Source organism: Pseudomonas sp. PDM02, assembly GCF_014852285.1.
Taxonomy (GTDB): domain Bacteria; phylum Pseudomonadota; class Gammaproteobacteria; order Pseudomonadales; family Pseudomonadaceae; genus Aquipseudomonas; species Aquipseudomonas migulae.
Genome location: NZ_JACVBL010000014.1, coordinates 114,587 through 171,296, shown reverse-complemented (window position 1 = coordinate 171,296; position 56,710 = coordinate 114,587). Strand labels below are relative to the sequence as shown.

The following is a 56,710-nucleotide window of genomic DNA, read 5'->3' as shown; positions in this document are numbered from 1 at the left end:
AGTGAGTTCCCGGCCGCCCATTGGAGCGGCCAGCCAACCGGCACGGCCATAAATCTGCAGCATTAACCAGCAACTGCGGTTTCCGCACGATCCCTGAGAGCCAGTCAGCATCTTTGTGTGGGACGTTACCCCACATTTTTAGATAGGTGCTGTCAGCCCGAGTTCAACAAACGAATATCTGGACTGAAGCATGCGTTGAGCAAAAACCTCTAAGGCTTCCGGACGCCAACAGTTCACCGCGAGCTGAATGCCTGAAATCCCCTGACCACGCTGGGTCGAACACCCACCCTTTCATACCAGCGGCGAAGCTTGGGCAAGCGATCCCACGGGATGTCTGCTTCCACTGACGACATGATGCTGTAGGCGGCGATATCCGCGATGGAGAAACAGCTTCCCGCCATATAAGCATCAGCACTGACGAACTGCTCAGCCAACTCAATTGACGAAAGCATGCGCTCGACCAGCCGCGCAGAGCCGTCTTGCAGACCCTGGCCGCGAAGGAAGAACGCCGAATGGCTCGGTGCGATGACATCGGTCAAAAAGAAGAAGAATCGCTCATACACCGTAGCTCTGTGGCCAGCGGCACTGGGCAAGAGCCGCTCTGGAGCCTTTTCGGCAGCGTAGAAAATGATCGCGTTCGACTGAGTGAGTACAAAGGCAGGCTCATCGCCCTTTCGTTCGACCAATACCGGGACTTTTCCGGCCGGATTCAGGGAGCGATGATCCACCCCTGTTTGCTGGCCTTTTGAAAGATCCACCAGTCGAACCGTGTACGCCAGCCCCGCTTCTTCGAGGGCGATGGCTGCCCGGATGCAATTGCCCGTGGGCGCACCGTGTAACTCCAGTAGGGCGTTCATGACGTATTTCTTCCTCCTTGCGGGCTCAGTTCAGTCATCCGCTAAAGCGCGCCGACTGTCACACAAGCCAGGCCCGACGCTGCGAGTCGTCACGCATAGACGTCCCGGTTTTGTTCGATGAAAGCCTGCACAGACAACGCGGGCGTGCCGGTGACTTTCTCCACTACGTCGTTCACACCCGCGAAGATGCCTTCCCGGTAGTTCTGAGCGACTTCAACCAGGTGTTGTACCAAGGCTGGCGGAAACTGGTATTCCTGCTCCATCTTGAACTGGAACGCTTCGATCGAGGTTGGCGCGTACTGGATTTCCACACCCAGCACCTCGCTCATGGCAGCAGCGATTTCGGTGTGGTTCATTTCGACCGGGCCATGAAGGCTGTAAATCTTCCCCTCGTGTCCCGCTGGGTTAGCCAGGATATGGGCGATCACCCGTCCTTGGTCGTCAGTAGCGATGGGCGCGTGGCGGCCATTCTCGAAGGGAAACTCGATTTTTTTCCTGGCCCAGATCTCTTTGGCGAAGTGAGGGTAGACGAGCCAGTCCGCGAAGAATGTGGGGCGCAGATGCGTTGTCGGTACGCCCGACCAGTCGAAAACGCGCTCGGAGATCCAGTGATCCTGTGCCAAATGACTCTTGGACTCACGCCGCGCGGAGATCTGCGACATGTTCACGATGGCCTGTACCCCGGCCTCCTTCGCTGCCTGGGCAAAATAGGCCGCACCGTCGATGATTCCCGGTGCCAGCGGATAAAGGAAATAGGCCGAGCGGATCCCCTCCATCGCCGCACGGATAGCATCGATATCGGTGAAATCACCAATGGCAATATCAACGCCGCGCTCGCGCAGAGCCGCAGCCCTCTCATCGTCCGTGCGCACGTAAGCTCGCACGCGCTTGCCCATCTTGAGCAACTCATCGATGGCAGCCCCACCCGTACGCCCGGTTGCGCCGCTGACCAGAATTTCTGCTTCGTTCATGACTCTGTTCCTCTCAAGTAATTAGAGCTTACGCTCCTGATGTCCAGTGACTTCAACGACCGCTCGACGGGTCGAAGAGCCTGGTAACCGCAGACACTGCGCAGTGCTGTCTCTCAGCTATCGAAGGGGGCGTTTTCAATCAGGTCGCACACGTTCGGGCAATCGAAACCATGTATGTGGCGACGTCCAACGTCCGCCAGCCCGGTACCAATGGCTGTGTGCGGTTTTTTCCGGGCAACTTCGGCCACCGCTTGAGTAAACGCGGCCTTCATGCCGACGCGGGGATAGAGCGCGAGCGTGTCGTCAATCAGTGATGGCGTGATTTCTTCTATGAACAGGCCCATGACATCGACATGAGCGCCCATGTAGATCAGGGCGATTTCCGGCTGCTTGCGGTCTGCAATGCCGGCGCTGGAGTGAAGAGCGATCGCATCCCAGACGAGCTCCGCTTTCGCTTGCGGGTAACCGTTCGATAACAGAAATCGGCTGGCCGCATCGGCGCCATCGACTTCAAAGCGTTGCTCGGCGCAGAACTCGCTGGTGAGCCCCAGGTCATGCAACAGCGCAGCGAGGTAAACGGTTTCCCGGTCGTATTTCAGCCCACGCTGCTTACCGAGGAAATCGGCGAACCACCAAGTGCGATGCACGTGATTCAGGATCGCCCTGGAGTGGACCCGATCAACGAGCGAAGCCGCCTTGCGGGTGAGTTCGGAATCCGGGGCGATGATGCCGCCGACAGTAACCGGTGTGTTCATTTTGCTTCCCGAGGGTGAGGTTGACCTCGCTCCAATCTAATGATTCTGAGTTGTCCAAATTGACTATTTTCCGTTGATTCGTGCCAAAATAATTTTCGGTCACTCGCGGAGCGCAACGGTGAAAAAACAAACGCACACCCGCCATTTGCTCCCCGGGCAAACGCAAAAACGAGTGGTGATTCTGGGGTTGCCCCCGGTAGATGCGCTCGATGTGATCGGTCCTGCAGAGGTCTTTGCCTTCGCCAATAGCCTGCACGACGGCGCCCCCCTTCCCTACGAGATTGACCTGGTTTCATCGGGCGACGACGTGCACCTGAAAAGCAGCACAGGCATTAACCTCACGGCGCATAAAACCCTTGAGCAAGAGCGTCGTGGGAGCGCGCCAATTGACACGTTGATTGTCGCTGCGGGCCGCCAGTCAGTGGGCCGCCAGCACGAGGAGGCTATCGAGTGGATACGGACGCGTTCTGGAAACGTGCGGCGCGTGTGCTCGATCTGTGTCGCAGCGTTTGCCCTGGCTGAGACCGGACTTCTGAATGGTCGTCGGGCAACCACCCATTGGCAGATGGCGCGCGAGTTGGCGGAGCGCTATCCGCAGATTCAGGTCGATGCGAACCCTATCTGGGTGAAAGACGGCAACGTGTATACATCGGCAGGAATATCAGCGGGAATCGATCTCGCGCTCGCGCTAGTCAGCGAGGACTTGGGGGATCACGTCGCGATGGAGATTGCGAAAAACATGGTCCTGTTCCTGCGGCGTCCCGGTGGACAAGCGCAGTTCAGCGTCACGCTTCAATCGCAGCGTGCGCCGGGTTCAAGCCTGGATGAACTGTGCCTCTGGATCAGTGAGCATCTGCACACAGACCTTACGGTCGAGAGGCTGGCAGACCAGATGTCGACCAGTGTCAGGACCTTGATACGGACGTTTCAACGGGATTTGAAGACCACGCCGGCGAAGTACGTTGAAGACATTCGCCTCGAAGCAGCCTGTCGGGCCTTTGAACTGGGTGGACGTTCAATGGAGGAAATTGCACGTCGATGCGGTTACAACAGTGTCGATGTGTTGCGCAAAGCATTTGTAAGACGCCTGGGTATCAGCCCCAAGGAATATGCGCTGCGCTTTGCGCCGGATAGCACGCTGGCTCAGATATAACCCGACGCTGAGCAGTTCCGCGCACGGGTCCGCAAAGCGATCGCAACGGATGCCTGGCCGTAGGCCCGCACATTCCTGTGGTGCACTTGCGCGTTATCCGGCAGATTGACGCCTTTCTAGATAGCTTGCCCGCAGCGTCGGGAGTCTGCGTTGAATAGTACGATGAAGAGAAAAGCAAGAATGACCGCGCTTCTGGCCACTAAAGCAGCCGCCCAACCTGGCCCTGGCGGGACGTCTGATCCTGATCGCATGATCCAAATCTCCGATTGTCACTCGATCATCGAAGTACTTCGCCGCATCAAACACGGTGGGCCAGAATGGGCGCATCGTAACGTCAACATATGCTTTCCCGGCCCATCAAATGCTTGGACTTCTGTGTACTCACTTCAGGGTACCAGTGACCCGTACTTTGACTTCATGTACACCCGCAATGAGCCACCTCAGGAAGCCCTTTCCGCACAGCTAGGGAAGTACCCACAGTGCACCGTTATCGATTGGTCGCCTGGACGCCTGGCCTGCATCAAGGCCCAGGATGTGGGTATTGAGACGCTTGCGGAAATCATCCGGGATGTCGCTGAAGCTGCTTGGGATGAGCGCATCACGGTCGTCTATGCCTCGTACGAGGAAATGGGTAGAGCGTGACCCAAGAGCGGACAATCGACCTTAGCTCCCGAAGCGCGCGCAAAAACCAGGTGTTGCGCAACAATCGACCAGGCGCGGACGGACCGCGGGTCACCGTAATCGAAGGAATGTTTGTCATGCACCATTTTAACAACGACTTGAGGGCCGATTTCGTAGAGGCACTTGAGGAAATCTCGACGCTGATGTCCATAGCATACGAGCAACTCGGCCCTGTACCGGAGGACCACGCATTAGCCCAGGCAGGTTTAGAGAATGGGAGTGAGATTGTTCTGGATTATGTAGATCACAACGAGGCTGGAGTAGCGTTCGAACACCTGCTTTATATGATTAAAGAACCAACGCTCGTTGTTTCTGAGAAATGCATAACAGTTTTAGCTCGGATCGCAAAAGCCTTGGAGATGCCATTCACGGGGTAACGAGGACTAACCCACCTATGGACTGCTTTGGGTCGTTTTTTGCCCTTTCTGACAGACCGCTATCGACCCATAGCGGACGGTTTCAGAGTGCGTGAAGCGAATGCTCGCGCCGCTTTTTACTGGGGTTCCAGTTCCGACCACAAAGGACTGCGTCCGATTCCCATCATTAGCGTTCCATAGTCTTCAAATTGATCGATGTTGACCTTATCTTTGCTTTTCCATGTCGCTTCACATTCGTCGCAGACCCACAGCAAAATGTGCGTGGATCGGATACGCATCGCTTGGACTGAACCTTGACGGCATCTTTGGCATTCAATTGGCATTCAATTGGCATTCTAATAATCTCTAATAGTTTTGCGATGCAACACAAACCGGTGTGTCCGCTCCTGCCCGAGTGCGGCCTGTGAAGAAGGGCAGAAAACGCCCCATTGCTGCCGGTCAGCAATGGCTGAAATTGGCCGGAAGTAGACATCGCCAGCACGTTCAAGAGCCAACGGACGACTGAAAGGAGGGTCAGAATCGACAAAAAGGTGCGCACATCGTTTTCAATCCCCAACGTGGGGCAGGGGATGCCTCTCAGGCCACTGACAGAGCCAGTGAAGCGTAAGGAGTCGTTAGCAGCGTGTGATTAGAAGTTGTTGGCAATAGCTGCTTTCTTCGATCATTTTTGGGTAGCCTTCAACATCGATAGCATCCTTGAAGGCTTTCAAAAAATTTCCCTCTTCGTAATGAATCTGATGGGAAGCCAGATCGAATGCATGCCGTAGTAGCGACTTTGTAGGGATGACCAGCTCTCTTGAAACGCTAACCATTATTTCAATAATGTCCAACTGATCGGTCAGTCCTCGGTACAAATCGAAGACCAACCTGTTCTCAGGTTGAGCATCGCTGATGAACGCGTAAACGTTACCTTGGCCGATCGATGTACTGTCGAAATAAAGATAGTACAGCGCAGCTATCTCAGTCTCATTGAGACCCAACAGTTCGATCATTTGCGTCCAGGTGCCCAAAAGGGAGGGGATGTCGTCATCCGACCACTGGAATAGATCAGTAATGGAAATTACCAGGCGAAACTGCCGACTATTGATGATCATCTTCCCCTCAGCGTTGGTTTTGCACATGGATACGGCATGACTTAACTAGGCGAGCAGGTTGCCGGTCATTCTTGGTGCATCGGCGATGCCGGCTCAAGATAAAACCAGTCCGCTTCTGGCCGTTTTTTGCCTGTCGCGACCGATTGAATCCAAAACCCAAAGCAGCCACTCGCTGAAGCTTAGCTTGCGGAGCCGCAGAACGAGATCCCGGAGATCAAGAGGAATCACTTGGACGACTTGTTATAGGAATTCACTTCGCACGAAAATGCCGAATAAGTTCACTTACCTTTGTGGATGCATAAAAAATTGAAACTGAACAAACTATAGCAGCCACCGTCGGACCGACGGGATTTATACCTACTGCGATTTGTATATATATAGATATAAACAAGATAAGGACTGCGTAGCTTATGGCGACCTTGTTAAATGCTGCCAGAAATAACGGAGCTATTGAAATTATAGCCGTGTGAGCTGCAGTCGTTAAAAGTATCTCCATGATCAGTCGAAGAGGAACGCCGCCAAATTGTGCTTGCGCAATTGCAATCAAGGGTTCGTACAAAAGCACCTGTAATGCCCCAACGACAGCCGCACTGATTCCAATAAAGGGCAAGGTTGTTTTTTTCGTAATGTTCATCGTACTTCCACTGACCCCTATAACTCCTATTAAGGACATCGTTGTTGCATAAAATCCCTTGCTACACGCTAAGACGTTACTTTTCTTAGATCCTATCATGGTAAATACGGAGCCGAGCAGAGAAAAACGTGATACGAAACTGGCCAAATTGCTGAACGTTCGCAGCCAATGAGTAGCGGGCTATGGACTTGCTGACAGGCTGTTGACTGGCTGTTTTTGGCAAAAGCCGCCACCCACATTACCTGAGCAAACACAGGCAACTCAGTGTCGCGCAGAAGAAACCCGCAACCCGGCCTACACGGAATTGCGCTTGCGCCGCGCCTCTTCATTCTCCTGCAACGCCTGTCGAACAAGCGCCCTCGCCGCCCACGCAGCGGTGTCGAGTGATTCTTCAACGCTCGCGCCACTGATGTCGCGCACGGCGATCAACGCCTCGGTGCCGATAACGATCGACAGCGCCTGCTTCAGTCGTTTGCGTGCGCGGGGCGAGAGCACGTCCTTCAGCGAGTCGACGATCGGTTCGATGTAGCTCATCCGGCGGCCTGGTCGCAGGGGCTCGTGGGTCTCGCTGTCGAGCCACACCGACATGAACGAACGTTCCATCACGTGCAAGCCGATCTCGTCGTCGATCAAGAGTTTGTTCAACGCGTTCGCGGCCAGGCCGATGCCCTTGACCGGATCGTCGCCCGGCCGCCAGAAGCTCTCCAGCGGCTTCATTTCACGATCCGCTGCCGTCTCGCTGATCAAGGCCTCGGTCGAGGGAAAGTAGCGATAGGCCGTGGCGCGCGAGACCATCGCGCGCTCGGCCACTTGCGCCACCGTCGGGTTTTGGCCCTCGTCGCGCAAGGCGATGGCGGCATCGATCAGCGCCTGACGCGTTCGCAGTTTCTGGTTGGCGCGGCCTTGCGGATCGCCGCCGGGTTCAGACGGGGTTGACTTCGGGATCGACATGGAATATATGAGACTCTGTCTATTCATGAGACTTGAGTCTCATAATAGGCGCGCGACAATCAACCGACAAGAGGTCGCCCGTTATATTTCAGCAACTGAGCGCGCCTCTGGGCGCATGAGGTGAATGCCATGAATCACAACCCCCGTTCACGGACCTGGTTTCGGCTCGCTGCCCTCTACTTCGCCATTGGCGTGATGCTGGGCGTGGCGATGGGCGCTTCCGGCGACCACTCGCTTTTCGCGGTACATGCTCATGTCAATCTGTTGGGATGGGTGTCGATGGCCCTGTTCGGCATCATCGGCACAGCGCACCCGTCAATCACCGAAGGACGTGCGGCTGCCGTACAGTTCTGGATGTACAACATTGGCGTCCCGGTAATGCTTGGCGCACTGACGTTGCGGCTCAAGGGCGTCGCGGCCATCGAGCCGTTGATTGGCGCCGCGTCCATTCTTGTTGGTTGCAGTGTGCTGCTGTTTGTGTGGCTGGTGTTCTCGCGCATCGGTGTCACGGCTATGGGTTTGAGCAGCGCAACACGTGAATCGCGGGCGTCTTGAGGTCAGCCGTTTTTCGGCAGCGTATCGATGCGAGGTGAGGGTCGCCCCGGATCGATAGCTGTCCTTACGACCGGCACACAAAATGTGCCGGCCACTTGCACCACCGCTGCCCTATTTTTTGATTGAAACAATCGTCGCGCTGCCACCCTCGACCCGGAAAACAAACGAGACACGGTCTCCGGCCGACAGCCCGGCGAGCTGATCATCCGTCACGGAAAAGGCCATGGTCATCGGCGGCCATTGCACGGCGGGTACTGCGCCGTGGGAGATGGTCACCGTGTGCCTGGCAGCATCGATAGCCTTGATCGTTCCATTGGCATTAGCGACGGGCGCCTGCGTTGTCTCTTTTGTCTGCATGCCCTCCATACCGTCCATTTTCATACCCGGCATGTCCTCTGCACGAGCCAGGAAAGACAATGCAACCAAGGTTCCTGCCACTGCAATATGGGTCAGTTTCATACGACTTTTCCTTTAAGGTGAGTGGATTCAATGACGAGATGTCGGCGGCGCATCAGGCGATAGGCTGCCGGAATGACAAACAGGGAAAGCAAGGGAGCCGTGATCATGCCGCCGACCATGGGCGCGGCAATGCGGCTCATCACTTCACTGCCGGTTCCGCTGCCCAACAGGATGGGTAACAGGCCGGCAATGATCACGGCCACGGTCATGGCCTTGGGGCGAACCCGCTGCACAGCGCCTTCACGAATTGCCGCAACCAGCCCGCGCTCAGTGCTGTCGCCGAGGTCTTCACGTTCTGCCCAGGCGTTTTTCAGGTAGAGCAGCATGATCACGCCAAACTCGGCGGAAACACCGGCCAGGGCGATAAAGCCGACACCGGTGGCGACCGACAGATTGAATCCCAACAGATAGATGAACCATGCCCCGCCAGTCAGCGCGAATGGCAGCGTGGCCATGATCAGCAACGCCTCATCGAAGCGCGCAAACGTCAGGTAGAGCAGCACGAAGATGATCAACAGCGTGGCTGGCACCACCAGTTTGAGTCGTGCATTGGCTCTGTCGAGAAACTCGAACTGCCCTGAGTAGCTCAAGCTCATGCCAGGCTGCAACTTGACCTGCTCGTTTACGGCATGGCGCAAATCAGCGACCACCGAGGCAATGTCCCGGCCACGCACATCGATATAGACCCAGCCTGAAGGCCTCGCGTTTTCACTTTTGAGCATCGCAGGGCCGTCGCTGATTTTGACGCTGGCCACTGTCCCCAGGGTGATCTGGATGCCTGACGGCGTGTAGATCGGCAATTGCTCCAGGGCACCGAGCGAGTCACGCCACTCCCGTGGATAACGTACGTTGATCGGGAAACGTGCGAGCCCTTCAATGGTCTCCCCGACATTTTCACCACCGATAGCGCCGGCCACGATGGACTGCACATCAGCGATATTCAGCCCGTAGCGAGCGGCGGCCTTGCGGTCGATATCCACGTCGATATAGCGGCCACCGGTCAAGCGTTCGGCCAGCGCTGAACTGATACCGGGTACGCCTTTGGCCACCAGCTCGACCGCCTGGGTGACAGCATCGATGTCCGTCAATTGGGTGCCGGCGACTTTCACTCCGATCGGACTTTTGATGCCGGTGGCAAGCATGTCGATACGGTTGCGAATCGGCGGTATCCAGATATTGGTCAGCCCTGGAACCCGAACCACGCGATCCAGTTCTTCCACCAGTTTTTCCTGAGTCATGCCTGGCCGCCATTGCTCGTGTGGCTTGAATTGAATGGTGGTCTCGAACATTTCCAGCGGTGCCGGGTCGGTGGCAGTTTCGGCACGCCCCGCTTTGCCGAACACGTGCTCGACTTCGGGCACCGTCTTGATCAGGCGGTCGGTCTGTTGCAGCAGCTGCGCAGCTTTCTGTGCCGACAACCCCGGGAGAGCGGAAGGCATATAGAGCAGATCGCCTTCGTCCAAAGGCGGGAGAAACTCACCGCCCAGGCGCGACATTGGCCATAGCGCACTGACAAACACCACCAGTGCCACCAGCAGGGTGACTTTGGGACGGTGCAACACAGCCTCCAGGGCCGGCTGGTAGATCCTGATCAACCAGCGGTTCAACGGGTTTTGTTGCTCACCGGGAATTCGCCCGCGAATCCAGTACCCCATCAGCACGGGCACCAAGGTCACCGACAACCCCGCCGCCGCGGCCATCGCATAGGTTTTGGTGAACGCCAACGGGCCGAACAGTCGCCCCTCCTGAGCTTCCAGGGTGAACACCGGAATGAACGATAACGTGATGATCAACAAACAGAAGAACAGCGCCGGGCCGACCTCTGCCGCTGCTTCGGTCATGACGTGCCAATGACGCTCACCCTTCAGTTCCTCCCCCGGATTGGCCGCGTGCCAGGCCTCAATCTTCTTGTGGGCATTCTCGATCATCACCACAGCAGCATCGACCATGGCGCCGATGGCGATGGCAATCCCGCCCAAGGACATGATGTTGGCGTTGATCCCTTGGTAACGCATGATGATGAAGGCCATCAGCACGCCCACCGGCAGGGAGATGATCGCCACCAGTGATGAGCGCAAGTGCCAAAGGAAGATCCCGCAAACCAGCGCGACGACAATGAACTCTTCGATCAACTTATGGCTGAGGTTTTCCACCGCGCGGTCGATCAGTTTGCTGCGGTCGTAGGTGGTGACGATTTCCACTCCGGCCGGCAAACTGCTTTTCAGTTCGTCGAGTTTGGTCTTGACTGCCGCAATGGTCTCGCGGGCGTTCTTGCCGCTGCGCAAAATCACCACACCACCGACGGTTTCGCCCTCGCCGTCGAGTTCGGTAATGCCCCGCCGCATTTCCGGTCCCAACTGAATAGTGGCGACATCGCCAAGGGTCACCGGCGCACCATCCGCCCCCAACTTGAGCGGGATCGCCCGAAAGTCATTGAGCGTCTTCAGATAACCGGAAGCGCGCACGATGAACTCGGTCTCTGCCATCTCCAGTACCGCGCCACCCGTTTCCTGATTGGCCTTGCCGATAGCCTCGGTCACCTCTGTCTGAGTGATGCCGAGGCTGGCCAGTTTCAGCGGATCGAGTTGTACCTGGTATTGCTTGACCATGCCCCCCACCGTGGCCACTTCCGCGACGTTGGGCAGGGTCTTGAGTTCGAACTTGAGGAACCAGTCTTGAAGCGCGCGCAGTTGCGCCAGGTCGTGTCCACCGCTGCGATCCACCAGTGCGTACTGATAGATCCAGCCCACCCCCGTTGCATCCGGCCCCAACGCCGGTTTGGCGCTGGCCGGCAACCGGCTTTGTATCTGACTCAGATATTCCAGCACCCGCGAACGGGCCCAGTACACGTCAGTGCCGTCTTCGAACAGCACGTAAACGAAGCTGTCACCGAAGAAGGAATAACCACGCACCGTCTTCGCTCCCGGCACTGAGAGCATGGTGGTGGCCAACGGATAGGTCACCTGGTTCTCGACAATCTGCGGCGCTTGGCCCGCAAATGGAGTGCGGATAATCACCTGAACATCCGAGAGATCCGGCAGCGCATCGATGGGTGTGCTCTGCACTGACCAAATGCCCCACGCCGTGACGAACAGTGTCGCCAGTAACACCAGGAACCGGTTGGCGACTGACCAACGAATCAGGGCCGCAATCATGGCTGGCTCCCCGATTTGTCCCCATCCGCCTCATGAATACCGGCGGCTGCTGCGCTGGGTGGCGACTCGTCCTCAGTGCTGGCGACAATGCCCTTGAGACTGGCCTCCGAGTCCAGCAGGAATTGGCCAGACGTAACCACCTTCCAGCCTTCTTCCAGTCCTTTCAAAATGGCCGTCTTGCCATCGCTCTCCTGTCCGGGTTGCACCTCTACCGGGCGGTAGTGGCCAGTGTCTTCGGCGAGCATCACCAAGGCCCGTCGCCCCGTGCGAATAACTGCCTCGCTCGGCACCCACAACACACTGTGTTCGCTCGAACGGTTCAGGCGCACCTGCGCCGTCAAACCCGGCCTGAGGCGGCCGTCCGGATTGGGCAGTTCCACCCGCACACGCAGGGTGCGACTGTCCGCACTGGTCTCGGGCAAAATAGCGCTGACCTCGCCGTTGAGCACGGTTCCCGGAAAGGCTGGCAGCCGTGCTTCGACCATCTGCCCCACTGTGATCGATCCGGTCTGCGACTCTGGAACGGCCACGGCCAGCCAGACACTGCTCAAGCCATTGACGCGTGCCAGCGTGTCGCCCGTCGCCACGGTCATGCCCGTGCGTACATTTAACGCTTGCAGCACACCGGCGATGGGACTGGTCAGCGTCAGGTACGGCTGAACCTTACCGCTACGCTCGATCTGAGTGATCAGCGCTGCCGGCATTCCGGTGAGCTGCAGTCGCTGGCGGGCCGCAGCCAACAGGTCAGCGTCGCCGTTACGCTTCAGGGCAAGGAACTCCGTCTGAGCCGCAGCCCATTCCGGCACCAGAATATCCGCCAACGCTGCGTTGGCGTTCAGCACATCTCCGGGAGCATGGGCATAGACTCGCTCCACAAAGCCAGCGGTGCGTGCCTGAATCACCGCAACGTCACGTTCGTTGAGCGCCAGGACACCTGTCACGTCGAGGCTGGAATGAAAGGTTCCACGGGTGACAGTCGCAAAACGCAGCCCGAGATTCTGGGTCAGCCCCGGGTCGATACTGACAGTCGCCCGATCTCCTGCGCCGCTGGCGTATTGGGGAACCAGTTGCATGTCCATGAAGGGGGACTTGCCCGGTTTGTCGAACTTTTGCTGCGGGTACATCGGGTCGTACCAATACAGGGCTTTGCGTTCGGGCACAGCATTGATGTCTTGCTCCGCCACCGCATTTGGCGCTGCGCTCATACGCTGGTGCGCGACCCCGTAACCGCCGGCAACACCCAATGCCAGCGAAAGGCTAACCAGCAATGCCCCGTTCCATTTTTCAAGTTTCATCGGCTGGCCTCCCCGTAAGCAAAATACAAACGTGCACTGGTCAGCGCGCGCTGCTCTTCCACGTCGATCTGTTTGAGCCGAACTTCGATGAGTTCACGTCGGGCGGTCACAACGGTGTCTAAATCACCTTTGCCGGCCCGGTAGCTGGCCATGCTGAGTTCGACCTTTTCCTTGGCCAGCGGCAACAGGCTTTCCTGGTTTCGGTGCACGGCACGATTCAGGCGCTCGTAGTCAGCCAGTTGGTTTTCCAGTTGCTGGGTGTGCTCGCGTGACAAGGCTTCGCGCTCGGCCTCAAGCTGGTTGAGCTCAGCGTGTCTGGCTGCGATTTTCGGGTTTTGGCGAGTGTCAGGAAACAACGGCAGATCCCAGGAAAACTGCACGCTGACCATGTCGCCGAACTGTCGGCCACGATGCTGATAGTCAAGCTCCCAACTCCAATCCGATTGCTTCTCCGACTCGGCTTCACGAACCCTGGCTTGCGCTTCGCGGGTCATCGGCGCAAACGCTGCCAGCTCCGGGTGGTGTTGCAGTTGATGGGAGTAGCTTGAGCTATCGACGGACCATTCAGGCAGGCTGCCCACAGGCTTGTCGTTGGCGGCTGAGCCAATCCAGCGTTTGAGGGCGGCTCGGGCCTGGGCTCGCTGCAGAATCAGATCGTCCTGCTGCTCTGCCAACTGAGCGGCTTCCTGTTTGGGTGTCACCGCATCGGCGGGCTGGGCGCGGCCGCCAGCAATCCGGGCCCGGACGGTATCGCTCAGCAGGCGGTTTTCTTTGTAGAAGTCCTGGAACAACGCATCTTTACGTTCGATTGAATAGCTGCTGATCCAGGCCAGTGCGGTGGACTGGCGGACCTTCAGACGTTCGACCCGACGCTCGGCGGCGGCACGATCAACAGCCGCATCGGCGACCTCGATACGGGCTTTGCGTTTGTCGCTGTTCGGCATCTCCTGCCGGACCCCGACCATTTGCATGGTCATGAAATCCTGGTCGAGGCTCCAGCGATCCGGACCGCCTATGGGGTAGTTCTGCACACCCAGAAGCAACTTGGGATCAGGTAGTTCACCCGCCGGGATGGCTGCGCTGCTGGCAGCCTGAATCCTGGCGTCTTGTGCGGTCAGTGACGGCGCATTGTTTTCGGCCAGCCGCAACGCTTCATCGAGTGTCAGTGCGGCAGCGAAGCTCGGCAATGCCAGTACGCTTGCCGCCAGGCCGACCACGAGGGGCCAACCTGTGCAATAGCACTTGGAGTTCATGTCTACGATTCCTGTGATCATCAACTGCGCGCGTCAAAAGACATGCGCACAGCCAGGTCATCCCGCTAATGCGGAATGAGGTTCGATGTGGGACAGGAATCAAACGCGGGGCGGTCGCCATACCCCGGACGGGGTTTGCACGGGAAGGGAATCGCTAAAGAAGGAAAGCGCTACGGGGCTGAATACGGTGACCGGAGGCTTGATAATCGAGACTTGCAGCATGCCGCCCGTCTTGCATTCCTGGCCTGGTTTGCAAGGCTTGCCGTGCTCGGTGGGGCTTTTCATGTCGTTGCAGCAGTCCATCCCCATGCCGTCCATCATCGCCATGCCCATCGTCTTCATGGGGCACGGTTCTGTCGGTGCCTGAACGCCCGCCATCCCGCTGAGGGGAAGCGCCAGGCTGATCATGAAAATGATGCAAAACCGCAGATAGCGTTTCATGGGCTGGAGTGTAGTCGCTGCAAATGGCTCTTACGATGGGCTTGAGTCGTCAGCAACCTGTCATCAGGTTCCGACGCAGGCGATAACACCGGACATGAATTAAGCCAGCATTACGTGTTCATCGACAATCCTGAAATCCACGCTGGATCGTGTGCTTCCCATTGCCCGCCGCTCTCATCACAGGGGCAACGGCCTGTCCTGCACCACCCGTTTCATGACCAGCGTCGACGTCAGCCGCTGCACATTGGGCAAGGTCGAAAGGCTTTCATCGTAGAGCCGTTGAAAGGCCGGCAAATCCTGGGTGATGACGTGCAGCAAATAATCCGGTTCGCCGAACAACCGCTGGGCATCGACCACCTGCGGGATGTCGACAAGCGCCGTCTCGAACGCCTCGACCGCTTTGCGGTCGCCCTCGCGCAACGTGGCAAACACCATCGCGGAAAAGTTAAGGCCCAATGCGGTTGGGTCCAGTTGTGCTCGGTAGCCGAGCAACACACCCGACTCTTCCAATGCCCGGACGCGTCGATGGCAAGGGGAAAGGCTCAGGCCCACGCGCTCGGCGAGTTCGGTGACCGACAGGCGACCGTCCTTTTGCAGCTCAGAAAGAATCTTGCGATCAATCCTGTCCATTTAGAATTTTCTTCCAATTCTGCGCATTCTGATGATCATCTTTGAAAGTAAATTCTAACAAGATTTCCTTATTCTTCCTCGCATCCATATTTTTCGGAGCAGGACGATGCAGAGCACGGTGTATCAGCAGCAGAAGTGGTTAACGCCATGACCTTGAGTGTTTTCGTGGCTTTTTGGGCGGTGTCGATTCTGTTCGTCATCACGCCGGGTGCAGATTGGGCTTACGCGATTTCGGCGGGGTTGAAGGGCCGGGTCGTGATACCCGCCGTGGGCGGGCTGTTGTCCGGTCATTTGATTGCCACGATGATCGTTGCCGCGGGCGTCGGCACGCTGGTGGCCAACCACCCCGTTGCCTTGTCGGTGCTGACCGTTGCCGGGGCCGGTTATCTGCTGTGGTTGGGCATCAACATGCTCGCCCGCCCCGCTACACCGCACTCAGATGATGCTCAGGCGCCGGGCTCCTGGCAGCGTTGGGCGATCAAGGGGCTTTGTGTGAGCGGGCTGAATCCGAAAGTGTTTTTGCTGTTTTTGGCGCTGTTGCCTCAATTCACCGACGCGGCGGCGGCCTGGCCTGTGCCGATGCAGATGATTGCGCTGGGGCTCATCCACACGGTCAGTTGCGGCGTGATTTATCTGCTCGTGGGATTCGGCTCACAGGCCGTACTGCAAGCACGCCCCGCCGCGGCCCGGTGTGTCAGTCGTTTCTCCGGAACGGCCATGATCATCATCGCGGTCGTTTTGCTCGGCGAGCAGCTGTTGGGTTAAGTCCGTGACAAGGCCAGCATTGCACAGCGCTTTTGCCCCGCGCCAACACTCCCCGCCTCGTCGTACAGATCACTCACGGTGTCGTAGTCCACTCGGGCGTCGGGCACCAGAAAATTGACCAGCTTCGATTTCAAAATCTCTTCGACCATCTTGGTGTCTCCTTGATATGAGTAGCAGTCCTGTCACTCAGACACCTGCTGTGCACTGGCGCTGAGTGCACGGGGTGATAATGTAGCGCGCCGAATGGAGAATCCAGACCATGCGCCAAGTTCTTCTCGTTGTGGATGTTCAATCCACCTTCTCGCCGCCTGAATGGCTCGTGAAGGATATTCAAAAACTCGCGGACGTTGTCCCGGCGGTGGCGACCGTTGAGCTGCATGACGAGCAGCGCACCCCGTTCCATCAACAGCTCGGCTGGCACCCTGCGGCGCTCGACAGCAGCGCGGTAAAAACAGAGCAGGTTTTCGTCAAGCACGGCTATGCACCTTCGCCAGAGACCATGGACTATTTGAAGCGCCTGAAGCCGGACCGTGTCCTGGTTTGCGGTATCCAGACGGACACCTGTGTCCTGGCCGCAGGCTTTGCACTGTTTGACGCCGGCCTTTATCCAACGCTCGTCACCGACCTCACGGTGGGTTCATCCCTGGACCGCTCCGGGCAACTGGGTATCAGCCTCTGGACCCACCATTTTCGGCACACCACCACCTCAGCTGAAGTTCTTTCAGGATTGATCGCCGAGCAAAAGTGACGTGATCGCGAACAGGAAAGCCACCGCAGCAGGCATTCGTGGATAGGCGCACTTGTCTTGTGCGGCAGCCTGTCGGCGCAGGGTCAGGATGGCTGCACCGAAGCGGATGAGCGTTGAGCTGGCAAAAAAGCAAAATTGCCATGTGTTCCACTCGTTAGTTCATACGTCGCAGTTCTCACTGCCCGTTTCTATCTGTCTGGAGTTCTCTCATGCCCTCGCCCAATTCCCTGCCCGCTGCGCTGCTGGGGCTGGCGCTTGCCTGTCCGGCCATGGCCGAGGAAGCCCAAGGCCTGGAGCTGGGACAGGTGCTGATTCAGGCTGAGGAGCAGCGCGGCGAAGACCAGACGATCGAGGACGCCGAGGCCCGGCTTGCCCAGGTACCCGGCGGCACCAATGTGGTCGATATGCGCCGCCCCCTTCAGGGCCGCGTGGCCAGCAACCAGGATGTGCTGGCCTATCAGCCGGGGGTCTATGCCCAGTCTGCTGGCAATGAAGGGGTGAAGATTTCGATCCGTGGCTCGGGGATCAACCGTGCACCGGGCGCCCATGCTTCGGGGCTGTACGCCATGCTCGACGGTCTGCCGCTGACCGGCCCGGGCGGCACGCCCTACGAGTTGCTGGAGCCGCTGTGGCTCGATCATGTTGAAGTGCTGCGCGGCGCCAACGGTTTCGACAGGGGCGCACTGGCCTTGGGCGGAGCCATCGATTACATCAGCCACACCGGCTACGACGCACCGCTATTGCAGGTGCGCTACGCCATGGGCAGCCACGGTTATCAGCAGCGTCAGGTCAGTTCCGGGCAGGTGCTGGGGGATTTCGACTACTACGTGTCCACGACCGATGCGCGCGCCGACGGCTATCAGGATCACACGGCCAGCGAGAGCCAGGGCGTCATTGCCAACTTCGGCTATCGCTTCAACCCGAAGCTGGAAACGCGCTTTTATCTGCGCTATCGCCAGACCGACAACGACCTCGCCGGGCGGGTGACCAAGCACTCCATCGAGCACGACCCACGGGCAGCCAACCCCGCTTACGTGGCGCGGGACGACCGTCGCGAACAACCGGGCAGCACCTTCTTCGGCAACAAGACCACCTACTACATCGATGACGATTCGAGTATCCAGACCGGCCTTGTCTACCATGACTACCCGATGGATTTGCGTGAGGGCCCGAACCGCTTGAAGGTGGCGTACACGGACGTCAGCGGCACCTTCGACTATAAGCGTCGCGACACCCTCTGGGGCCTGGAAAGCCAAAGCACGCTGGGCCTGCGCGTGACGAAGCACCTGCCCAATGCCGGCGCCAGCGAATCAGTGCGCATCCCCACCGGCAACACCGTCGGCTATGCGCCGGGCACGCCCATTCGCAACTTCACCTACCAGGGTTCGGACACGGTCTTGCATATGGGCAATGACCTGGAGATCGCCGACGACCTGTGGCTGACCACCGGCCTCGCAGCCATTTACACCCGCCGCGAAAGCGCCGTGACCTTCCCGGAAGGTGGCGGCAAAACCAGCCTCAACGACTGGGACTACGCACCACGCGTGGGCCTGCGCTACCAACTCACACCGGACTTGCAGCTGTTCGGCAATCTCAGCCGCTCGGTCGAAGCGCCGCACCCGTGGTCGCTGATCTACAGCTCCAACATTCGCTTCCCGGCAGGCAGCGGTGTCGCCACAGGCGCCCAGCGCGACCCGATCAAACTGCAGAACCAGACCGCGACCACCCTCGAACTCGGCGGCCGCGGCGACAGCACGATGGGGCAATGGAGCCTGGCCTGGTACTACGCTCAGGTGCAGCACGAATTGCTTTCGGTGTTGCCGGATGCCAATGCCGTGACGCCTTACGAACTCAACGCCAGCCCGACCGTGCACCAAGGCGTGGAAGCCAGCCTGCAAAGCAACCTGTGGTCGTCCGGCGATGGCGGCCAACTGAGCTTGCGCCAGAGCTACACCTTCAGCAACTTCCACTACCGCGACGACGACCGCTTCGGCGACAACCGCCTGCCGGGCTTGCCGATGCACTACTACCAGGGCGAACTGCGCTACGACTGGCCCCAGGGTTTCTTCGCCGGGCTCAATACGCAGTGGGTGTCGAAAACTGCGGTCGATTACGCCAACAGCTATTACGCCGACCCTTACGCACTGTTCGGCGCGACTGTGGGCTACAACGCGCCCAAGGGCGACTGGCAGACCTGGCTGGACCTGCGCAACTTGACCAACAAGCACTACGCCGCCACCGTCACGCCGGGCTACGACGACAAAGGTCTGGACGCAGCACGGTCGACGCCGGGCGAAGGTATGGCGGCGTATGTCGGGGTGTCGTGGAGTTTGCGCTGAGGCCTGGGCATGCTTTTGAGTCGGTCCTGAATATGCCGACGACACTTTTGAGCTGAGACGTTTCAGCGGCTGCCGCGATAATCGAACGCTAAACCCATGAGACATCGAGGTTCAGCATGACAAGCGCCGCGACAGAGCAGGTCAGCCCGCAAACCCTGAGAAAAGTGATTGTCGCCGCCGGCATCGGCAATTTCGTCGAGTGGTTTGACTTTGCCGTCTACGGCTTTCTGGCGACGACCATCGCCCAGCAGTTTTTCCCCAGCGGCGATGCCAGCGTTGCGCTGCTGAAAACCTTTGCGGTATTCGCCGTGGCCTTTGCGTTTCGGCCCCTGGGCGGGATTTTCTTCGGCATGCTCGGTGACCGGATCGGTCGCAAGCGTACCCTGGCGATGACCATCCTGCTGATGGCGGGCGCGACGACCCTGATCGGTTTGTTGCCGACCTACGCCGCGATCGGTGTCACGGCACCGGTGCTGCTGAGCCTGATCCGCTGCGCCCAGGGTTTTTCCGCAGGGGGCGAATATGCCGGTGCCTGCGCCTATCTGATGGAACATGCTCCCAGCGATAAAAGAGCGTGGTATGGCAGTTTCATTCCGGTGTCGACCTTTGCAGCCTTTGCATCGGCAGCCGTGGTGGCTTACGCACTCGAGGCGTCATTGTCGGCCGAAGCCATGGGCAGCTGGGGCTGGCGCCTGCCGTTCCTGATTGCCGCGCCACTGGGCCTGGTCGGTCTTTACCTGCGCTGGAAGATGGATGAAACCCCGGCGTTCCAGGCCGTCACCCAACAACATGCTGTCGCGCACTCTCCGCTCAAGGAGACCCTGCGCAACCATGGCTCGGCCATCTGCTGCCTGGGTGCGTTCATCTCGTTGACGGCCCTGTCGTTCTACATGTTCACCACCTACTTCGCGACTTACTTGCAGGTCGCGGGCGGCCTGAGTCGCGCAACGGCGTTGCTGGTGTCGCTGATTGCACTGATCTTCGCCGCACTGATGTGCCCGTTGGCCGGTTTGTTTTCGGACCGGGTCGGGCGGCGCATGACGGTGATGACGGCCTGCGCGCTGTTGATCGTCGCGGTGTATCCATCGTTCATGATGGCCAGTTCCGGCTCGTTCGCAGCGTCCATCGTTGGCGTCATGCTCCTGGCGATTGGCGCCGTGTTGTGTAACGTGGTGACCGCCGCCCTGCTCTCGGAAACCTTCCCGACACGCACTCGCTACACCGCATCGGCGATCACCTACAACATGGCCTACACCCTGTTCGGCGGCACCGCGCCGCTGATGGCGACCTGGCTGATCAGTACCACCGGCAGCAATCTCTCGCCGGCGTTCTACCTGATTGCCATTGCGGTGTTGGCATTGGTTGGCGGCCTGGCGTTGCCGGAGACTTCGAAGATCTCCCTGCACGATGTTTCATCGGGCGAAAAGCAAACAGAGGTGCCGGCGGTGGCACGAGGGTGAAACTCACCCTCGTGGTCTGTTTAACCCGGCTAACCCCTGAGCGCCGCTTCAATCGCCGCGACGTCGATCTTGCCCATCTGCATCATCGCCTCAAATGCACGCTTGGCCGCGGCGGGATCGGGATCAGTGATCGCCGCCGTCAGCACCCGAGGGGTGATCTGCCAGAACAAACCCCACTTGTCCCGGCACCAGCCGCAGACGTTTTCTTCGCCGCCGTTCCCCACTATCGCGTTCCACAAGCGGTCCGTCTCGGCCTGATCGTCGGTCGCCACCTGAAACGAGAAGGCCTCGTTGTGCTTGATCGACGGCCCGCCGTTCAGCCCGAGACACGGGATACTCATCACCGTGAACTCCACCGTCAGGACGTCGCCCTTCTTGCCCGCCGGATAGTCGCCGGGGGCGCGGTGGACAGCGTTCACCGCGCTGTCCGGAAATGTTTCGGCGTAGAACGTCGCGGCGTCCAGCGCGGTGCCGTCATACCACAGGCAAATCGTGTTTTTGCTGACCATTTTTGTTCTCCAAATGAATGTGGCGGTTTTTCCTAGTCAACGTCTTCGAACGTTCCTGTACGTACTTCGCCGCTGCGTTCGTAGCGGCTGATCAATACACCCGCTGGCGTGGTGATCGAGTGCGCCAGGGTGAACGCCGACGCCAGCGCATCGTCGCCGAACAGGCGCTTGCCGCGCCCCAGGACCACGGGAAACGTCATCAGCCGCAGCTCGTCGACCAACCCGGCGGCCAGCAATTGGCGCACCAGATCACTGCTGCCCTGGGTCAACAAACGGGCGCCGTCCTGCTGCTTGAGCACGCGTATCGCGTCGGCAAGGTTGCCTTTCAGTGCATGACTGTTCTGCCAGTCGAGCGTATCGGGTCGATGCGTGGCGACGTGCTTTGCCACGCGGTTGAACAGGTCGCCGATGGGATGGCCGTTTTTACCGGGCCAATACGCCGCGAAAATGTCGTAGGTTCGGCGCCCCAGCAGTAACTCGAACGGCTGCGAGAACAGTTCGTTGATGGCCTGGCCGGAGGCTTCGTCGGCGTAAGGCACGATCCAGCCACCGAAACGGAAATCGCCGCCGGGATCCTCTTCGGGTCCGCCGGGTGCTTGAATAACGCCATCAAGACTGATGAAAGCGGCAACAGTGAGCGTGCGCATGGTCTTCTCCCGGTTGGTCTTCGTGACAGCGCTCTTGCAGGAAACACCGACGATCAGGCGCATTCCTTAACCGTAGTCGAACGAGACGCCGGGAAATCGACAGTGCGATATACGGATGACGAGCCCTGCGAAAAACAGTCTTGAACGCTACAATCACAGCCCTCTCCCGCAGATCAGGCAGACCCGTCCGGCTATGGCGCTCGACCCTCCAACGATGTTGACACTCTCTATCGCCCTCGCAGCCGCCGCCGCGCTGTATCTGGCGATCGAGTGGCGCAGCATTCGCGAACCCTCGCTGCTGTTCTGGAGCGCAGGATTTGCCACGATCACCGTGGGTTCGACCCTCGCCTTGCTGCGCATCAGCGGCCTGTTGCTGATCGGTATCTGGTTCGCCAACGGCCTGTTGGTGACGGCGCACTTTCTGTTCCTGTTGGGCGTCGCGCGTTTTACGCAGGTGCGCCTGTCTCGTGCCTGGTATCTGATTTTTGCAGCCTGGTTTGCCATGCTGTTGCTGCCGGACGAAGCGTCGTGGTCGAAGCTCATGCTGGTGGCCAATTCGCTGCTGGTCGCCCTGCCGACGCTCAGGGCCAGCTTCCTCTTGCGTCCTCATGGCAAGTCTTTGAGCGTGGGCGCGGTGCAGCTGCGTTATGTGCTGCTGACCCACGGGCTGTTCTATCTGGCCAAGGCGATATCGGTGGTCGTGCCAGGCACGCTGATCGATCTGGCGGCCTTTCGTGGCGAGATCATCCAGATTTCGCTGGTTGAGGGCGCGATGGCGATCATGCTGATCGCGCTCTCGATGACCGGCACCGAGCGCTACCGGCGGGAGAAACGGATTGAACGGCTGGCGGCACGCGATCCGTTGACCGCCCTGTACAACCGCCGCGCCCTGGAAGTACGGGCACCGCGCCTGCTGGAGAACGTCTCGGGCATGCGACCGGGCGCGTTGCTGCTGATCGACATCGACAACTTCAAACTGGTCAACGACCTCTACGGCCATACGGCCGGCGATCGACTGCTGGTTTCGCTGAGCGAGATGATTCGCGCGGTTTTGCCCGGCGGTGCACTGGCGGCCCGGCTGGGCGGTGACGAGTTTGTCATCCTGCTGAATGACGCATCGAGTGAGCGAGTCGTCGGGTTGGGCAGCGCGCTGCGGGACCGGTTTCACCAGGCCGCCGCACAGGCATTCACCACGCCTGAACCGGTCACCTTGAGCATCGGCGCCAACCTGTTCGACCAGCCGCCGGCGAGCCTGGCCGCCTTGATCGAGCAAGGCGACGCCGCGCTTTACGAATCCAAGCGTGGCGGACGCAACAGCCTGCGCCTGGTGGATCGGACCCTGGCCAGCGACGAGCTGTCACCTACCCGCTGACTCGCCAGTTGTGTTGATACGCATGTATGAGTGATAGGTTCACAAATACTGCGTATCTTGTCCGATACAAAGCGATCCAATGCGGCCATTTGCGCGCCTCTCTCGTCAAGGAAGAACAATGATCACTGCTTCAACTTCGACTTCAACGAATGCGGCGATGTCGGCCTACACCTCTGCCGCCGAGGCGAAGGCTGCGGCGACTGCGCAACAGCAACGCGTGGCTCAGGATGATCCGGCCAAGACACCGAACGACGATTCGGTGAGCCTGTCCAGCACCTCCACCGCTTACAGCAATTCGATCGCCGGCAACGCGCCGTTCTTCCCGGTGCGTTCGGGAATGAACGCTGACGCACTCGTCCTCGGTGCCTCCAAGCCTGGCGCGGTCTCCAGCTCCAAGGACAAGACGTTTGCCGAAGTGGCCACCGATGCCCGCAAGCGCATGGATGAAAAATACGCGCTGATGAAAGCCAGCGGCAAACCGTATACCGGCAGCGATGAAGACCGGAATGCGTTGATGGGCGATCTGGATCGACGTTCGCTGAACGCCGTCGCCACCAATCAGGGCGGGACCTTCACCGCAGAGGAACAAGCCTCGGCACAAGCCTTGATGCGCCAACAGGCGCGCCTCGCCACCGGTTACTACAGTGGCCCGGCAGACCAGCAAAAAAACTGGAAAGACCCGTTTATCAACGACCCTTACGGCCGGGCCCGCGCCGCCCTGGATTTCATGGACAACATGAGCCCCGAAGAGAAAGCCAAACCTGAGTGGCTGTCCCAGCATTTGTCGCTGGAAGCGGCGCTGAATCAGAGCTCGAGCCTGGACCCCGCCGAGAAGAAGACCGGGCATTTCCACAACCTGGCTGAAATCCTCGCGGGTATCGTGACGGACGGATCTGACAACGAAAAATCCAACTCAGCCAAAAACACAGATCCGAGCGTCGGGATCATGAAAAAGCTGCAATCACTGGTTTCGTGACACCGCCGATCCTGTAGGAGCCGGCTTGCTGGCGATTGGGCCTTGAATATTGCGTTGATTTCGTGGGCCTCATCGCTGGCAAGCCAGCTCCCACAGGTTCCGGGGTGTCTGGTCGGAGGCATTCGCAACGCTGATGCCGCTGGTAGAACACAACCCCTGTAGGAGCCAGCCTGCTGGCGATTGGGCCTTGAATATTGCGTTGATTTCGTGGGCCTCATCGCTGGCAAGCCAGCTCCCACAGGTTCCGGGGTGCCTGGTCGGTGGCATTCACAACGTTGAGGCCGCTGGTAGAACACAACCCCTGTAGGAGCCGGCTTGCTGGCGATAGCGGTGGGTCAGACGACGGCGTTGTTGACTGACAGGCCGCAATCGCCAGCAAGCCAGCTCCTACAGGTTTGGGGGCTACCCTTCAAAACGTCCCGAGCCTTCGCGGTCGTGTTCGTAGCGCCTGGTCAACGGAAACGGCGGCAGCCAACGCTCGCGACGAATGATCCAGCTTTCATAGGTGGGCGTCAGTTGGTCAGGGGCATCCAGCGATCCCAGGTTCACTTCGACTTCGTCGTCGGTGCGGGCGAAAACCGAGGAGCCACAGCGCGGGCAAAAAAAACGCCCGGCATAGTCCCTGGTTTCGCCGGTGATCGTCACCGCACTCTCGGGGAATATCGCGGAGGCGTGAAACAGCGCGCCATGATGCTTGCGGCAGTCGAGACAGTGACAGAGGCCGACCCGGTATGGCCGCCCGGATGCCACAATTCGCACGTTGCCGCACAGGCAACCGCCGGTAAAAGAGTCCATGGTGCGCCTCCTCTGAATTCGTGTGACCGGAAGGCTTATTACGATAGCAGCCACCACTGGTCGCAACGAACTTGCTCTACAGATGCTTTTTACCTAATTTTGAATCTATAGATTCAATTTGAGGTCATGAACATGGCCGTTGCCCTCCAGCAACAAGCCTTCACCAAAAGCCAGTGCGTAACCGGCCTGCGCGCCGCTGTCGGCATTCTCGATAAATGGCGCGCCTCCAGCGACCAGGCTTGCCGAATCCTGCGCATCTCCCGCAGCACCTACACCCGCGCCCGCCAACGCGATCCCGAGTGGGCCGTGGCGCTGGACGCGGACCAGATGCAGCGCATCAGTTTCGTGCTCAACATCCACGCAGCGCTGCGCCTGGTGTTCGATAACCCGGAAAACGTCTACGGCTTCCCGTCGATGGCCAACGACAACGAATTCTTCAACGGCCGCTCCCCGCTCGAGATCATGGCTCAGGGCGATATGATTTCCTTGTATGAGACCTTCCGGCGCATCGACGTGCTGCGGGGCGCGCAATGGTGAGGCTGAGCGAACTGGCAGCACTTGCCGGCGAGCCATTGCAAGCCTATCGACTGGTCAATTCCAAGTTCCCCCCGGTGGCCTTGTTTGATGACGTGGCGGACGCGGACGAGTTTGAAGTGCTGTATCAGATCCAGGAACTCACCAACCCGAGGCTGAAAAATGAAGTGGGTCGCCTTGAGCTGATTCGCCGCAGTGAAATCCCGTTCGGCATTCCGGGCTGCTCCTATGCGACGGCCCCCTTTACCCACGTCAACCCGGCAGGCTCGCGGTTCAGCGATGGCAGTTTTGGGGTGTTGTATCTGGCGGACACCCTGGAAACGGCACTGGCTGAAGTGAAGCATCATCAGAGCCTGTATTGGTCGAACGTCCCGAGCCTCAACTACGAGCGGTTTGTTTTCCGCGGGTTGTCCTGCTCTTTTGTGGAGGCAGGGATGAAAGATGCGACATCCCTCTCGATGACCGACCCTGTTTATGATCCAGACGATTACACGCACTCCCGTCGTTTAGGGAAGTCAGTCAAAGAGGCGGGTTGCCCTGGGCTTCGTTACCACTCGGTGCGAATGCACGGCAGTGATTGCTGGGCGCTGATGACGCCGAAACCGGTTTTATCGGTGATTCAGGCGGCGCATTACGAGATGGTCTGGAATGGGCAGGTGACGAGTGTCAGTCAGATTAGTGAGGCTTGAATGCGTTATGCCGAAATGAAAACGGGCGCCTTGAAAGGCGCCCGTTTTTTATACGGTGATGTTTACCAACTGCCGTAGGGGATGCCGAATTGTTCGATGTAGCGCTTCGCCTTTTCACTGACTGGATAGGCGTACTGGCCCTGACTTTTTCCTTGATCCGGGCCCAACGGTTCAATTTCTGCTTGAGCACGAGCGACTTTGATTGCCTTCATACATTTGTCCGCGACCCACACCTGAACGACGCCCCCCGGTGCTACGCCGACGTATACCAGCGCGACATTGCCTGCGGGTTCATCCGGCGTTGAAGGGCAAGGTTCATTTAGTGTGGTGCGCATGATTTGTCGGGCTTGCTCTGGAATGTCGACCCAGGCGCGGTACGTTTGCGGCTCCACGATGGATTGCCAGCGGACGAAAATTCGCCTCGGTAAGTCAGCACCAACGACTTCGCGAATCCCCCCCGTAATCTCGCCCCACCCTCTTGCGGACTCCGTACCTGATTCTGGCTCGCCACCCGCTGCCGTGCCGCCACCTGTGCGACGGAACAGTTTGCCGTTAACATCTTCGACTGCGCTGTCCTCAACCCAGCTCTTCATGTAATACGGTTCGTTGAAGCTCAGGCTCCACCATTTTCTAGTGAGTTCTGTTTCAGGCGCTTTGAGATTTGTGGTTTGGCAGCCTGAAACCAACAACATCCATAAAAACATTCCCAACAAACGCATCAAAACGTTCTCCAGCTTGAGTCTGGCACGTGAGGATGGCGCACGCGCACGCCATCTTCGGTTGGTGCATTGGTGTATCGGAGATTCACGCCTCGCTCACGAGTTAATCCCACTGGATTGCTCCAATTGGCAGACATATGGATGTAGCGCAGTTTGAGTAGTTTCTCCTCTGCAGGCGTGGCCTCGTAATTGCCCCCAAGAAACCTGTCGCAGAGTGCTTGCAGCTCCGATGGAACGGAATACTGAGAGGTTTTCGGAACATCCTTGAACTGCACACCCTTCTCCCTCGCCAATTTATGCATCAAGTGCAGATACACCACCGACAGCTTGCCACTGACCGGGCGCTTGAGCTGCAACCCTGTATACGCGCGCACCTGTTTGCCCCCCGATGCCTGATCTTCTCTCGGAAGTGGGGTCGGTTTCGGAGTCACGATTTCCAGCATTGCTTCTGGCCAGCCGTTGGCTATCCAACTCGCTTTCTGCTGCTGAGCATCACGATAAATCGAAGTGGTTTGAATATCGGTTCCCTGGTGCATCGTAAGGGCCTGCATGGGGCTGACCAACACGCACTCTTCCACTTCTTCCCGGTACCCTCCACCGACATCCGAATGCACGCCGGGAACGGATATTTCAGTGTGCGCTGGAATGACTGTGCTTAACGCAAAGTTGGCCCGACGCTCGTCCCGTGCAGTCAATTGAATGACATCGGTAAAGTACTTGCGGTCAAGGTAAAGTTTGATCCCCGGCGCCACGGGACTTTGAATGTTACCTAAGTTTGTGACCCCTGCGACCGAGGGCACGGTATCAAACAGGCCAATGAAGCCCATGATGATCTCGCTGTTGTACTGGGCATCGAAACTGGAGCTGAAACCCTTGGGGTTGCTGCGAAGAACTTCACCTAATGGTCCCAGTTTGCAACGTACGATTTCGTTGGCGAAATGTCGGGCAGCGGCGGCGCCTCGACTGAACCCAAAGGTGTCGAAAGTGAGCGATGTAATCTCGCCGTCAGGATTACGATCAATCGCTTCCTTGATCAGTGCTTTCATGGCGACAAACGCTTTTTGTACCTTCCCTGCTACACCTGCATCTCCTCGCCCAGTCGCCGCGGCCCCCAAGCTGTCTTCGGCGGCCGCATCGGTACCGATCCCATCAACGTAGAGGCTGCGCTGTACGAGTTTGGACGACGCATCGCTTCCGGCTACTTCCGATGTCGGGTAGAGCTCGTATAGTTTGAAAACATTACTCACATCATTCCCATAACTCCCCTCCGGATCCGCCATATACGGCTTGCAGCTCGCATCTACATCCGCAGGCAAAATCGGATGATGGGCGCCACACAGCAATCCTGAAGCCGAGTTGCTCGCATTGTTCAGCGTCCCGTCGAAGAACACGCCAATGCGCAATGCGACGCGGACTTTCTCCTTCGCTGCCGCCGGTGCCTTGCCGTATTTCTCATACTCGGCCCAGCGTCTGGCGTGGATATCGACAGGTTTGGCTTCGTCGTATCGGAAGTTTTTCGGGGGGTTGGGTACGTATCCACTCATTCCTTGATCACCTGGCTCCTTGGTGCAACGGGCGCTGAGGGTGCCACTGTGGATCCAATCAAGCAACGCGTAGCCAGATGCCATCACTGGGACAACATGGACCTTCTTCCATGTATTGGTTTCGTCAATGGTCACCATTAATTCAATGAAGTTCTCTTAAAAATTGTGCGGCGTACCATCAGCTCCATACCAAACAACTACACCCCGGAGCACACCACCATGAAACGCCAACTTTTCCTCAGCATCGCTTTCTCGGTTTTTGCAGTTAACGCTTTCGCCGCTACCTCGACTCACCCGGTTGTCGCTGAAGGCGGCTCGGATCGGTTGATTGAAAGCCGTGTGGCTGAGGGTGGTTCGGATCGTTTGATCGAAAATCGTGTGGCTGAAGGTGGTTCCGATCGTCTGATCGAGAATCGTGTGGCCGAAGGTGGTTCCGATCGTCTGATCGAGAATCGTGTGGCCGAAGGTGGTTCCGACCGTCTGATCGAAAACCGCGTTGCCGAAGGTGGTTCCGACCGTCTGATCGAAAACCGCGTTGCCGAAGGTGGTTCCGACCGTCTGATCGAAAACCGCGTTGCCGAAGGTGGTTCCGACCGTCTGATCGAAAGCCGCGCTGTATGAATGAATGGCTCTATCGCGGTACTCAACGAGAAGCCCGGCCTAATCAGCCGGGCTTTTTCTTGCGTCAAACAAATGAGGGGCCTTCATTGAGTTGACACCGCAGCACGCCGCTTCGCGTATCGCCCCAACCCGATTTTGATGCCGACCAGCATGGGCGCGGCGACTGCGAAAAGCAGCGTCACTGCAACAAATGCGCTGTCGAACGCAATCACGGTGGACTGACCCGTAACGGTACGACCCAGAAGGCTCATCGCCGCCCTACCCGCAGCCACTGCGTCCATTCCTTTGGCCGACAACATCGCTGTCGTGGTGGTCAGCCGTTCGATGACCGCGCCCCCGCCCGGAGTGACGCTGGCGCCAAGGACCACCGAGTTGGCGACAACGTTATGCTCGATCAGCGTCTGAAGCCCTGCGACGCCCATCAGGCCACCCAACTGGCGCCCCGTATTAAAAAGCCCTATGCCGCTGGCGAGGTTGCGCCTGTTGAGGTCACTGAACGCGATCAGGGTGATCGACAGAAACAGAAAACCAAGACCCAACCCGCGCAACAGGATGGCCGCCATCATGTCGTCGGCGCCGCTTTCATGGGTGGAACCGGACAGCATCCACATCGCAACCATGATCATCAGGATGCCGAAGGGCACGGTAGCGAACGGCGGAACGCGGCGGGCCTGCATGAGCCAGGCCGAAATGAGCAACGCCCCGATAAAAAAGGCACCACTGGGCAACAGCAGCTGGCCGGCATCGGTGGGTGTGAACGCGAGGACTGACAGTGCAAACGCCGGAATCAGGAACGCACTGCCGAACAAGGCCGCACCGGCGACAAAACTGACGATAAAGGCGAAGGTAAAATCGTTCGATTTGAACAGGGTGAAATCGAGCACACCCTGGCCTTGGGTCAACAGTTGCTGGCCAAGAAAAGCCAGCAGCGCGGCTGCACCCATCACGGTCAGCCACAGGATGCGCGGTTCCTCGAACCAGTCCCATCGGCTGCCCTGGCTGAGCACATAGGTAAAACACAACAAGGTGACGCAGACCAGGCAGAAGCCGACCCCGTCAAACGGACGATGCCGTGTCTTGGTCGGCATCGGGGCGTCGGCGGTCAGCAAAAGTCCACTGGCCGCCAGGGCGAGCGGAACAACGCTGAAAAAAATCCAGGCCCAGGACTGGCTATCGATCAACCACCCTTGAAGGGCCGGCGCGAGGGTGGCGGGCGCGACAACCGCGCCCATGGCGAACAGCGCCTGAAGGATGGGTTGATGTGATCGCGGCCAGGCGCGAAAGATGATCACTTGCCCGCCGACGAGCAGCGCGCCGCCGGCGAAGCCCTGGATAATTCGAAGCGCTACCAGCAGATCCAGCCGAGCCGTCATGGCGGCAACGGCGCACGCCAGACCCATGACCAAAGTGGCGCTGATGAGGACCTGACGCGGAGCGAAACGGTTCACCAACCAAGGAGCGGTCACGAACCCGATCAGCTTGAACGCGGTGTAGCCAATGTCCAGCCAGGCGAACTCATCGGGCGTTGCATAGGTATCGCCGATGATGTCGCTGCGTCCAAGCGACAGGACGGTGCCGGCGAGCGCTTCCGTCAGCGCGGCAAGCAGAATGCCCGCCATGAGCAGGAGGCCGTTCGTCACGCTGGCATTGCCCGGCGTGGCGGTGGCCACCGTGCTCACGAGCCACTTCCTTGCGCAACCTCGACCCGCGCTGACAGGCCCGGCACGATGCGGCCCGGCAACGGGTTGTGGGCCAACAGGATTTTCACCGGCACTCGCTGGACGACACGAACAAAGTTGCCGGTCGCATTATCCGTGGGCAGCAGGCTGAATGCCGAACCACTGCCCGGTGCAAAGCTGTCGACCACGCCTTCAAGTGCCTCGTTCGGATAGCCGTCAACTGTGATGCGCACGCGTTGACCGGGGCGAATATGCTCGAGTTGGGTTTCCTTGAAGTTCGCCACGACCCACACATCATGAACCGGCACGATATCGAGCAACGACACGCCCGTCGTCACATACCGACCCACGCGAACCTGGCGGTTACCGATAACGCCATCGACAGGCGCGCGGACCACGGTGCTGTCGAAATCGATCTGGGCGAGATCCCGCGCCGCCTGCGCCTGATTCACCGCCGCAACGGCTGCTTCGCGCTCGGTGACCAGCACGGCGATGTGTTGCTGTTGCGCCTCGACCGATGCCGAGGCGGCCGATACCGTCGCCTCGGCTCTGGATTGTGCGGCGGCGGTTTCATCGACAAGGGCGTGGCTGACCGCGTTGCTGACGATCAGTTTGCGATTGCGATCATGGGTCTTGGTCGCCAGATTCATCTCGGCGGAAGCTGAACGCCGCTGGGCTTCGGCCTGGCGGATCAGGGCACGCTGAAGCTGGGTCTGGGCATCGACATGACTCAGGCGAGCCTGGGCCGCACTGACATTCGCCACGGCTTGCGCCAGCCGAGCGCGGTAGTCTCGATCATCAATGCGAAACAGGACATCACCCGCCCGGACGGTCTGGTTATCCTCGACCTCTACCGACGTGATGTACCCGGCCACTTTGGCGGCGAGCGAGGTCACGTCGCCGCGCACATAAGCGTTATCGGTGGAGGTCGCGCCGCTGAAAACAGCCAAGCCCCCTCCGACAGCCAGGACCAGAACGGCGGCGACGCACAGCAACCGGCCGATGGTTTTTTTCTTGCTGCGGCGCGTCACGGCGACAGGGATTTCGGCGCTTGCGCCGGCGGCAATGGCGGCCTTGTCCTGGAGCGAGTTCATTTCTCTCATTACCTGTTCAATGCCGGGAAACGCAGCAGCCAAAGGGCGGCAGTGGCCTGCCGCCCGGCTATCGCGCGTCGATCAGCGCGTGTGTGAGGTCACTTGCCGATGGGCGTGACGAGCACCTTTTCATCGGAGTCGAGGACGAACACCGCCAGCAAACGCGCAGGTTGGGTATCGCTGGCGTTGGCGCTGACTTCGTGCACGGAGCCAGGCTCCTCTACGAAGTTTTCGCCGACGTTGTAGATCTTTTCCGGCTTGTCTTTGATTTTGATGCGAAACGAGCCTTCCAGGACCGTTGCATAAATGAAGGCCGTTTTCGGATGGGTGTGGGCCGGCGACGCGGCACCAGGCCCATATTCGACAACCACGCCTTTCATGCTCTTGCCGGGGATATTGGGAATGGGCCGGTCGAACACGACCGTCACCTTGCCCGCGGGCTTGTCGTCGGCCGACGCGGTGATCGAGAGCGCTGCGAAAGCAGCGGCCAGAAGATATCGGGTGAACATGGCAAATCTCCTTATGCGTCTGTTTGATGAGGGCGCAACCCGGTGTCAGGACCGGGCGAGCCAGTCCTCGAAACGAATCGCGCCCAGGCGCGGGTGCTTGCCGGGGGTCAGCGATTGATCGTCGAGCACCGCGCCGAAGTAGCGTGCGTGCACGTCCGGAACGACTTTGCGGGAGTCCCCGGTTGCCCGCAAAAAGCGCCTGACCAGTTCGTCCAGCGGCATGGCCTCGGGCCCCGCGACTTCGAGCGTGCCGTTGACCGGTGTTTGCAGCGTGACCTCCGTCAGCGCCGCCACTACGTCGTCGGACGCCATTGGCTGGATCAGCGCAGGCGAAAGGCAAATCTCCTCACCGACGGCGGCCGATTGCGCGATACCGCCGACAAATTCGAAGAACTGCGTAGCCCGCAGAATGGTGTAAGGAATGCCGGACGCCTTGATCAAGTTTTCCTGGGCGACCTTGGCCCGGAAATAGCCATTCTCGGGAAGCCGTTCGCTACCGACGATTGACAGGGCCACGTGATGACGAACGCCGGCGGCCGCTTCAGCCGCCAGCAGGTTGCGGCTCGAAGTTTCAAAGAAGTCGAGGACAGCCTGGTCTTCCCACGACGGTGCGTTCGCCACATCGACGACGATATCAGCGCCATCCATCGCTTCGGCCAGGCCTTCGCGGGTGATGCTGTTTATGCCCGTACTGGGGGCGGCTGCGAGCACGTCATGGCCGCGCTCGCGGAGGTTGTTCACAAGTTTCGATCCGATGAGGCCAGTGCCTCCAATGACGACGATCTTCATGGGTTCTCTCCGCTTCACGACGGCAACCATTGCTGTCGGTGTGAGTAAAGAGTGCCCCCGTGCATAAGCGAAGTCCTTGCGCAGGCCTTGGATTTACCTTCGCTCACGCTTGGTTTTTCGTCCAAAAAAACCGCCGTTTGAATGTCATCCTGACTCGGCGGTGCAGCCGGTTACGCGCTGCCGTATTATCGACTGCTCGTACTCATTACTCGCTCGACCAGGGGACATTCACCTTGCCATTCGTGTTTGAAGACTACGTGCTCGATCAAGAGCGCCGGGAACTCACCTTGCGCGGGCAAGTCGTGCCCATCGGGCCACAGGTCTTCGATTTATTGCTGCAGCTCGTCAGCCAGCGCGATCGCGTCGTCAGCAAGGATGACTTGCTCAAGGCGGTGTGGAGCGGCCGGGTGGTTTCGGAATCGACGATCACCAGCCACATCAATGCAGTACGCAAGGCCATCGGCGATACCGGTGAGGAACAGCGTCTGGTTCGCACGGTGCCGCGCAAGGGTTACCGCTTCATTGGCCAGGTCGAGGCAGGCGAGACCGCCGAGGCCCGGCAACCTGACGGACACGATATCGACGCAGGCGTGCCCACCGACCGGAATGAACCCCTCGTGCTACCGGACAAACCCTCGATCACTGTCCTGCCCTTCCAGAACCTCAGCGGCGATCCGGAACAGGACTATTTCGCCGACGGCGTGGTTGAGGACATCATCGCCGCCCTGTCGCGGATCCGTTGGCTGTTCGTGATCGCGCGCAATTCGAGCTTCACGTACAAAGGCCGCTCCGTGGACGTCAAGGGTGTCAGCCAGGAGCTCGGCGTGCGTTATGTGCTGGAAGGCAGCGTGCGCAGGTCCGGCGACAGGGTGCGCATCACCGGGCAACTGATTGATGCAACGACCGGAACCCATCTCTGGGCGGAGCGCTTCGAAGGCACGCTCGACGACATCTTTGAGTTACAGGATCAAATCACTGAAAGCGTCGTCGGTGCCATCGCGCCACAGCTCGAACGGGCGGAAATCGAACGGGCCAAGCGCAAGCCGACGGAAAGCCTTTGTGCCTACGACTATTACCTGCGGGGAATGGCGAAACTGCACAACGGCACACGGGAAGCCATCGAGGAGGCGCTGGTGATGTTCTACAAGGCCATCGAACTCGACCCGGAGTTTGCGTCGGCCTATGGCATGGCGGCGTGGTGTCATTTCTGGCGCAAGTTGAATGGCTGGATGACCGATCGACCTCAAGAGATCGCCGAAGGTGCGCGGCTGGCGCGACTGGCCATGGCGCTCGGTCGGGACGATGCGGTGGCGTTGACGCGAAGCGGGCATGCGCTGGCCCATCTCACTGGTGATGTCGATGGCGGCATTGCCCTGCTCGACAGGGCGCGCCTGCTCAATCCGAACCTCGCTCCTGCCTGGTTTTTGGGCGGTATTTTGCGTGCACTGCGCGGTGAAACAGACGCCGCCATCGAGTTTTTGACCCATGCCGTGCGCTTGAGCCCGCTGGACCCGGAGATGTTCAGGATGCAGGTGGGCATGGCGCTCGCGCATTTCTTTGCCGGGCGCTACGACTGTGCGACGGACTGGGCGGATAAGGCATTGCGCAACCTGCCCACCCTGCTGCCTCCGGTCGCGCTGCTGGCGGCCAGTCATGCGCTGAGGGGACAAATGGATAAGGCGAAGCAGGCGATGCAGCGCTTGCGCGAGCTGGATCCTGCATTGCGTGTTTCCAATTTGAAAGAATGGCTGCCTATTCAGCGGCCAGAGGATCTTGCTCGTTTTGCGCAGGGGTTGCGGATGGCTGGGTTGCCTGAGTGAGTGTGGTGCGGGTTACTTCGCTTGGAGGTATATCCGTTTCTGCGGTAACGGCCGCTGGCGGTTTCGCCCTTACGGCGAGTCACTTTCGAAAAGCGCGAAAGTAACCAAAGCGCTTTTGCCCCTTTCGTTCGGTGCCTCGCTAAGGCTCGGCATGCCCTCGCTCCGGTCCTGCTCCGTGGGCCCGCCGCCATCGGCCATCCATGGCCGGGGGCGGCTAACCCGGCATCCATGCCGGGTTGCCCACTGCGCAGAACCTCCACTCGGCCTCTCGAGGGGGCGTGTACCTCAAAAGCCAGATCAAAAGCTGAAGGCGAGCTAACGCTCGGCCTGATGAGTGGTGGAAATCAAAAGCGTATGGGATTCCCTGTAGGAGCGAGGCTTGCCCGCGAAAAACGACCGGGCAACGCGTTCATTCAGACAGCCTGCGTTATCGTTGACGTCCATCGCCAGCAAGCTGGCTCCTACAAGGGAAATGCATTGGTTTTCGGTATGTCCTCGATCAACTGTAGGAGCCGGCTTGCTGGCGATGCGGTGGGTCAGTCGACACATTTATTGACTGGACGGACGCTATCGCCAGCAAGCCGGCTCCTACAGGGGATCGGTGTTCATGTCCGGAATGAGTGAACGCAGCAGTGAAGCAGAACGCGTACGCAAATGAGCCAGGTCGGCTTTCAGGCCGCCTCGGCGGCTGTGGCGGTAGTCGCCCCCTCGAGAGGCCGAGTGGAGGTTCTGCGCAGTGGGCAACCCGGCAAGGATGCCGGGTTAGCCGCCCCCGGCCATGGATGGCCGATGGCGGCGGGCCCACGGAGCAGGACCGGAGCGAGGGCATGCCGAGCCACAGCGAGGCACCGAACGAAAGGGGCAAGAGCCCTTTGGTTACTTTGGGGCTTTTCCAAAGTGACTCGCCGTAAGGGCGAAACCATTAGTAGCCATTACCGCAGCAACAGATATGTACACCATTCCCAAATCCAAATCCCCCGCAAACTAAAAAACCGCAGCTCAGTTATTGCGCAACAGCACGTAAGCCTCACCACCATTACGGTCATGCTGAAGAATGAAGTTTGCGCCCTGCAGGCTAACCTTCGACGGCACACGATCCGCCACCGCTGTCTGCGAATAAGGCTGCACAGCGCTCAGCAATTGTCGGGTCAGGCTATCGTCGGACTGACTCGGAGTCGTGACCACGCACTCTTTCGCAGACAACTGCACCGCAAGGTTTTTGTCTGCCGTGAAGCCGATACGGGTAAAGCCCATATCCTGCAGATCATCGATACCGTAACGCTTGGCTGCTTCGGCCGAACCGGCGAACGATGGCGCAGTCTTCAGGCAGATGTCGGTGAAAGCTTCAATGGCCTTGGACTTGACGGGAATCGGAGCATTCGGGGTTGATGCAGCGCAACCGGCGAGCAAGAGAAGGCTGGACAAGGCGAGCTTGCGAAACAACGAATTGGACATGACGCGAGGATCCTTCCATTTGAATACGGCGCGCAACCATCGGGTCGCGTGCCACTTGAGCAGGTGGCCCCGAATGGTAAAACAAGCCCTGCCTCCACCGCGAGAGGATTAGCGTCGAGGCCCTTCTCGTTCAGCACCAACAATGAGTCAAGACGATCTGCATCGGACTCAATACGTTCAGAACCCAATAGCGCGGCATCAAAGGCAACACTGTCTCCACTCCCAGTGCACACCGCGTTGTGTTGTGAAAGGTATTGCCACCCCACTATTGGAAGCCTGACTCATGAAAACCTTAAGCATCGAGAACCACAAAACCAATGCTGCCTCTGGACAATCATCGCTCGGGAGCAAAACCACAGCGATTGGAACCTACGGAGCGTACTTTGCCCTCGCCGTGATCTACTTCTGGTTCGGTGGCATGAAATTCACTCACTACGAAGCGCAAGGCCTGGTTCCGCTGGTGAGCAATAGCCCTTTCCTGGGTTGGGTCTACAACATTTTCAGCGTCGATACCTTCTCCAGTTTACTCGGCGTCCTGGAAGTCTCGATCGGTGCTCTTATTGCAGGTCGACTGCTGTCACCCAAACTTTCATTGATCGGTGGCGCGTTGTCAGCCGGGCTGTTTTTCACGACGTTGAGCTTTATGTTGTCGACACCAGGAGTGATCGAACCCAGCCTTGGCTTCCCGGCCATTTCGGTTGCACCGGGCCAGTTTCTCCTGAAAGACATCGGTTTGCTTGCCGCGTCCATCTTCGTGGCCGGCCATTCATTAACCGCGCTGGAAAACCGCTGAATCGATGATCCTTCTCTTGGGATGGCCTGAAGCAATTCGATGTTTTCAGGCCATGCCCCATCAAGAAGGTCCGTCCCCCTCTCCCGCCAAATCTTTTAGCCAGTCCCGAGGGCTGTAGCCCGTCTTGCGACGAAACGCGCGAGCAAGTGCCGAAGGACTTTCATAACCGACTTCTGCGGCGATCAGCGTAATCGGCCGCCCTTCACGCAAACGCTTCTGCGCCAGGCTGATACGCCAGCTCAACAGATAGTCCGCCGGTGTCTGCCCTATAACGGCCCGGAAGTGCACGGCATAGGCCGCACGCGACATGTTCGACTCGCTCGCCAGTTCCGCCACCGACCAGGCACGGTGAGGTGCGTTGTGCATTTGCACCAGCGAGCGCGCCAGTCGCGAATCCGCGAGCCCGGCGATCATGCCGGTACGCAGTTGGTGATGATCGAGCAGATGTCGAAACAGCAGGATGATCAGTAATTCGAACAAGCGATCCAGCGCCGCTTCCCTGCCGCAATGTCCGGCTGCCGCCTCAACGAACATCCATCGCAGCGTATCGGCCAGCTGCGGTAACTCTTCCAGGGGCAGCACCAGGCAATCGGGTAACGAAGCAGACAACGGGTTATCGACCCCGCCCTCAAACTCCATTGACGCGCACAAGAGTTGAGCGCCATCGGGCTCACCGGCGAACAGTTGATGCCGGCTTGGGCGTGGCAGAAAAATCAGACTGGGTTGCGTCAGGAGCACGTCCTTGCGCTCGCCGCCTCGCAAAGTGATGGTACCGGCCTGCAGCAGGTGAATATGACCACGCTGGTCGGCGCCATCGTACGCCGCCATACCGCACAGCCTGCCGTTGTAAAACAGGTGTGCGCGTACGCCGAACTGCGAAAACAACGTAGACAGGCGATCCATGGGTATTCTCTTGGAGTGGTACAGACCGGAGGTCTTTGACTGGGTGTATATCCGTTGCTGCGGTAATGGCGGCTATTGGTTCCGCCCTTACGGCGGGTCACTTGGAGAAGCGCCAAGTAACCAAGCGCCCGCGCCCCTGACGTACGGTGGCTCGCCAAGGCTCGCCATGCCCTCGCTCCGGTCCTGCTCCGTGGGCCCGCCGCCATCGGCCATCCCTGGCCGGGGGCGGCTAACCCGGCATCCATGCCGGGTTGCCCACTGCGCAGAACCTCCACTCGGCCTTCCGACGGGGCAGATCAAGATCAAAAGCCAAGCAAAAGCCAAAGCGAGGCGGCCTGCCAGCCGACCTGTCTCTATAACCGTACGCGCTCGCCTTCACTGCTGCGGTCACTCATTCCGGATATGTACACCGATCCCCTGTAGGAGCCGGCTTGCTGGCGATGGCGGTGGGTCAGTCGGTGCATTTATTGACTGGACGGACGCTATCGCCAGCAAGCCGGCTCCTACGGTTGATCGTATTTATCCAGACACATCTGCATTTACCCTGTAGGAGCCGGCTTGCCGGCGATGGACGTCAACGATAACGCGGGCTGTCTGAATAAACGCGTTGTCCGGTCGTTTTTCGCGGGCAAGCCTCGCTCCTACAGGGAATCGCGTTTGCTTTTGCTTCTCACCACTCATCAGGTCGAGCGTTAGCTCGCCTTCCGCTTTTGATCCGAGCGCCCCCTCGAGAGGCCGAGCGCAGGTTCTGCGTAGTGGGCAACCCGGCATGGATGCCGGGTTAGCCGCCCCCGGCCATGGATGGCCGATGGCGGCGGGCCCACGGAGCAGGACCGGAGCGAGGGCATGGCGAGCATTAGCGAGCCACCGAACGAAAGGGGCAAGAGCCCTTGGTTACTTGGGGCTCTTCCAAGTGACTCGCCGTAAGGGCGAAACCGCCAGCCGCCATCACCGCAGCAACGGATATACCCCCACCCAATCCCAAAAACCCTCCCAACCCTAGGTGTGATGAATCTCCCGATCCTTGGTTTCCGGCAAAAAGAACGTCCCAAGAATAGCCGTCATCACCGCAATCACGATCGGATACCAAAGCCCGTAGTAGATATCCCCCGTGGCCGCGACCATGGCAAACGCAACCGTCGGCAGGAAGCCGCCAAACCAGCCATTGCCAATGTGGTACGGCAACGACATCGAGGTGTAGCGGATACGCGCCGGGAACAGTTCCACCAGCCACGCCGCGATCGGGCCATAGACCATGGTCACGTAGATCACCAGGATGGTCAGCAGCAACAACACCATCGGGTAATTGGTCTTCGCCGGATCAGCCTTCTCAGGGTAACCGGCGTCCTTGAGCGAGGTGCCAAGGGTAGCGACGAAGGCATCGTTGCGGGTCTTGAAGTCGGCGGCCGGCATGCCGGTGCCCTCGAAGCTCTCGACCACTTTGCCGCCAATGCGAACCTGCGCAACGGTGCCCGGCTCGGCTTTTTCGTTGATGTAGGGGATGGCTTTCTTCGCCAGTACCGTCTTGGCAAGGTCACAGGAACTGGTGAATTTGGCTTTGCCCACCGGGTCGAACTGGAACGAACACTGGTCTGGATCAGCAACCACCGTGACCGGGTTTTTCGCCTGTGCCGCAAACACGTCGGGGTTACCGTACTGGGTCAACGCATGGAAGATCGGGAAGTAAGTCACCGCCGCCAGAATACAACCGGCCATGATGATGCCCTTGCGGCCGATGCGGTCGGACAGGCTGCCGAATATCACGAAGAACGGCGTGCCGATCAGCAGCGAACCGGCGATCAGCAGGTTGGCGGTCTGCGGGTCGATCTTGAGCATTTGCAGGAGGAAGAACAGCGCATAGAACTGCCCGGTGTACCAGACAACAGCCTGGCCGGCAGTACCGCCGAGCAGCGCCATGATCACAATTTTGAGGTTTTCCCAACGGGCGAAGGATTCGGTCAGCGGCGCTTTGGACGACTTGCCCTCGGCCTTCATTTTCAGGAACACCGGCGATTCGCTGAGTTGCAGGCGGATGTACACCGAGATGATCAGCAGCAGGATCGACAGCAGGAACGGAATCCGCCAACCCCAGGCCTCGAACGCCTCCGTACCAAGAACGGTGCGGCAGGCGAGGATCACCAACAGCGACAGGAACAGACCGAGGGTCGCGGTGGTTTGAATCCACGAAGTGAAATAACCACGCTTGCCCTTCGGCGCATGCTCCGCGACGTAAGTCGCCGCCCCACCGTACTCACCGCCCAACGCCAGGCCTTGCAGCAGTCGCAAGGTGATCAGGATGATCGGCGCCGCGACGCCGATGGTCGCGTAGCCGGGCAGAAACCCGACGATGGCGGTGGAGATACCCATAATGACAATGGTGATCAGGAAGGTGTGCTTGCGTCCGATCATGTCGCCCAGTCGCCCAAACACAATCGCGCCGAAAGGCCGCACGGCAAACCCCGCAGCGAACGCGAGCAGCGCGAAGATGAAGGCGGTTGTCTCGTTGACGCCGGCAAAGAAGTGCTTGGCGATGATCGCGGCGAGAGAGCCGTAAAGGTAGAAGTCGTACCATTCGAACACGGTGCCCAGGGACGAGGCGAAGATGACCTTGCGCTCCTCCCTGGTGATCCCGTGGTTGGGCACGTTGCCCGTGGTGGTGTTGTCGATTGCGGCCATGAGTCTTCTCCGTCTTGCTCTTGTTGTAGGCCGGAGCACCTCACTAGCATCGTCGCACCCAGGCCCTGGGGCTGAAGTCATCGGACTACGGAATGCACAAAGCCTGGCAACAGGCTGACCGCCTCACATCACTGCAAGGTTTCATGAAGCATAATCACCTTCGTGCAGATATCCACTCGCCAGCCTGCAAACCCTCAAATACGCGGAGAACCCGCCATGAATCAGCGCAAAACCGGCTACGCCCCCGTCAACGGCCTGCGGATCTATTTCGAGATTCACGGCGCGGCGCACCCCACGCGACCGCCCCTCGTCCTGCTGCATGGCGGCGGCGACACCCTTGAAACCTCATTCGGTCAGATCCTGCCGGTGCTGGCGGCTGAGCGTCAGGTCATTGCCATTGAACAACAGGGTTATGGGCACACAGCGGACATCGTCGACCGTCCATTCAGCTTCGAGCAATCCGCGGACGACACGGCGGCACTGCTCGCGTATCTGCACATCGGGCGAGCGGACCTGTTCGGTTTCAGCAATGGCGGCACCATCGCCTTGCAGGTGGCGATCAGGCATCCGGACGTCGTGCGCAAAATCGTGGCGGCGTCGGCGCTGGTCAATCGCGACGGTGCCTATCCATGGCTCTGGGAAGCGATGGCCAACGCCACGCTGGAGAACATGCCGCCAGAGTTGCAGGAGGCGTACCTCAAGGTCGCGCCGCAGCCCGGCAATCTGCGGCTGATGCATGACAAGGCAGCCCGGCGCATGCGCGATTTCAAGGACATCCCCGACGACGATATCCGCCGCATCACCGCGCCGACATTGGTAGTGGTCGGCGATGCGGACGTCATCCGCCCCGAACATGCCGTGCAGATGTTCCGGTGCCTGGCACACGCGCAGCTTGCCGTGCTCCCCGGCACCGATCACATGCAGGTGACCACGCGCACCGAATGGCTGGTGCCAATGATCGACGCGTTTCTCGATGCCTGAAAACGGGCGTCGTGGCGCCCGTTTCCGGCGAGTTCAGCCCTGACAGCAGCGCGCCCCGACACGGCAAAAACAGGAGGCGGTGATTTCCACATCGGCCCGCGCCATGGCCAGATCGAGGCGGGTCCGGGCAGCAGCGGCTTCGGCGTCCCGCCCCAAGCGATTCAGGCACTCCACATAACCGTGGAGGCTCCAGACATTGTCCAGATGCCAGGACGCACGGCTCAGCGTGTCGTCCAGCCCCAGATCGGCCCGGTAGGCCTGCAAGGCTTCTTCCACCCGACCCTGCTCCAGCAGCAGCGCACCCAGCGCGTGTCGCACCGGTTGCATCCAGCCCCAAGGCTCGTCGTACGGCAGGTTGTCGTCCAGTGACTGCGCCTCGCGCAGGTGAGCGAACGCGCTGTCGTAGTTGCCTTTGCGGTACTCGATTTCCCCATGCAGCATGGCGCCGGCCACCGCCAAAATGTCGGTGCATTGATTGTTGAAGAGGTAACGCGTTGGCGGCACGCGGGTCAGCGCATTGATGAACAGCCGTTGTTCGGCTTGCGCGGCGGCGATATGCCCGTTGGCCGCGTGCGCCACGCCTCTGGCGTAATGCAGCATCGCGGTGGTCACGCAGTACAGTTCCTGGTCATTGGGCAATGGAGTGGCGAGGATGTCCTGCCATTTGCCGAAGCGGATCTGCACATGCACCTTCATTGACACGAAGCTTTCCAGCCAGTCGGCCATGGGCGGTTGCTCGACGCGCAGCAGTTCTTCCTTGATGGTCGACATCAGCTCTTCGGCGGCGTCCAGCGCCGGTTGGTATTGCCCGAGGAACATCGCCGAGTAGAGTTTGAAGTGGTAGTTGTGGCATCGATACAGGGTGTAGAAGTTAAGCGGCCCTTCCCGCTCCAGGAATTTGCGGTCGGCCAGGATCGCTTGGCTATTGGTGTTCATGGCCCCACGGTAATCGCCGCAGAGCACGTCGATGTGCGACGGCATGTGGCGCAGGTGCCCGGCATCCGGCACCAGGTCGCGCAGAACATCGGCGGCGCGCAACGCTCGTTCGGGATGGGGTGACATTTCCAGGGTGTGGACGTACATGTGCAGCACGCCGGGGTGCGGCGCACCGCCCAGTGCCTGCTCCAGCACAGCCAGCGCTTCGAGGGTGTCGGCGCCCGGCGCGGGTTCACCGGTTGTCAGATCCCACAACAGCCAGGGTGTGCGGTCAATCAAGGCTTCGGCAAACAGCGCCGCCACATCGGGATCGTCGGGAAAGGCTTTATAGACATCGCGCATCGACGCCGCGTAGGCATCGTTCCAGGTGAATAGTTGTTCAACACTGTCGGCAGCGTCGGCCTGATAGCGTTGCTCAAGCGCCCGGATCAGCGCTTGTTCCACCGGTTTTGCACCGTCGCAATGCGCCAGCGCAGTACGCGTCGCCAGTCGGGCCTGGGCGACGGCGTCTTTCAGCTCCTGTTCGATAAACGCGTCCCAGCGCTTGTTGTAGTTGGGGCCGCTGGCATAGGCGATTCCCCAGTAGGCCATCGCGCAATCGTGGTCGTGTTCGATCGCCTTGCGGAAACAGCGGATGGATTCATCGTGGTTGTAGCCGTAGCACCATAACAATCCGCGGTCGAACCAAAGCTGAGCCTGTGGCGAACGAGTCGTTACGGGGCGGCTGTAGGTGCCCAAATCGTAATAGTCGTGCATCGGTTTACCCTCTCGATCAGAGCCTGGAACCTCGCAGAAAATGCCTCACGGCCTGACTTGCCGGAGACCGTCGATAGTTCGGGAGATCCAGCATACCCCGGCTGTTCCGGCCGGGCGGTGCAGCCGACGACAGGCTGGCGTCATGGGTTTCCCCGGATATTCCGCTCACCCGAGATCCTGTAGGAGCCGGCTTGCTGCGGGCGGCGTTCCGACGATGGTGTGTCAGCTAAAGAATTGTCGACTGACACTCCATCGTCGGAACGCCGCCCGCAGCAAGCCGGCTCCTACAGTTGGGTGTGGTGTCTGGCCGGTCTGCCCTTGAGCAGGCATGCGCCCGGACGCCCTTTCGCATCATTGGCAAACCATTGCCGGCGTCGATAGTCACCATCAACTCAATGAAGTTCTCTTAAAAACTGTGCGGCGTAACATCAGCTCCATACCAAACAACTACATCCCGGAGCACACCACCATGAAACGCCAACTCTTCCTCAGCATCGCTTTCTCGGTTTTTGCAGTTAACGCTTTTGCCGCTTCGTCCGCTCACCCGGTTGTCGCTGAAGGCGGCTCGGATCGTCTGATTGAAAGTCGTGTGGCTGAGGGTGGTTCGGATCGTTTGATCGAAAACCGCGTTGCCGAAGGTGGTTCCGATCGCCTGATCGAAAACCGCGTTGCCGAAGGTGGTTCCGACCGTCTGATCGAAAACCGCGTCGCCGAAGGCGGTTCCGACCGTCTGATCGAAAACCGCGTTGCCGAAGGTGGTTCCGACCGTCTGATCGAAAACCGCGTCGCCGAAGGCGGTTCCGACCGTCTGATCGAAAGCCGCGCCGTATGAATGAATAACCCTACCGCGGTACTCAAAAAGAAGCCCGGCCTGACCCGCCGGGCTTTTTCGTGCACAAATAAAATCAGCTCCCCCTTAATGCCACTGGCACACCTGTGATACATAGCTCCTGATTGCGAGTCCCGTATCCAATGAGGTTGCCCATGTTTTTCTCCCCACGCCTGCTGCTGACCTGCGCCCTGTCCGGTTTACTCGCTTGCGGCGCACAAGCCGGCACGCCCTCCCCGGCGCCCGCCAGTTTGCAACCGCTGCTGGTGACGATAAACGAACGCCTGAACATTGCTGATCTGGTGGCGCTGACCAAATGGGACAGCCACAAACCGATCCAGGACAGCGCCCGGGAAGCACAAGTCATCGCCAACGCCAGGAATCAAGCGGTTACCCGCAAACTCGACCCGGACGAAATCGCCGAGCTGATCGCCGCACAGATCGAAGCCAACAAACTGGTGCAATACGGACTGCTCGCGCAATGGCAAGCGGCAGGCAACGCGCCTGATGTGCCGCGGCCGGACCTTGCCAATCAAATCCGGCCACAACTGGATGAGCTGCAAAACCGCCTGTTGCAGCACTACGCCGATTTCGCGCCCTATCGCAAAGACCCGAACTGCGCCCAGTGGCTGGCCAAAGAGCGGTCGGCGCTGATCAAGGATGGCCTGCATGGCCAGGCATTGATCCGCGCCACCGGGGATTTGTGCATCGTCGGTCGATGAGTCACCTGCCGTCTGCCAGTGCACTCAGGGCTGGCGACTGCTGACGCTCTGCGCGCCCTTCTCGAACATCGCTTCGAAACGAGGCTTGTTGGCGGCGTAATAAGCGGCGACGGCCTGGTCGGAAGAGCTTTGGCGCGCCTGCATCATCAACGCTTCGAGATCAGCCTGAGGGATCGAGTAGTGGGCGAAGAAGTACGCCACCTCCGGATACTCCTGGCTGAAGCCCTTGCGCGCCATGGCGTGAATCTGCTCGGCGCCGCCAAAGATCTTCTTGGGATCATCCAGATAGCGCAGCGGATATTTGGAGAACATCCAGTGCGGACTCCAGGCATTCACCAAGGACCATTTGCCGCGTTTGAGGTTACGGTCCAACTCGTTGAGCATGCCGGATTCCGATGAGGCCACCAGCTTGTAACCGTCGAGCTTGTACTCCTCGATGGCCTTGACCGTGAGCTTGTACTGGCCATTGCCGACTTCGGAGGTGAGGATCTTGCCGTCGAGCTTTTCCCTGACCTGCGGTTTGTTCAGGTCCTCTACGCTCGCCACTTCGCTGATCGGCACCGAGGTCGGCACCGTCATGCCGATACGTCCTTCATAGAGCACGCCGAGGTCTTCGAGCCGATCCTTGTATTTGTCGTAGAACGCCTTGTGGGTACTCGGCAGCCAGACCATCGGGATGAGGTCGATATTGCCGTTGGCCAGGGCCTGGAACTGAATGCCGATGTCGGCCATCACCAGTTTCACCGGTTGTTTTAGATGTTCCTGCAACGCGGTGGTGGCGAGCTTGACGGTGATTTCGGTGTCGGACCAGTTGACCCAGCCAATGCGCACAGGTTGCTGTTCCGCCGCCTGAGTCAGCGCCGCGTGGGTTCCAAGCGCCAGTCCGAACAGGCAGGCACAGGCTGTTTTTCGATACGAATGAGCGTTCATCAGGCGTCTTCCTATTTTACGGTGATAGGCAGGTTGTCTTCGTTTGAACGGCCTTACGGTCGTGAACAGTGCAGTCTTCGCTGCTTCGAATTCGGGCAGCACAGCCCTTCTCCACCGAATCCCTCGCAATCCTTTTTCACATCGTGCCAGGCACGACTGTCCGGTAGCTCCTCTGCACCCTTTCGAGCCTGATCTTATCGGTGACTTTTGTGTTGCGCAAGAAAAATGTACATGTGTGTCATGAGCAATTGACACCTATGTACATTTATCCTAATTTCAAGTCGCCGAGCCTGATGAAGCCCACTTTGGAGCGCACCACGATGTCCAGCGATCCCTTGCTGCAACCCTACAAGATCAAGCACCTGACCCTCAGAAACCGGATCATGACCACGGCGCACGAGCCGGCCTACCCTATCGACGGCATGCCCCAGGCGCTGTATCGCGCCTACCACGTCGAGCGCGCCAAGGCCGGGGTTGCCCTGACCATGACGGCAGGCTCGGCGGCGGTCTCCCGGGACAGCCCGCCGGTGTTCAACAACGTGCTGGCCTACAAGGACGAGGTGGTCGGATGGCTCAAGGACCTGACCGATGAATGCCACGAACATGGCGCCGCGGTGATGATCCAGTTGACCCACCTGGGCCGGCGCACTCGCTGGGACAAGGCCGACTGGTTGCCCGTGGTCTCGCCTTCGCACCGTCGCGAGGCGTCGCACCGCTCGTTCCCCAAGAAGATGGAAGACTGGGACATCGAGCGGATCATCAAGGACTACGTGGACGCGGCCGAACGCATGCAGGCCGCCGGCATGGACGGCCTCGAATTGCAGGCCTACGGGCATTTGATGGATCAGTTCTGGTCGCCGCTGACCAACGACCTCGACGGCCCTTATGGCGGCTCGCTGGAAAACCGCATGCGCTTTACCTTCGACATCCTGCGCGGGATTCGCCAGCGTGTCGGCGAAAACTTCCTGCTGGGTGTGCGCTACACCGGCGACGAAACGCTGCCGGGCGGCTTCAACGCCAGTGAAGGGATGCAGGTGTCGCACATGCTCAAGGACAGCGGGCTGATCGATTTCCTCAACGTGGTGCGCGGCCATATCGACACCGACGCGGGCCTGACTGATGTCATCCCGATCCAGGGCATGCGCAACTCACCGCACCTTGATTTCGCCGGTGAGATCCGTGCCTCGACAGGTTTCCCGACCTTCCACGCGGCGAAGATTCCCGACGTCGCCACGGCGCGCTACGCGATTGCCTCGGGCAAGGTCGACATGGTGGGCATGACCCGCGCGCACATGACCGATCCGCATATCGTGCGCAAGATCATCGAGAAGCGCGAGGAAGACATCCGCCCTTGCGTGGGCGCGAACTATTGCCTGGACCGGATCTATCAGGGCGGCGCCGCCTACTGCATACACAACGCGGCGACCGGTCGCGAAACCACCATGCCCCACGAGATTCCCAAGGCGGCGCACCAACGCAAAGTGTTGATCATCGGCACCGGCCCCGCCGGGCTGGAAGCAGCGCGTGTCGCGGGCGAACGCGGCCACGACGTCACTGTGCTGGAAGCGGCAGACCGGCCCGGCGGGCAGATCCGGCTGACGTCCCTGAACGAACGCCGCCGCGAAATGATCGGCATCATCGACTGGCGAATGGCGCAGTGCGAGCGCCTTGGCGTGAAGTTTCACTTCAACACCTGGGCGGAAGCCGACACCGTGCTGGCCCACGAGCCGGACGTGGTCATCGTCGCGACCGGAGGCCTGCCCGACACCGAGGTGCTTGCCCGAGGCAACGAACTGGTGGTGTCGACCTGGGACATTATTTCCGGCGACATCAAGCCTGGCCGCAACGTGCTGATTTTTGATGATGCCGGCGACCATGCCGCCTTGCAGGCTGCCGAAGTCATCGCACAAAGCGGCGCGACCGTGGAGATCGTCACGCCCGACCGTGCATTTGCGCCGGAAGTGATGGCGATGAACCTGGTGCCCTACATGCGCAGCCTGCAAGACCTCGACGTCACTTTTACCGTCACGTACCGCGTCGAGTCGGTGGAAAAGCGCGATGGCAAGCTGGTCGCGACCTTCGGCAGCGACTACGGCAAGGTCAACAAGCAGCGTGTCGTCGATCAGGTGGTGGTCAACCACGGCACGCTGCCGCTGGACGACCTGTATTTCGATCTTCGCCCTCACTCCAGCAATGGCGGCGCGGTGGAACAGCACGACCTGATTGCCGGTCACGCGCAGCACATCGTCACCAACCCTCAAGGGCGTTTCCAGCTGTTCAGGATCGGTGACGCCGTGGCGGCCCGCAACACGCATGCGGCGATCTACGATGCCTTGCGGTTGGTGAAGGAAATCTGAACCTCGCCAAGCATCAATCGAGGGAGCTTTTGCTCCCTCTTTTTTTTTACATCCCGCGTCGGGCGACAGCCGCACCGGCCTGCACAGCCTGGCCCACGATGGCGTCGAGATGTTGATCAGCCATCGACTGCAACGCCGCTGCCGTCACACCGCGATAAGCCATGAGGGCGTCGATCATTTGCAGGGGATCGCGGCTGGCCAGTAGCTGACCGCCACCCACCACCACGCCGTGCGCGGCACGTTGGGCGATCGCCTCGGGAATCCCCGCGACCACCGCCGATTCAACCAGCGCCCTGTAAAGCATGGCCGGGAAAGCAGGCCCGGTGCCGGACAGTGCACTGAGGTAATCGATGCAATCCTCATTGGGCACTTCGTCCGCCGAACCGACGCATTCAAAAAGTCGTTGCACCCACTCGCGATCCTGTTCGCTCAACTCACCGGCGTTGTACCAAGGGGTGAATGACTGGCGGATTTCCACAGCTGCATTCGGCATCGCCCGCACCACGACTTGCGCACCGGTGGCGGCGCTGATGGTCGCCGCCGGAACACCGGCCATCAGTGAAATCACCCGTTTGCCCCGGGCGTCGATCTGCAGTTCACGAAATTGCTCCGGGCGGATCGACAACACCACGACTTCGCTAAGCTCAACCAACGCCTGGTTATCCGCCAGCACCCGCACGTCAGGCCCGAACGTGCTGCTGCCGGAACGGTTCGAAATCAGCAGGCAATCGGCAGCGATGAAGCCGCTTTCCAGCACCGCGTCAGCGATTGAACGGCCCAACCAGCCGGTGCCGCCGATGATGCCCAGGGTTCTATTCGGCATCGGGCGTCGCCTCCTCGAAGGTGTCGACCAGCGACACGAAAACACCCGGCTCTTTTTCCGCGTAGCCGAACTTGCCAAAAAAACGGTCGAGCTCGCGACGCTTCGGTGCCTTGCCGGTAAACACCGTGACGTACTGCGGAACGCGCCGGAAACGCACGACGATATCCTCAGTGGTTTTCATCGAAATGTAGCCGATCTGCGTCAGGTAGATCGTCCTGGCCCGCGCATCGGCGGCGTCGGTCTCGTAGCCGAACCGGCGAAACATGCCGGCCAGGGCATTGATCCGCGCCTCGTCAGCCGCGGCGATTTCGTCGGCCACCTCGGCGGACTGCAACGCCCAACTGCGCACGGCAAACTCGAACTGCGAGTCGAACAGCTCAGGGTTCACCCAGCATTCGAAAACGTTGAGGATGGCTTCGGAAATGCTTTCGGCGTAACTCTCGCACTGGCTGATCAGCCCGCCGGTGTTCTTGTCGCGCCAGCGGGTCAGGAGCGCCGCCAGCAGTTGCTCGCGATCCTCATAGAACCAATAGAAACTGGTGCGCGACAGGTTCAGCCGCTTGGCCAGCGGCATCACGCGCACCGCGTCCACACCGGATTCCTTGAGGGCATCGTAGGCGGCGTCCAGCCAGCCATTGACCGAGCCACGCCAGCCGGCGTCCTGTGCCTTGGTCCGTGTCTTTCCTGTCTGCGACATCCTCGGGTACCACCGTGTTCTGAAAATGTCGCTCCACTCTACGCTGCACGCCCTCGTGCGTACACAAAATGTACATCGACGTACATTTCAACGACGCATTCGATTACTGCGGCTGAAACGTCTGCAAGTACGCCAGCACATCCTCGATCTTCTGCGGATCGCTGAGCCCCCAGAAAATCATCCGGGTGCCGGGCACCACTTTCTTCGGCGCTTCGAGGTAAGCCGTCAGTGTCTCTCGCGTCCAGACAATGCCGGCGGACTTCATCGCGTCGGAGTACTGGTAGTCCGTCACGCTTCCCGAGGGACGGCCGAAAATGCCGTTGAGTTGCGGGCCGAAGCCGCCCCGCGCCGACTCGCCCACTTGATGGCAGCCGCCGCAGATCCGCGTGAACAGTTTCGCCCCGGCTTCAGCATCCCCCGCCGCTGCCGCCGGCGTGCAAAATGCCCCTGCGGTCAGTGAAAGGACGAAGGTGAGGGTTACAGCTTTCATCATGTTCGGTTCCAGTGAAGTCAATCGGCGCACCCGGTGCATTTTCGCGCCTACCTTACCCGATTACCGCCGCCCGACGTGCGCCGGTCGCTCAAGCGTCGGCCTGGGCGCGAATCTCCTAAAATGAATCGTGAGACTTGAACGGTTGCCAGCCCCTGGCAACACCGTCGTGAAAGGAGGTGTTCGAGATGCAACTCATCACGCAGAAAATCGACAAGCCGCAAGACACGAATTTCATTCTGGGCCAGACCCACTTCATCAAATCCGTCGAGGACATTCACGAAGCGTTGATCAACGCGGTGCCGGGAATCCGTTTCGGCGTGGCTTTTTGCGAAGCCTCGGGCAAATGCCTGGTGCGCTGGTCCGGCACCGATCCCGCCATGATCAAACTGGCCCAGAGCAATGCCCAAGCCATCGGCGCCGGGCACAGCTTCATCATCTTCCTGGGTGACGGCTTCTACCCGCTGAACATACTGAACACGGTCAAGACGGTTCCAGAGGTGTGCCGGATCTTTTGCGCAACCGCCAACCCCACAGAAGTGGTGCTCGCCGAGACAGCACAGGGACGCGCGATTCTGGGTGTGGTGGATGGCTTCTGCGCCAAGGAAATTGAAGGCGACGAAGACATTCTGTGGCGCAAAAACCTGTTGCGGCAGATTGGCTACAAGCTGTGAATTTAGCGGCTCATAAGGACTTGCAGTTTTCAACAGTAGGCTAAGCTTGGATCAGCTCATTGCTCACGATGCTCGATTCTGCAGGGTTTTGGTTGTTCTGGAGAGCGTCTGCAACAGCTATCTCAGACAGGCCCAACCCTTTCACGCAGGATTGACGTGATGACCGAGCCCCTCCTCAGCTTTGATGCACTCAAGCGCGCGGCTGCCGCTGGCGAAATCGACACCGTATTGGTCTGCATGGTCGACATGCAGGGACGCCTGGTGGGCAAGCGCTTCCAGGTCGAGTTTTTTATCGACAGCGGCCACGAAGAAACCCACTGCTGCAATTACCTGCTGGCCGACGACATCGACATGGAACCGGTGCCGGGTTACGCCGCAGCCAGTTGGAGCAAAGGCTATGGCGACTTCGTCCTCAAACCAGACATGTCCACGCTGCGGCGTGTGCCCTGGCTGGAATGCACGGCGCTGGTGCTCTGCGATGTACTCGATCATCACCATCGCAAGGACTTGCCCCACAGCCCGCGGGCAATTCTGAAAAAACAGGTCGAACGCCTGCGTGAACGGGGCTACACCGGCATGTTCGCTTCGGAGCTTGAGTTCTACCTGTTCGATGAGAGCTACGAGGCGATCCACCAGCGCAACTATCACCAACCGAAAACCGCCGGGCATTACATCGAGGATTACAACATCCTCCAGACCACCCGCGAGGAACCGGTGCTGCGGGCGATTCGCAAGCATCTGCAAGCGTCGGGCATTCCCGTGGAAAACTCCAAGGGCGAATGGGGCCCCGGCCAGGAAGAAATCAACATTCGTTACGCCGATGCCATGACCATGGCCGACCACCACGTCATCATCAAGCACGCCTGCAAAGAGATCGCGCAGCTGCAAGGCAAGGCGATCACGTTCATGGCCAAGTGGCGCTATGACGCCGCCGGGTCCAGCAGCCATATCCATAATTCGCTGTGGGACAAGAACGCCAAGAAGCCGTTGTTCTTCGACGCCAAAGCCGAGTTCGGCATGTCGAAACTGATGCGCGCCTGGGTCGCCGGGCAGCTCAAGTACGCCAACGACATCACCTGCTTTCTGGCGCCCTACATCAATTCGTACAAGCGTTTCCAGGCCGGCACCTTCGCGCCGACGCGGGCGGTCTGGAGCCGCGACAATCGCACCGCCGGCTTTCGTTTGTGTGCCGAAGGCAGCAAATCCATCCGCATCGAATGCCGCATCGGCGGCGCCGACCTCAACCCTTATCTGGCCTTTGCCGCACTGATCGCGGCGGGCCTGGCCGGGATCGACGAAAAGCTCGAACTCGCGGCGCCGTTCGAGGGCGATGCCTACCTCGATGAGCATTTGCCGGAAGTCTCGAAAACCCTGCGCGATGCCTGCTCCGCCCTCAAGGGGTCGAGCATGTTGCGCGAGGCGTTCGGCGATGAAGTGGTCGATCACTACGTGCACACCGCCGAGTGGGAACAGAAAGAGTACGACCGGCGGATCACCGACTGGGAACTGCAGCGCGGCTTCGAGCGCTATTGAGCACACCATGACTGCGAAGATTCAGCTTATTTCTCCGGTCGATGGCCGGGTGTACGTCGAGCGCCAACAAATAGATACCGCCCGGCTCCTTCAGGCGCTTGAGGCGGCTGCAACGGCCCAGGCGCAATGGAAGCGCCGACCACTGAACGAGCGTGCAGCTTTTTGCAGTGCCGCTGTGGACGCGATGCTCGCCATGAAAGATGAAATCGTGCCGGAGCTGGCCTGGCAAATGGGTCGACCGGTGCGTTATGGCGCTGGCGAGCTGCGCGGTTTCGAAGAGCGGGCCCGGCATATGATCGCTATTGCGCCCGAAGCGCTTGCAGCCATAGAGCCTGCACCGGTCGCGGGTTTTCGGCGTTACATCAAACGCGAGCCGCTAGGTACGGTGCTCGTGATCGCCCCGTGGAACTACCCCTACCTGACCGCCGTCAACACGATTATTCCGGCATTGATGGCGGGCAATAGCGTCATCCTCAAACACGCCTCGCAAACCCTGCTGGTCGGCGAGCGTTTCGCTGAAGCTTTTCGCCGGGCCAATCTGCCTGAAGGGTTGTTCCAGAACCTGCTGCTCAGTCATGCCAGTACCGCAGTAGCCATCGTCACCGGCGATGTACAACAGGTGAGCTTCACGGGTTCGGTGGACGCTGGCCTGCAAGTCCAACAAGCAGCCATCACAGATTTCATCGGCATGGGCCTGGAGCTCGGCGGCAAAGACCCGGCCTACGTTCGCGCCGACGCCAATCTCGAATACGCCGTGGAAAACCTGGTGGACGGCAGCTTCTTCAACTCCGGGCAAAGCTGCTGCGCGGTCGAGCGCATCTATGTGGACCAGAAAATCTATCCCGCCTTCGTCGAGCGCTTCGCCGATTTGACTCGCCAGTACGTGTTGGGCAACCCGCTGGACGAAGCCACCACGCTGGGTCCGATGGTCTCGCCGGCCGCCGCAGATTTTGTTCGCGGACAGATTGCCGACGCACTGGCCGAGGGCGCCAAGGCGCTGATCGATCCGAAGGCGTTTCCCGCCGACGCACCGGGCAGCGCCTATATGGCGCCGCAGGTACTGGTGGACGTCACTCATGAAATGTCGGTGATGCGCGACGAAAGCTTCGGCCCTGTGGTCGGCATCATGCCGGTGACTGGCGACGAAGAAGCCATCGCCTTGATGAACGACAGTGAGTTCGGACTCAGCGCGTCGATCTGGACCGAGGATCTCGCCGCCGCCGAACGCCTCGGCAACGAGATCGCCACCGGCACCGTGTTCATGAACCGCTGCGATTACCTCGACCCGGCGCTGGCCTGGACCGGGGTCAAGAACAGCGGACGCGGCGTCACCCTGTCGCGCCTGGGCTACGAGCACCTGACCCGCGCCAAATCCTTTCATCTGCGCCACGAGGTGTAGGCCATGAACCTGACTGGAAACTGGAACTACCCCACCAGCATTCGCTTCGGTGTCGGGCGCATCGCCGAGCTGGCCGAGATTTGCCGCAGCCAGGGTATCCAACGCCCGCTGCTGGTCACCGACAGCGGTCTTGGGCGTGCGGCGATCACCACGGCGGCGGTGGATGCGTTGCGCGCCGCCGGCCTTGGCGTCGCGCTGTTTTGTGACCTCAAGCCCAATCCGGTCGAGGCCAACCTGGCCGGTGGGCTCGAAGCCTGGCGCACCGGCCAGCACGATGGCGTGGTTGCCTTCGGCGGTGGCAGCGGCCTGGACATGGGCAAGCTCATCGCGTTCATGAGCGGCCAGACCCGACCGGTGTGGGATTTCGAAGACATCGGCGACTACTGGACCCGAGCCGACGACAGCCACATCGCCCCGGTGATTGCCGTGCCGACCACAGCGGGAACCGGTTCCGAAGTCGGCCGTGCAGCGGTGATCATCGACGAGCGCACGCACACCAAACGCATCATCTTCCACCCGAAAATGATGCCGCGCGTGGTCATCAGCGATCCGGCACTTACCGTCGGCATGCCGGCAAAAGTCACCGCCGGCACCGGCATGGATGCGTTCGCCCATTGCCTGGAGGCGTATTGCGCTCCCGGTTTTCACCCGCTGGCCGACGGCATTGCGGTGGAAGGCATGCGCCTGGTGGCCAACGCCCTGGTGCGCGCCGTCCATACACCTTCGGACCTCGAAGCGCGCGCACACATGCTCGCCGCCGCCGCGATGGGCGCCACCGCGTTCCAGAAAGGCCTCGGTGGAATGCACGCGCTCTCGCATCCGGTGGGCGCGCTGTACGACACCCATCACGGCATGACCAATGCCACGTTCATGCCGTATGTGTTGCAGTTCAATCGCCCGGCCATCGAGGAACGCATCATCCGCCTCGCGGCTTATCTGCGCCTGCCCTCCCCCGGCTTCGACAGTTTTCTGGCCTTCGTGCTCAAGCTGCGCAAAGACATCGGCGTGCCGCACACGCTGGTTGAGTTGGGCGTGGATGACCGGCAGGCCGACCTGATCGCGGACATGGCGATTGTCGATCCCTCGGCAAGCGGCAATCCCCTGCCATTGACCAAGATCGGTGTGGCCAGCATTTTCGACGCGGCTTATCACGGCCGCGTTTAGATCCAGAGCAGTATCGGTTGGAAAAAGGAGCAGTACGACAAGGTGTTGAAGGCCAGCCCATTGCGCACACGCCAGTGGATTGAATCAAAACCTGATGGGGTACACAGCATGAACCCAGCAAGCCAGCCCGGCACCGACGCGCACGACGAGGACGTCAAGGTGCTGCACAGCATGGGCTACGCCCAGCAACTCTCGCGACGAATGGGCGTTTTCTCCAACTTCGCGATTTCCTTTTCGATCATCTGCATCCTTTCAGGCGGCATCAACTCACTGGCCCAAGGCACCTCGGGCGCAGGGGGTGCGGCGATTGGCATCGGCTGGCCCATCGGTTGCCTGATCTCAGGGGTATTCGCGCTGGCCATGGCGCAGATTTCTTCGGCTTACCCCACCGCAGGCGGTCTCTATCACTGGGGCTCGATTCTCGGAAACCGCTTCACCGGCTGGCTGACGGCCTGGTTCAATCTGCTGGGACTGGTCACGGTGCTCGGCGCGATCAACGTCGGCACCTATTACTTCTTTTTCGGGGCCTTCGGACCGGCGCTGGGAATGGAAGACACCACCACCGTGAGGGTGATTTTCCTGGCGATCCTGACCGGCATCCAGGCCTTGTGTAACCATCTGGGCATCGGCCTGACCGCGAAACTCACCGACTTCTCGGGCTACCTGATTTTCGCCACGGCGCTCGCGCTGACCATCGTCTGCCTGATTTCCGCACCCAGCTATGAGTTCGCCCGGTTGTGGACTTTCGGCAACTATTCCGGTGAAGCCGGCGGCGGTGTCTGGCCACAGGTGTCGAACAGCTGGGTGTTCATGCTCGGCCTGCTGTTGCCGATCTACACCATCACCGGTTATGACGCGTCGGCGCATACCTCAGAAGAAACCCGTAATGCCGCGATGTCGGTGCCGCGCGGCATGGTCATGTCCGTGATCTGGTCGTTGCTGTTCGGTTGGGTGATGCTCTGTTCGTTCGTGCTGATGCTGCCGAACATGGACGAAGCGGCGAAACAAGGCTGGAACGTGTTCTTCTGGGGCATGAACGCCCAAGTGAGCCCGAACGTGAAATTCGCGCTGTACGTGGCGATTTTCATCTCGCAGTTTCTCTGCGGGCTGGCGACCGTGACCTCGGTGTCACGCATGATCTTCGCGTTCTCCCGCGACGGTGGCCTGCCCTGCTCGAAAGCACTGGCCTCGGTCTCGCCGAAATATCGCAGCCCGGTGGCAGCCATCTGGACCGGCGCGACCCTGGCGGTCTTGTTCGACTGGGGCTCGTCGGTGATCTCGATCGGGGCAACGCCGGTCTACACCATCGTGGTCTCCTGCACGGTGATCTTCCTGTTTTTCTCTTTCATCATTCCCATCGTGCTGGGCCTGTTCGCCTACGGAACCTCGAAGTGGCCAACCATGGGGCCGTGGAACATGGGGCACGCTTTTTACTCCTTGTTCGCCGTGCTCTCGGTGCTCTCGATGGTGGTGATCTTCGTCATCGGCATCCAGCCACCGAACGATTGGGCGCTGTACATCACCATCGGTTTCCTGGTGCTGACGGCCATCGTCTGGTTCGGTTTTGAAGCGCGGCGCTTTCAGGGGCCGCCGATGGGTGACCTGATCATCAAGCGCCAGGCGGAAATTGCGGCGGCGGAGGCGGCGCTGAACAAGCAGGCGTGAAGGCTTTACCCGTAGGAGCGAGCAAGCTCGCTCCTACAGTCACTGTCGATTTGTATC

54 protein-coding genes are annotated in these 56,710 nt (G+C 59.7%); 24 read left to right on the top strand and 30 right to left on the bottom strand.

Annotation, left to right across the window (positions count from 1 at the left end):
* Positions 1–233: 233 nt before the first annotated feature.
* From IB245_RS23565 to IB245_RS23555, 3 genes are all read right to left on the bottom strand, one after another.
* A complete protein-coding gene (locus IB245_RS23565; protein WP_192228821.1) occupies positions 234–857 on the bottom strand; it encodes a glutathione S-transferase family protein in 624 nt (207 codons plus the stop codon).
* 89 nt (positions 858–946) lie between these two features.
* On the bottom strand, positions 947–1,828 hold the full coding sequence (locus IB245_RS23560) for an NmrA family NAD(P)-binding protein (RefSeq protein WP_192228820.1): 882 nt from the start codon (positions 1,826–1,828) through the stop codon (positions 947–949).
* 113 nt (positions 1,829–1,941) lie between these two features.
* A complete protein-coding gene (locus tag IB245_RS23555) occupies positions 1,942–2,583 on the bottom strand; it encodes an HD domain-containing protein (RefSeq protein ID WP_192228819.1) in 642 nt (213 codons plus the stop codon).
* A 118-nt stretch (positions 2,584–2,701) separates the two neighbouring features.
* On the opposite strand from IB245_RS23555, the gene IB245_RS23550 reads away from it, so the two are divergent.
* The 3 genes from IB245_RS23550 (at position 2,702) to IB245_RS23540 (ending at position 4,794) form a co-directional block, all read left to right on the top strand.
* Positions 2,702–3,736: a GlxA family transcriptional regulator gene (locus tag IB245_RS23550; protein WP_318652986.1), complete on the top strand. Its 1,035-nt coding sequence runs from the start codon at positions 2,702–2,704 to the stop codon at positions 3,734–3,736.
* Positions 3,737–3,916: 180 nt separating this feature from the next.
* Positions 3,917–4,378 carry a hypothetical protein gene (locus IB245_RS23545; RefSeq protein ID WP_225609967.1) on the top strand — a complete coding sequence of 154 codons (462 nt, stop codon included), beginning with the start codon at positions 3,917–3,919 and terminating at the stop codon, positions 4,376–4,378.
* A 116-nt stretch (positions 4,379–4,494) separates the two neighbouring features.
* Positions 4,495–4,794 (top strand): MafI family immunity protein, encoded by a 300-nt coding sequence (locus IB245_RS23540; protein ID WP_192228818.1) that lies wholly within the window; start codon positions 4,495–4,497, stop codon positions 4,792–4,794.
* A 614-nt stretch (positions 4,795–5,408) separates the two neighbouring features.
* Here IB245_RS23540 and IB245_RS23535 read toward each other — a convergent pair.
* The 3 genes from IB245_RS23535 to IB245_RS23525 form a co-directional block, all read right to left on the bottom strand.
* Entirely contained in the window at positions 5,409–5,888 is a 480-nt protein-coding gene (locus IB245_RS23535) for a hypothetical protein (RefSeq protein ID WP_192228817.1), read from the bottom strand.
* A 250-nt stretch (positions 5,889–6,138) separates the two neighbouring features.
* The gene (locus IB245_RS23530) at positions 6,139–6,522 is read right to left on the bottom strand and encodes a hypothetical protein (RefSeq protein ID WP_192228816.1); all 384 of its coding nucleotides are present in this window, start codon (positions 6,520–6,522) and stop codon (positions 6,139–6,141) included.
* Between the two features lie 294 nt (positions 6,523–6,816).
* Entirely contained in the window at positions 6,817–7,473 is a 657-nt protein-coding gene (locus IB245_RS23525; RefSeq protein WP_192228815.1) for a TetR/AcrR family transcriptional regulator, read from the bottom strand.
* A gap of 129 nt (positions 7,474–7,602) precedes the next feature.
* Between IB245_RS23525 and IB245_RS23520 the strand changes: the two genes are divergently transcribed.
* Positions 7,603–8,028, top strand: coding sequence for a hypothetical protein (locus tag IB245_RS23520; protein WP_192228814.1), 426 nt, complete (start codon positions 7,603–7,605; stop codon positions 8,026–8,028).
* 111 nt (positions 8,029–8,139) lie between these two features.
* Here IB245_RS23520 and IB245_RS23515 read toward each other — a convergent pair whose 3' ends face one another.
* The 6 genes from IB245_RS23515 to IB245_RS23490 form a co-directional block, all read right to left on the bottom strand.
* Positions 8,140–8,487, bottom strand: coding sequence for a copper-binding protein (locus IB245_RS23515; protein WP_192228813.1), 348 nt, complete (start codon positions 8,485–8,487; stop codon positions 8,140–8,142).
* Positions 8,484–11,642 (bottom strand): efflux RND transporter permease subunit, encoded by a 3,159-nt coding sequence (locus tag IB245_RS23510; RefSeq protein WP_192228812.1) that lies wholly within the window; start codon positions 11,640–11,642, stop codon positions 8,484–8,486. The genes IB245_RS23515 and IB245_RS23510 overlap by 4 nt, the downstream gene beginning before the upstream one ends.
* Entirely contained in the window at positions 11,639–12,937 is a 1,299-nt protein-coding gene (locus IB245_RS23505) for an efflux RND transporter periplasmic adaptor subunit (protein WP_192228811.1), read from the bottom strand. The genes IB245_RS23510 and IB245_RS23505 overlap by 4 nt, the downstream gene beginning before the upstream one ends.
* Positions 12,934–14,190: a TolC family protein gene (locus IB245_RS23500; protein WP_192228810.1), complete on the bottom strand. Its 1,257-nt coding sequence runs from the start codon at positions 14,188–14,190 to the stop codon at positions 12,934–12,936. Before IB245_RS23500 ends, IB245_RS23505 begins: the two co-directional genes overlap by 4 nt.
* Positions 14,191–14,289: 99 nt before the next feature.
* Positions 14,290–14,631 (bottom strand): hypothetical protein, encoded by a 342-nt coding sequence (locus IB245_RS23495; RefSeq protein WP_008037830.1) that lies wholly within the window; start codon positions 14,629–14,631, stop codon positions 14,290–14,292.
* A 177-nt stretch (positions 14,632–14,808) separates the two neighbouring features.
* Entirely contained in the window at positions 14,809–15,261 is a 453-nt protein-coding gene (locus IB245_RS23490) for an Lrp/AsnC family transcriptional regulator (RefSeq protein ID WP_192228809.1), read from the bottom strand.
* Between the two features lie 147 nt (positions 15,262–15,408).
* Between IB245_RS23490 and IB245_RS23485 the strand changes: the two genes are divergently transcribed.
* Positions 15,409–16,026, top strand: a complete 618-nt coding sequence (locus tag IB245_RS23485; RefSeq protein ID WP_008035576.1) for a LysE family translocator — start codon at positions 15,409–15,411, stop codon at positions 16,024–16,026.
* On the opposite strand, the gene IB245_RS23480 is transcribed toward IB245_RS23485, so the two are convergent.
* Complete coding sequence (locus IB245_RS23480; RefSeq protein WP_192228847.1) at positions 16,023–16,175, bottom strand: hypothetical protein; 153 nt, start codon at positions 16,173–16,175, stop codon at positions 16,023–16,025. The two genes, IB245_RS23485 and IB245_RS23480, sit on opposite strands and share 4 nt — an antisense overlap.
* A 110-nt stretch (positions 16,176–16,285) precedes the next feature.
* On the opposite strand from IB245_RS23480, the gene IB245_RS23475 reads away from it, so the two are divergent.
* The 3 genes from IB245_RS23475 (at position 16,286) to IB245_RS23465 (ending at position 20,573) form a co-directional block, all read left to right on the top strand.
* Entirely contained in the window at positions 16,286–16,774 is a 489-nt protein-coding gene (locus IB245_RS23475) for an isochorismatase family protein (protein ID WP_192228808.1), read from the top strand.
* Between the two features lie 209 nt (positions 16,775–16,983).
* Positions 16,984–19,113 carry a TonB-dependent receptor family protein gene (locus tag IB245_RS23470; RefSeq protein ID WP_192228807.1) on the top strand — a complete coding sequence of 710 codons (2,130 nt, stop codon included), beginning with the start codon at positions 16,984–16,986 and terminating at the stop codon, positions 19,111–19,113.
* Positions 19,114–19,229: 116 nt separating this feature from the next.
* Positions 19,230–20,573 carry an MFS transporter gene (locus IB245_RS23465; RefSeq protein ID WP_192228806.1) on the top strand — a complete coding sequence of 448 codons (1,344 nt, stop codon included), beginning with the start codon at positions 19,230–19,232 and terminating at the stop codon, positions 20,571–20,573.
* A gap of 29 nt (positions 20,574–20,602) precedes the next feature.
* Here the strand turns inward: IB245_RS23465 and IB245_RS23460 are convergent, their stop codons facing one another.
* Together IB245_RS23460 and IB245_RS23455 are read right to left on the bottom strand one after the other, a co-directional pair.
* Positions 20,603–21,082 (bottom strand): VOC family protein, encoded by a 480-nt coding sequence (locus IB245_RS23460; RefSeq protein WP_192228805.1) that lies wholly within the window; start codon positions 21,080–21,082, stop codon positions 20,603–20,605.
* 32 nt (positions 21,083–21,114) lie between these two features.
* Positions 21,115–21,729: a dihydrofolate reductase family protein gene (locus IB245_RS23455; protein ID WP_192228804.1), complete on the bottom strand. Its 615-nt coding sequence runs from the start codon at positions 21,727–21,729 to the stop codon at positions 21,115–21,117.
* 193 nt (positions 21,730–21,922) lie between these two features.
* On the opposite strand from IB245_RS23455, the gene IB245_RS23450 reads away from it, so the two are divergent.
* Both IB245_RS23450 and IB245_RS23445 read left to right on the top strand, forming a co-directional pair.
* A complete protein-coding gene (locus IB245_RS23450; RefSeq protein ID WP_192228803.1) occupies positions 21,923–23,101 on the top strand; it encodes a GGDEF domain-containing protein in 1,179 nt (392 codons plus the stop codon).
* Positions 23,102–23,219: 118 nt separating this feature from the next.
* Positions 23,220–24,077, top strand: coding sequence for a hypothetical protein (locus tag IB245_RS23445; RefSeq protein ID WP_192228802.1), 858 nt, complete (start codon positions 23,220–23,222; stop codon positions 24,075–24,077).
* A gap of 402 nt (positions 24,078–24,479) precedes the next feature.
* Here the strand turns inward: IB245_RS23445 and IB245_RS23440 are convergent, their stop codons facing one another.
* Entirely contained in the window at positions 24,480–24,872 is a 393-nt protein-coding gene (locus IB245_RS23440) for a GFA family protein (protein WP_192228801.1), read from the bottom strand.
* Between the two features lie 132 nt (positions 24,873–25,004).
* Between IB245_RS23440 and IB245_RS23435 the strand changes: the two genes are divergently transcribed.
* Positions 25,005–25,409, top strand: coding sequence for an antitoxin Xre-like helix-turn-helix domain-containing protein (locus IB245_RS23435; RefSeq protein WP_192228800.1), 405 nt, complete (start codon positions 25,005–25,007; stop codon positions 25,407–25,409).
* Positions 25,403–26,095 (top strand): RES family NAD+ phosphorylase, encoded by a 693-nt coding sequence (locus IB245_RS23430; RefSeq protein WP_192228799.1) that lies wholly within the window; start codon positions 25,403–25,405, stop codon positions 26,093–26,095. Before IB245_RS23435 ends, IB245_RS23430 begins: the two co-directional genes overlap by 7 nt.
* A gap of 62 nt (positions 26,096–26,157) precedes the next feature.
* Here the strand turns inward: IB245_RS23430 and IB245_RS23425 are convergent, their stop codons facing one another.
* Both IB245_RS23425 and IB245_RS23420 read right to left on the bottom strand, forming a co-directional pair.
* Positions 26,158–26,814 carry a DUF2931 family protein gene (locus IB245_RS23425; RefSeq protein WP_192228798.1) on the bottom strand — a complete coding sequence of 219 codons (657 nt, stop codon included), beginning with the start codon at positions 26,812–26,814 and terminating at the stop codon, positions 26,158–26,160.
* Positions 26,814–28,358, bottom strand: coding sequence for a T6SS phospholipase effector Tle1-like catalytic domain-containing protein (locus IB245_RS23420; RefSeq protein WP_192228844.1), 1,545 nt, complete (start codon positions 28,356–28,358; stop codon positions 26,814–26,816). The genes IB245_RS23425 and IB245_RS23420 overlap by 1 nt, the downstream gene beginning before the upstream one ends.
* Positions 28,359–28,577: 219 nt before the next feature.
* On the opposite strand from IB245_RS23420, the gene IB245_RS23415 reads away from it, so the two are divergent.
* Positions 28,578–28,979, top strand: coding sequence for a hypothetical protein (locus IB245_RS23415; protein ID WP_192228797.1), 402 nt, complete (start codon positions 28,578–28,580; stop codon positions 28,977–28,979).
* Between the two features lie 83 nt (positions 28,980–29,062).
* Here IB245_RS23415 and IB245_RS23410 read toward each other — a convergent pair whose 3' ends face one another.
* The 4 genes from IB245_RS23410 to IB245_RS23395 form a co-directional block, all read right to left on the bottom strand.
* Positions 29,063–30,658, bottom strand: coding sequence for a DHA2 family efflux MFS transporter permease subunit (locus IB245_RS23410; protein ID WP_192228796.1), 1,596 nt, complete (start codon positions 30,656–30,658; stop codon positions 29,063–29,065).
* A complete protein-coding gene (locus tag IB245_RS23405; protein ID WP_192228795.1) occupies positions 30,655–31,752 on the bottom strand; it encodes an HlyD family secretion protein in 1,098 nt (365 codons plus the stop codon). Before IB245_RS23405 ends, IB245_RS23410 begins: the two co-directional genes overlap by 4 nt.
* Before the next feature lie 98 nt (positions 31,753–31,850).
* On the bottom strand, positions 31,851–32,261 hold the full coding sequence (locus IB245_RS23400; RefSeq protein ID WP_008042324.1) for a cupin domain-containing protein: 411 nt from the start codon (positions 32,259–32,261) through the stop codon (positions 31,851–31,853).
* A gap of 45 nt (positions 32,262–32,306) precedes the next feature.
* Entirely contained in the window at positions 32,307–33,050 is a 744-nt protein-coding gene (locus IB245_RS23395; protein WP_192228794.1) for an SDR family oxidoreductase, read from the bottom strand.
* A gap of 233 nt (positions 33,051–33,283) precedes the next feature.
* Here IB245_RS23395 and IB245_RS23390 point away from each other — a divergent pair, with 233 nt between their 5' ends.
* Positions 33,284–34,870: a winged helix-turn-helix domain-containing protein gene (locus tag IB245_RS23390; RefSeq protein WP_192228793.1), complete on the top strand. Its 1,587-nt coding sequence runs from the start codon at positions 33,284–33,286 to the stop codon at positions 34,868–34,870.
* A gap of 999 nt (positions 34,871–35,869) precedes the next feature.
* On the opposite strand, the gene IB245_RS23385 is transcribed toward IB245_RS23390, so the two are convergent.
* Entirely contained in the window at positions 35,870–36,325 is a 456-nt protein-coding gene (locus IB245_RS23385) for a hypothetical protein (protein ID WP_192228792.1), read from the bottom strand.
* Between the two features lie 283 nt (positions 36,326–36,608).
* On the opposite strand from IB245_RS23385, the gene IB245_RS23380 reads away from it, so the two are divergent.
* Positions 36,609–37,118 carry a YkgB family protein gene (locus IB245_RS23380; protein WP_192228791.1) on the top strand — a complete coding sequence of 170 codons (510 nt, stop codon included), beginning with the start codon at positions 36,609–36,611 and terminating at the stop codon, positions 37,116–37,118.
* A 60-nt stretch (positions 37,119–37,178) separates the two neighbouring features.
* On the opposite strand, the gene IB245_RS23375 is transcribed toward IB245_RS23380, so the two are convergent.
* Both IB245_RS23375 and IB245_RS23370 read right to left on the bottom strand, forming a co-directional pair.
* The gene (locus tag IB245_RS23375; RefSeq protein WP_192228790.1) at positions 37,179–38,021 is read right to left on the bottom strand and encodes a helix-turn-helix transcriptional regulator; all 843 of its coding nucleotides are present in this window, start codon (positions 38,019–38,021) and stop codon (positions 37,179–37,181) included.
* A gap of 999 nt (positions 38,022–39,020) precedes the next feature.
* Positions 39,021–40,697 (bottom strand): MFS transporter, encoded by a 1,677-nt coding sequence (locus tag IB245_RS23370; RefSeq protein ID WP_192228789.1) that lies wholly within the window; start codon positions 40,695–40,697, stop codon positions 39,021–39,023.
* Positions 40,698–40,913: 216 nt separating this feature from the next.
* Between IB245_RS23370 and IB245_RS23365 the strand changes: the two genes are divergently transcribed.
* A complete protein-coding gene (locus tag IB245_RS23365) occupies positions 40,914–41,678 on the top strand; it encodes an alpha/beta fold hydrolase (RefSeq protein ID WP_192228788.1) in 765 nt (254 codons plus the stop codon).
* Between the two features lie 33 nt (positions 41,679–41,711).
* On the opposite strand, the gene IB245_RS23360 is transcribed toward IB245_RS23365, so the two are convergent.
* Positions 41,712–43,370, bottom strand: a complete 1,659-nt coding sequence (locus IB245_RS23360) for a tetratricopeptide repeat protein (protein ID WP_192228787.1) — start codon at positions 43,368–43,370, stop codon at positions 41,712–41,714.
* Positions 43,371–43,839: 469 nt separating this feature from the next.
* Here IB245_RS23360 and IB245_RS23355 point away from each other — a divergent pair, with 469 nt between their 5' ends.
* A complete protein-coding gene (locus IB245_RS23355; protein ID WP_008040440.1) occupies positions 43,840–44,202 on the top strand; it encodes a hypothetical protein in 363 nt (120 codons plus the stop codon).
* A 152-nt stretch (positions 44,203–44,354) separates the two neighbouring features.
* A complete protein-coding gene (locus tag IB245_RS23350) occupies positions 44,355–44,921 on the top strand; it encodes a chorismate mutase (protein WP_192228786.1) in 567 nt (188 codons plus the stop codon).
* A gap of 24 nt (positions 44,922–44,945) precedes the next feature.
* On the opposite strand, the gene IB245_RS23345 is transcribed toward IB245_RS23350, so the two are convergent.
* Entirely contained in the window at positions 44,946–45,851 is a 906-nt protein-coding gene (locus IB245_RS23345; protein ID WP_008033329.1) for a glycine betaine ABC transporter substrate-binding protein, read from the bottom strand.
* Positions 45,852–46,171: 320 nt separating this feature from the next.
* On the opposite strand from IB245_RS23345, the gene IB245_RS23340 reads away from it, so the two are divergent.
* Positions 46,172–48,208: an NADH:flavin oxidoreductase gene (locus IB245_RS23340; protein WP_032832534.1), complete on the top strand. Its 2,037-nt coding sequence runs from the start codon at positions 46,172–46,174 to the stop codon at positions 48,206–48,208.
* A 46-nt stretch (positions 48,209–48,254) separates the two neighbouring features.
* On the opposite strand, the gene IB245_RS23335 is transcribed toward IB245_RS23340, so the two are convergent.
* From IB245_RS23335 to IB245_RS23325, 3 genes are all read right to left on the bottom strand, one after another.
* Positions 48,255–49,031: a pyrroline-5-carboxylate reductase family protein gene (locus IB245_RS23335; RefSeq protein ID WP_192228785.1), complete on the bottom strand. Its 777-nt coding sequence runs from the start codon at positions 49,029–49,031 to the stop codon at positions 48,255–48,257.
* Positions 49,021–49,728: a TetR/AcrR family transcriptional regulator gene (locus IB245_RS23330; protein ID WP_192228784.1), complete on the bottom strand. Its 708-nt coding sequence runs from the start codon at positions 49,726–49,728 to the stop codon at positions 49,021–49,023. The genes IB245_RS23335 and IB245_RS23330 overlap by 11 nt, the downstream gene beginning before the upstream one ends.
* A gap of 103 nt (positions 49,729–49,831) precedes the next feature.
* A complete protein-coding gene (locus tag IB245_RS23325; protein ID WP_192228783.1) occupies positions 49,832–50,221 on the bottom strand; it encodes a c-type cytochrome in 390 nt (129 codons plus the stop codon).
* A gap of 185 nt (positions 50,222–50,406) precedes the next feature.
* On the opposite strand from IB245_RS23325, the gene IB245_RS23320 reads away from it, so the two are divergent.
* The 5 genes from IB245_RS23320 (at position 50,407) to IB245_RS23300 (ending at position 56,653) form a co-directional block, all read left to right on the top strand.
* Complete coding sequence (locus tag IB245_RS23320) at positions 50,407–50,892, top strand: adenosine-specific kinase (RefSeq protein WP_192228782.1); 486 nt, start codon at positions 50,407–50,409, stop codon at positions 50,890–50,892.
* Positions 50,893–51,051: 159 nt separating this feature from the next.
* Complete coding sequence (locus tag IB245_RS23315) at positions 51,052–52,425, top strand: glutamine synthetase family protein (protein WP_008040447.1); 1,374 nt, start codon at positions 51,052–51,054, stop codon at positions 52,423–52,425.
* 7 nt (positions 52,426–52,432) lie between these two features.
* Positions 52,433–53,824, top strand: a complete 1,392-nt coding sequence (locus IB245_RS23310; RefSeq protein ID WP_192228781.1) for an aldehyde dehydrogenase family protein — start codon at positions 52,433–52,435, stop codon at positions 53,822–53,824.
* A 3-nt stretch (positions 53,825–53,827) separates the two neighbouring features.
* Complete coding sequence (locus IB245_RS23305; RefSeq protein ID WP_192228780.1) at positions 53,828–54,988, top strand: iron-containing alcohol dehydrogenase; 1,161 nt, start codon at positions 53,828–53,830, stop codon at positions 54,986–54,988.
* Positions 54,989–55,096: 108 nt separating this feature from the next.
* Positions 55,097–56,653, top strand: coding sequence for an amino acid permease (locus IB245_RS23300; protein ID WP_192228779.1), 1,557 nt, complete (start codon positions 55,097–55,099; stop codon positions 56,651–56,653).
* Positions 56,654–56,710: the final 57 nt, after the last annotated feature.

Excerpts from the sequence above, each read along its gene's own strand:
- IB245_RS23545 (WP_225609967.1), top strand. The coding sequence starts at position 3,917 with ATGACCGCGCTTCTGGCCACTAAAGCAGCCGCCCAACCTGGCCCTGGC.
- IB245_RS23300 (WP_192228779.1), top strand. The coding sequence starts at position 55,097 with ATGAACCCAGCAAGCCAGCCCGGCACCGACGCGCACGACGAGGACGTC.
- IB245_RS23340 (WP_032832534.1), top strand. The coding sequence starts at position 46,172 with ATGTCCAGCGATCCCTTGCTGCAACCCTACAAGATCAAGCACCTGACC.
- IB245_RS23460 (WP_192228805.1), bottom strand. The coding sequence starts at position 21,082 with ATGGTCAGCAAAAACACGATTTGCCTGTGGTATGACGGCACCGCGCTG.
- IB245_RS23560 (WP_192228820.1), bottom strand. The coding sequence starts at position 1,828 with ATGAACGAAGCAGAAATTCTGGTCAGCGGCGCAACCGGGCGTACGGGT.
- IB245_RS23440 (WP_192228801.1), bottom strand. The coding sequence starts at position 24,872 with ATGGACTCTTTTACCGGCGGTTGCCTGTGCGGCAACGTGCGAATTGTG.
- IB245_RS23500 (WP_192228810.1), bottom strand. The coding sequence starts at position 14,190 with ATGAACTCCAAGTGCTATTGCACAGGTTGGCCCCTCGTGGTCGGCCTG.
- IB245_RS23335 (WP_192228785.1), bottom strand. The coding sequence starts at position 49,031 with ATGCCGAATAGAACCCTGGGCATCATCGGCGGCACCGGCTGGTTGGGC.
- IB245_RS23490 (WP_192228809.1), bottom strand. The coding sequence starts at position 15,261 with ATGGACAGGATTGATCGCAAGATTCTTTCTGAGCTGCAAAAGGACGGT.
- IB245_RS23385 (WP_192228792.1), bottom strand. The coding sequence starts at position 36,325 with ATGTCCAATTCGTTGTTTCGCAAGCTCGCCTTGTCCAGCCTTCTCTTG.
- IB245_RS23475 (WP_192228808.1), top strand. The coding sequence starts at position 16,286 with ATGCGCCAAGTTCTTCTCGTTGTGGATGTTCAATCCACCTTCTCGCCG.
- IB245_RS23520 (WP_192228814.1), top strand. The coding sequence starts at position 7,603 with ATGAATCACAACCCCCGTTCACGGACCTGGTTTCGGCTCGCTGCCCTC.
- IB245_RS23420 (WP_192228844.1), bottom strand. The coding sequence starts at position 28,358 with ATGAGTGGATACGTACCCAACCCCCCGAAAAACTTCCGATACGACGAA.
- IB245_RS23355 (WP_008040440.1), top strand. The coding sequence starts at position 43,840 with ATGAAACGCCAACTCTTCCTCAGCATCGCTTTCTCGGTTTTTGCAGTT.
- IB245_RS23360 (WP_192228787.1), bottom strand. The coding sequence starts at position 43,370 with ATGCACGACTATTACGATTTGGGCACCTACAGCCGCCCCGTAACGACT.
- IB245_RS23330 (WP_192228784.1), bottom strand. The coding sequence starts at position 49,728 with ATGTCGCAGACAGGAAAGACACGGACCAAGGCACAGGACGCCGGCTGG.
- IB245_RS23515 (WP_192228813.1), bottom strand. The coding sequence starts at position 8,487 with ATGAAACTGACCCATATTGCAGTGGCAGGAACCTTGGTTGCATTGTCT.
- IB245_RS23400 (WP_008042324.1), bottom strand. The coding sequence starts at position 32,261 with ATGTTCACCCGATATCTTCTGGCCGCTGCTTTCGCAGCGCTCTCGATC.
- IB245_RS23415 (WP_192228797.1), top strand. The coding sequence starts at position 28,578 with ATGAAACGCCAACTTTTCCTCAGCATCGCTTTCTCGGTTTTTGCAGTT.
- IB245_RS23505 (WP_192228811.1), bottom strand. The coding sequence starts at position 12,937 with ATGAAACTTGAAAAATGGAACGGGGCATTGCTGGTTAGCCTTTCGCTG.
- IB245_RS23565 (WP_192228821.1), bottom strand. The coding sequence starts at position 857 with ATGAACGCCCTACTGGAGTTACACGGTGCGCCCACGGGCAATTGCATC.
- IB245_RS23480 (WP_192228847.1), bottom strand. The coding sequence starts at position 16,175 with ATGGTCGAAGAGATTTTGAAATCGAAGCTGGTCAATTTTCTGGTGCCC.
- IB245_RS23435 (WP_192228800.1), top strand. The coding sequence starts at position 25,005 with ATGGCCGTTGCCCTCCAGCAACAAGCCTTCACCAAAAGCCAGTGCGTA.
- IB245_RS23370 (WP_192228789.1), bottom strand. The coding sequence starts at position 40,697 with ATGGCCGCAATCGACAACACCACCACGGGCAACGTGCCCAACCACGGG.
- IB245_RS23325 (WP_192228783.1), bottom strand. The coding sequence starts at position 50,221 with ATGATGAAAGCTGTAACCCTCACCTTCGTCCTTTCACTGACCGCAGGG.
- IB245_RS23310 (WP_192228781.1), top strand. The coding sequence starts at position 52,433 with ATGACTGCGAAGATTCAGCTTATTTCTCCGGTCGATGGCCGGGTGTAC.
- IB245_RS23425 (WP_192228798.1), bottom strand. The coding sequence starts at position 26,814 with ATGCGTTTGTTGGGAATGTTTTTATGGATGTTGTTGGTTTCAGGCTGC.
- IB245_RS23320 (WP_192228782.1), top strand. The coding sequence starts at position 50,407 with ATGCAACTCATCACGCAGAAAATCGACAAGCCGCAAGACACGAATTTC.
- IB245_RS23315 (WP_008040447.1), top strand. The coding sequence starts at position 51,052 with ATGACCGAGCCCCTCCTCAGCTTTGATGCACTCAAGCGCGCGGCTGCC.
- IB245_RS23405 (WP_192228795.1), bottom strand. The coding sequence starts at position 31,752 with ATGAACTCGCTCCAGGACAAGGCCGCCATTGCCGCCGGCGCAAGCGCC.
- IB245_RS23395 (WP_192228794.1), bottom strand. The coding sequence starts at position 33,050 with ATGAAGATCGTCGTCATTGGAGGCACTGGCCTCATCGGATCGAAACTT.
- IB245_RS23555 (WP_192228819.1), bottom strand. The coding sequence starts at position 2,583 with ATGAACACACCGGTTACTGTCGGCGGCATCATCGCCCCGGATTCCGAA.
- IB245_RS23470 (WP_192228807.1), top strand. The coding sequence starts at position 16,984 with ATGCCCTCGCCCAATTCCCTGCCCGCTGCGCTGCTGGGGCTGGCGCTT.
- IB245_RS23525 (WP_192228815.1), bottom strand. The coding sequence starts at position 7,473 with ATGTCGATCCCGAAGTCAACCCCGTCTGAACCCGGCGGCGATCCGCAA.
- IB245_RS23530 (WP_192228816.1), bottom strand. The coding sequence starts at position 6,522 with ATGAACATTACGAAAAAAACAACCTTGCCCTTTATTGGAATCAGTGCG.
- IB245_RS23350 (WP_192228786.1), top strand. The coding sequence starts at position 44,355 with ATGTTTTTCTCCCCACGCCTGCTGCTGACCTGCGCCCTGTCCGGTTTA.
- IB245_RS23445 (WP_192228802.1), top strand. The coding sequence starts at position 23,220 with ATGATCACTGCTTCAACTTCGACTTCAACGAATGCGGCGATGTCGGCC.
- IB245_RS23455 (WP_192228804.1), bottom strand. The coding sequence starts at position 21,729 with ATGCGCACGCTCACTGTTGCCGCTTTCATCAGTCTTGATGGCGTTATT.
- IB245_RS23365 (WP_192228788.1), top strand. The coding sequence starts at position 40,914 with ATGAATCAGCGCAAAACCGGCTACGCCCCCGTCAACGGCCTGCGGATC.
- IB245_RS23465 (WP_192228806.1), top strand. The coding sequence starts at position 19,230 with ATGACAAGCGCCGCGACAGAGCAGGTCAGCCCGCAAACCCTGAGAAAA.
- IB245_RS23495 (WP_008037830.1), bottom strand. The coding sequence starts at position 14,631 with ATGAAACGCTATCTGCGGTTTTGCATCATTTTCATGATCAGCCTGGCG.
- IB245_RS23510 (WP_192228812.1), bottom strand. The coding sequence starts at position 11,642 with ATGATTGCGGCCCTGATTCGTTGGTCAGTCGCCAACCGGTTCCTGGTG.
- IB245_RS23535 (WP_192228817.1), bottom strand. The coding sequence starts at position 5,888 with ATGATCATCAATAGTCGGCAGTTTCGCCTGGTAATTTCCATTACTGAT.
- IB245_RS23380 (WP_192228791.1), top strand. The coding sequence starts at position 36,609 with ATGAAAACCTTAAGCATCGAGAACCACAAAACCAATGCTGCCTCTGGA.
- IB245_RS23540 (WP_192228818.1), top strand. The coding sequence starts at position 4,495 with ATGCACCATTTTAACAACGACTTGAGGGCCGATTTCGTAGAGGCACTT.
- IB245_RS23485 (WP_008035576.1), top strand. The coding sequence starts at position 15,409 with ATGACCTTGAGTGTTTTCGTGGCTTTTTGGGCGGTGTCGATTCTGTTC.
- IB245_RS23375 (WP_192228790.1), bottom strand. The coding sequence starts at position 38,021 with ATGGATCGCCTGTCTACGTTGTTTTCGCAGTTCGGCGTACGCGCACAC.
- IB245_RS23345 (WP_008033329.1), bottom strand. The coding sequence starts at position 45,851 with ATGAACGCTCATTCGTATCGAAAAACAGCCTGTGCCTGCCTGTTCGGA.
- IB245_RS23305 (WP_192228780.1), top strand. The coding sequence starts at position 53,828 with ATGAACCTGACTGGAAACTGGAACTACCCCACCAGCATTCGCTTCGGT.
- IB245_RS23430 (WP_192228799.1), top strand. The coding sequence starts at position 25,403 with ATGGTGAGGCTGAGCGAACTGGCAGCACTTGCCGGCGAGCCATTGCAA.
- IB245_RS23450 (WP_192228803.1), top strand. The coding sequence starts at position 21,923 with ATGGCGCTCGACCCTCCAACGATGTTGACACTCTCTATCGCCCTCGCA.